We start from the raw sequence: 57,329 nt of genomic DNA on the forward strand, positions 1-57,329 counted from the left end.
CGGCAGTGGCACGGCCGACAAGAAGCAGGTGACCACGATGATCACCCGCATCCTCAAGCTCGACGCCGCGCCGAAGCCCGCCGACGCCGCAGACGCACTCGCACTCGCCGTCGCACACTGTTGGCGGGCCCCGCTGCTCGCCAGACTCGCGGCCGCCGAAGCTGCGGCCGCCCAGCAGAAGAAACGCTACGAGGAGCGGCTGCGCGAACAGTCGGCCGCACGGAAGGCAGGTAGCCGGTGATCGCCTCGGTACACGGCGAGGTACTCGACATAGCCCTCGACCACGTGGTGATCGAGGCGGGTGGGATCGGCTATCGGATCAACACCACACCCGCCACCCTCGCGGGTCTCCGGCGCGGCGAGCAGGCCAGGCTCGCCACCGCGATGATCGTCCGCGAGGACTCCATGACGCTGTACGGCTTCGTCGACGCGGAGGCGCGCGAACTGTTCGGCCTGCTGCAGACGGTCAGCGGCGTCGGTCCCCGGCTCGCCATGGCCACGCTCGCCGTCCTCGAACCCGATGCTCTGCGTGCGGCTCTCGCCGACGGCAACACCTCGGCCCTGACGCGGGTGCCCGGGATCGGCAAGCGTGGGGCCGAACGCATGATCGTCGAACTGCGCGACAAGGTCGCGGCCTTCGGCGCCACGGGTTCGTCGCCCGTCGCGGCCGGTGCTTCGCCGCTGCGCGACCAGATCGTCGAGGCGCTGGTGGGTCTCGGATTCACGCCGCGTCAGGCCGAGCCGGCCGCCGACAAGGTCCTCACCGAGGACCCGGGCGCCGACGTCTCGACGGCACTGCGCTCGGCGCTCAAGCTGCTGGGCAGGTCGCGGTGACCGACGAGTACCGCGAGTTCGACGCGGCAGGAGCGGACCGCGAGCGGTCGCCGGTCACGGCGGAGCATCTGCCCTCCGACAGCGACATCGAGACCAGCCTGCGCCCGACCAGCCTCGACGACTTCATCGGGCAACCGCGGGTCCGCGAGCAGCTGCAGCTCGTCCTGCGAGGAGCGAAGCTGCGCGGCGGCACTCCCGACCACATCCTCCTGTCCGGTCCGCCCGGTCTCGGCAAGACGTCGATGGCGATGATCATCGCCGCCGAACTCGGCACGTCGCTGAGATTGACCTCCGGTCCCGCGCTCGAACGCGCCGGCGATCTCGCCGCGATGCTGTCGAATCTCGCCGAGGGCGACGTGCTGTTCATCGACGAGATCCACCGCATCGCCCGACCGGCCGAGGAGATGCTGTACCTCGCGATGGAGGACTTCCGCGTCGACGTCGTGGTGGGCAAGGGCCCCGGCGCGACGTCCATCCCGCTCGAGGTCGCACCCTTCACCCTCGTCGGCGCGACCACGCGTTCCGGCGCCCTCACCGGCCCGCTCCGCGACCGGTTCGGTTTCACCGCGCACATGGACTTCTACGAGCCTCCCGAACTGCAGCGGATCCTGCACCGTTCCGCGTCGATCCTCGGGATCGATCTGCGCGACGACGCCGCCGCGGAGATCGCCGGTCGTTCCCGCGGCACGCCGCGTATCGCCAACCGGTTGCTGCGCCGCGTCCGCGACTACGCCGACGTGCGCGCCGACGGTGTCGTGACCCGGGCCGTCGCACAGGCCGCCCTCGAGGTGTACGACGTCGATCCCATCGGTCTCGATCGTCTCGACCGCGCCGTCCTCGGCGCACTCGTCCGCAGTTTCGGTGGCGGCCCGGTCGGCGTGTCGACACTCGCCGTGGCCGTGGGGGAGGAGCCCGCCACCGTCGAGGAGGTGTGCGAGCCGTTCCTGGTCCGCGCCGGCATGGTCGCCCGAACCCCGCGCGGACGTGTGGCGACGCAGGCCGCCTGGTTGCAGCTCGGTCTCACCCCACCGCCGGAGGCCGCCACCGGTGGCATCGAGGTGCGTGCGCGCGAACCCCAGCTCGAGCTGTTCGAGGACGACCCCGCGAGCACCCTCGACGACGGCATCGATCCGTCCGACCCGGACGATCCGGACGTACGGCGGTAGGACGCTCGCCCGGGGAATGGCACACTGGTCTACTGCGTCGGTCCGTGGAGGCCGATCCCGACGTCGTGGTGCCGCATGCGCCACCACGACCCGCTGGTGTCGCCCGCGTCACCACCCACCGACAACGACCGAGGACTGACTTCAACGATGGAACTGCTCTTCCCTCTCCTGATCCTGGCACTGCTCGTCCCGACCTTCCTGGGCGTGCGGCGTCAGAAGAAGGAGATGCAGAAGGTGACGGCGCTGCAGGACTCCCTGCGCATCGGCGACCGCGTGATGACCACTGCGGGTCTGCACGCCACGGTGGCCGCACTCGCCGACGACACCGTCGATCTCGAGATCGCGCCGGGTGTCGTGACGACCTGGTCGCGTCTGGTCATCCGGGAGCGCGTCGAGACTGCGACCCCGCAGGATCCGGATCTGCTCCGCAAGGACGACGATGCGAACCCGCCGGAGGGGCGTCCGACCGAGTACTGACAGTCGATCCGCGACGCACGGTTTCGGCACCGGAGTCCTCCGGTGCCGGTGCCGGTGCCGAGCGCCGCGCGACTGCACCCGACCACCACTCACTCGCATCGAGGAGACTGACAGACCGTGGCACCTTCCAACGGATCGGTGCATCCCGTGCGCGCTCTCGCCCTGTTCGGGGTGATTCTCGCCGCGTTGTATGCACTGGTCTTCTTCACCGGGGACAAGTCGCCCACCCCGAAGCTGGGCATCGACCTGCAGGGTGGCACCCGCGTCACCCTCACCGCGCGAACCCCCGACGGGAGCAGCCCGAGTCCGGACAGCCTCCGCCAGGCCCAGCAGATCATCGAGACGCGCGTCAACGGCCTCGGTGTGTCGGGTTCGGAAGTGATCGTCGAGGGCGACAACCTCGTGATCACCGTCCCGGGTGAGGACAGCGCCCAGGCCAGGACGCTGGGCCAGACCGCCCGTCTGTACATCAGGCCGGTGATCGGGGGACCGATCGACGCGAACATGACCGCCGAGGATCTCGCCGAGCAGCCCGGTTCCGGTACCCCCGAGGGCGGGCTGCCCGCAGAACCGGCCCCTGCCGAACCGGCACCCGGAGAACCCGCGCCGGCCGACCAGGCTCCGCCCGCCGACGCACCCGAACCGCAGGGACGTCCGTTCCCGGCGCAGGATCCCACCGCGCCCACCGATGCCCCGGCACCGGCCGAGACGCCCGAGGCCCCCGTCGAGGCGCCCCAGGCTCCGGCCGAGCCCACCGGAGCACCCGAGGCTCCCGAGACCACCGGAGCACCCGAGGCTCCCGAGAACGACGGCTCGCTCACGCCGCAGGAACAGGCAGCTGCCGACATCGCCGCGGCCAAGGCCACCCGTCAGAGCGAGGACCCCGCGGTGCAGCAGGCCGCGGCTCTCGCGCTCGACTGCTCCGCCGCCGACCCGCTCGCGGGCAACGACGACCCGGCACTTCCGCTCGTCGCGTGCTCCACGGACGGCACCGCGATCTACCTGCTCGGTCCGAGCATCATCGACGGTCAGCAGATCGACGACGCGACCTCCGGCTTCAACCAGCAGCAGTCGCGCTACGAGGTCAGCCTGACCTTCGACAGCGAGGGCAGCAACACCTGGGCGCAGTTCACGGCCGCGAACATCGGTCAGCAGGCCGCCTTCGTGCTCGACTCGAAGGTCGTCAGCGCCCCGGTGATCCAGGGCGCCACGCCCGCCGGCAGTGCAACCTCGATCACCGGCCAATTCACGAACACGCAGGCCGCCGAGCTCGCGAACACCCTCAAGTACGGCTCGCTGCCGCTGTCGTTCGTGGCGTCCGAAGCCGAGACCGTCTCCGCGACACTGGGTCTGGCCTCGCTCGAGGCCGGCCTGATCGCCGGTGCGGTGGGCCTGGCCCTCGTGCTGCTCTTCTGCCTCGCCTACTACCGGATGCTCGGACTGCTCACCGCACTGTCGCTCGTCCTGTCGGGCCTGGCGGTCTACGCGGTCATGGTGCTGCTCGGCAGATACATCGGGTTCACGCTCGACCTCGCCGGCGTCGCCGGTCTCATCATCGGTATCGGCATGACCGCCGACTCGTTCGTCGTGTTCTTCGAACGGATCAAGGACGAGATCCGTGAGGGGCGGAGTTTCCGCTCCGCGGTGCCGCGCGGTTGGGCCCGTGCCCGCCGGACGATCCTGTCCGGTAACGCGGTCAGCTTCATCGCCGCCGCCGTGCTCTACGTCCTGGCCGTCGGTCAGGTCCGCGGCTTCGCGTTCACCCTCGGCCTCACCACGATCCTCGACGTCGTCGTGGTGTTCCTGGTGACCTGGCCGCTGGTCTTCCTGGCCTCGAAGTCGAAGTTCTGGTCCAAGCCGAGCGTGAACGGTCTGGGCGCAATCCAGCAGGTGGCCGACGAGCGTCGTCTCGTCGCCGCGACCGCTGCGAAGGAGGCGTGACGATGACCGACACGACCACGACGACGGCCGCGCCGCAGCACAGCCGGCTGTCCCGTCTGTACACCGGCACGGGCGCCTTCGAGATCGTCGGACGCCGCAAGCGGTGGTACATCGTCACCGCGGTGATCGTGCTGATCGCCCTGCTCAGCATGCTGCTGCGCGGATTCAGCTGGGGTATCGACTTCGAGGGCGGCACCCGCATCCAGATGCCGGCCGTGCCGGGCGTCTCCGTCGAGGACGTCGAGACCGTCTTCAGCGACACCATCGGCTTCGAACCCGAAGCGGTGCAGACCGTCGGCGCCGGCGACGGAGCGACCGTCCAGATCCGGTCGGAGACCCTCGAGGGCGATCAGGTCGCGGAGCTGCAGACCGCGCTGTTCGAGGAGTTCCGGCCCGCCGGGCCGGACGGTGAGCCGTCCCGCAACTCGATCAGCGTCGCCGACGTCAGCGAGACGTGGGGAAGCCAGATCACCAACAAGGCGCTCATCGCGCTGGTGGTCTTCCTCGTCATCGTCAGCATCTACATCACGATCCGATACCAGCGGAACATGGCGATCGCAGCGATCGCCGCCCTGTTCTTCGACATCATCGTGACAGCGGGTGTCTACGCCCTCGTCGGCTTCGAGGTCAGCCCTGCGACCGTCATCGGTCTGCTCACGATCCTCGGTTTCTCGCTCTACGACACGGTCGTGGTCTTCGACAAGGTCGAGGAGAACACCCGCGGCATCCTGCACCTGCACCGCCGCACCTACGCCGAGCAGGCCAATCTCGCCGTCAACCAGACGCTCATGCGCTCGATCAACACCACGATCATCTCGGTGTTGCCGGTGCTGGCGCTGATGGTCATCGCGGTGTGGCTCCTCGGTGTGGGCACGCTCAAGGACCTCGCCCTCGTCCAGTTGGTCGGCATCGTCGTCGGTACCTTCTCGTCGATCTTCTTCGCGACCCCGTTGCTGGTTACGCTCGAGGAATGGCGTGGTCCGGTCGCGAAGCACACCCGCAAGGTGCTCGCCAAGCGGGAGGAGGCCGCCGCCCGCGCAGCGAAGGCCGGGACGACGGCCGGATCGCAGTCGGCCGACGCGGTCGACGCGAAGGTGGTGCCGACGGTGCAGGGTGCCGGATCCCTGCCCGACCGGGCGACGGTCCGTCGCGGCCCCGCCCCCGGGGCACGACCCACGGGAAAGCGCGGCAAGAGAAGGTCCTGACATGGCGGTGAGCGAGCGGAACGACCCGACGACGAGGCGGTCGCCGAGGCGCCGCGGCACGCTCCTCGCGTGCGCGGCGGTGGCCTCGACACTCGCGTTCTCCACCGTAGCGTGCGGCACGGACGAGGAACCGGTGCACTCGATCGGGTACGCGATCGACAACACGGTGACGACCTACAACGCGAACACCGTCGACGGTGCGGCCTCGGGCGCGCGCCAGGCGTTCGCCCGGGTGCTGCCGGGCTTCGGCTACGTCGGCCCGTCGGGCCGGGTGATCGCGGACACCGACATCGGCACCGCCTCGGTCGTGCCCGGTGAGGGGCTCACCGTGCAGTACCGCCTGTCGCCGGACGCGGTCTACTCCGACGGTGTGCCTATGTCCTGCGACGACCTCGTCCTGGCCTGGGCCGCGTCGAGCGGACGCTTCACCGCTCCCGACGAGTCCGGCGAGCAGGTCCCGCTGTTCGACGCCGCCCATCGTGGTGGTTACGCCGACATCGACCGGGTCGACTGTCAGCCCGGGTCGAAGGAGGCCACCGTCGTCTTCCGGCCCGGCCGCGAGGACACGAACTGGAAGGCGTTGTTCGGGGCCACCGAGCTGATGCCGGCCCACGTGGCGGCAGGAAGGTCGGGTGTGTCCGACCTGGTCGGCGCGATCACGGCGAACGACACCGAGGCCGTCCGGCGCATCGCGGAGTTCTGGAACACCGGCTGGACCCTCACCCCGGGTGAGATCGATCCGGCGCTGTTCCCGTCCGCGGGCCCGTACCGCATCGAGTCGTACACCGCCGAGGACGGCCTGACGCTCGTCGCGAACGAGCGGTGGTGGGGAAACGCTCCGGGCACCGACCGCATCGTCGTCTGGCCGCGCGGCACCGACACGTCCGCGGCCGCGGAGGACGGCCGCATCCACGTCGTCGACGTGGCCGAGGGATCCGTCGGTCACAGCAACCTCGGCGACGGCGCCGACGTCTCCACCGTCGTCTCACGCAACCTCGAACAACTGGTGTTCGCCACGAGCGGTGTCTTCCAGGACCCGGCGGCGCGCCGCGCAGTCGCCCTGTGCACACCTCGCACACAGCTGTTCGACGAACTCGGCGCATCCGACGAGTCGAACGGCGTCACGGGCCCGATCACCTCGCGGCTCCTGGCGCCCGACTCACCGCTGTACCCGCAGACCGTGCCGACCGCCGAACGCTACGCCGAGGTCGACATCGACGCCGCGCGTTCCGAACGTGAGGCCTCCGGTCAGGACCGCATGCAGGTCCGCATCGGCTATCTCGGACCGGACGAGCGCCGCGCGCGCACCGTCGAGCTGATCGGCGAGTCCTGCCGCGAGGCGGGCATCGAGATCGTCGACGCCGGCTCCGACAGCTTCACGCCGTCGCAACTGACGGCGAGGGACGTCGACGCGATCCTCGTCGGGACGGCCACGGCGGCCGGTGCCGGTGGCGCCGCCGACATGGAGCACGCCCGCGACGCACTGCACTCCGGCGCCGGCAGCAATGTCGGCGGCTATTCGATCGGCCGCGTCGACGAACTGCTCGACGGTCTGCTCGTGGCGAAGGACAACGCGGCCATCGCGGGACTCGCGACCGAGGCCGAACGCATCCTGTGGGGCGACGTCCCCACCCTGCCCCTGTTCGCGCAGCCCCGCACGATCGGGTTCGCGGCGGGAATGCATGCCGGGGTGCCGAACCCGACGACCGCGGGTGCGGGCTGGAACATGGACCGGTGGATACTCGGAGGATGAACGCTCAACGGATCGGCGACCCGCGGCTCGTCGAGGAAGCTGCCGGGGCCGTGGCCGAACACACCCGATGGGTCGACGACTTCCCGACCGCAGGTGTCCGTTTCGCCGACCTGACGCCCGTCTTCGCCGACGGACCGTCCTTCTCGGCCGTGATCGCGGCGCTGGCCTCCGCTGCGCCCGACGCCGAACTCGTCGCCGGTATCGATGCGCGCGGCTTTCTCCTCGGCGGCGGCATCGCCCGCACCCTCGGGGTGGGCGTGCTCGCCGTCCGCAAGGCGGGCAAACTCCCGCCGCCCGTCCAGACTTGTGAATACAGCCTCGAATACGGCACCGCCGCGATCGAGATCCCGGGCGACTGGATGGCCCTCCAGGGCCGCAAGGTGCTCGTCGTCGACGACGTCCTCGCGACCGGCGGAACCCTCGCCGCGACCGTCGAACTGCTCGAACGCGTCGGCGCCGAGGTCGTCGGGATCACCGTCGTCACCGAGATCGAAGCTCTCGGAGGCCGGGCGCGACTGCAGAAGTACCCGCTCACGTCTCTCGTGCGGATCTGAGAGATAGAGTTGCCACAGGTGCCGGTGAACCCGCCGGGCCCGTACGGTCCGGACATGCGCATCGGTGACGAACCGGGTTCGCAGCCGCGACGGGAGGTGGAGGCATGACCCAGAATCTCGATCGGTCCCACAATTCCGGTCAGAACCCGACCCCCACACCGGCATCGACCTCCGCGTCGAGGCGGGTACGCGCCCGCCTGGCGCGACGCATCACCGGTCAGCGGGGCACGAGCCTCAAGCCGGTCCTCGAGCCGCTGGTCACCATCCACCGCGAGCTGTATCCGAAGGCCGACCTCTCGCAGCTGCAGCGCGCGTACGACGTCGCCGAGGAACGGCACGCCAGCCAGAAGCGCAAGTCCGGTGATCCGTACATCACCCACCCGCTGGCGGTCGCCACGATCCTTGCCGAACTCGGCATGGACACCACGACCCTCGTCGCGGCACTGCTCCACGACACAGTCGAGGACACCGGGTACACGCTCGAGCAGCTCACCGCCGAGTTCGGCGAAGAGGTCGCGCATCTCGTCGACGGCGTCACCAAACTCGACAAGGTCGTGCTCGGCTCGGCCGCCGAGGGCGAGACCATCCGCAAGATGATCATCGCGATGGCACGCGACCCCCGGGTGCTCGTCATCAAGGTCGCCGACCGCCTGCACAACATGCGGACCATGCGTTTCCTGCCTCCCGAGAAGCAGGCCCGCAAGGCACGCGAGACCCTCGAGGTCATCGCCCCGCTGGCCCACCGTCTCGGGATGGCGACGGTCAAGTGGGAGCTCGAGGACCTCGCGTTCGCGATCCTCCACCCGAAGAAGTACGAGGAGATCGTCCGGCTCGTCGCGACCCGCGCGCCGTCCCGCGACACCTACCTGGCCACCGTCCGCGACGAGATCGGGCGGACGCTCGCCGCGTCGCGGATCGACGCGGTCGTCGAGGGTCGGCCCAAGCACTACTGGTCGATCTACCAGAAGATGATCGTCAAGGGCCGCGACTTCGACGACATCCACGACCTGGTCGGCGTGCGCATCCTGTGCAACGAGATCCGCGACTGTTACGCGGCCGTCGGCGTCGTGCACTCGCTGTGGCAGCCCATGGCGGGACGGTTCAAGGACTACATCGCGCAGCCCCGTTACGGCGTCTACCAGTCGCTGCACACCACCGTCATCGGTCCCGAGGGCAAGCCGCTCGAGGTGCAGATCCGCACGCACGAGATGCACCGCACCGCCGAGTTCGGCATCGCCGCGCACTGGCGGTACAAGGAGACCAAGGGACGCCACTCGGGTGATGTCGCCGAGCTCGACGACATGGCCTGGATGCGGCAGCTCCTCGACTGGCAGCGGGAAGCGGCCGACCCGGGGGAGTTCCTCGAGTCGCTCCGCTACGACCTGGCGGTCAAGGAGATCTTCGTCTTCACACCCAAGGGCGACGTGATCACCCTGCCCTCCGGGTCGACCCCCGTGGACTTCGCGTACGCCGTGCACACCGAGGTCGGGCATCGCTGCATCGGAGCCCGCGTCAACGGTCGGCTCGTGGCCCTCGAACGCAAGCTCGAGAACGGCGAGGTCGTGGAGGTCTTCACCTCCAAGGACCCCAACGCCGGGCCGAGCCGCGACTGGCAGTCGTTCGTCGTCTCCCCTCGCGCCAAGGCGAAGATCCGGCAGTGGTTCGCCAAGGAGCGTCGCGAGGAGGCCCTCGAATCGGGCAAGGACGCCATCGCGAAGGAGGTCCGTCGCGTCGGTCTGCCGCTGCAGCGCCTGATGAACGCCGACCTGATGGTCGCGGTCGCCAAGGAGCTGCGCTACGCCGACGTCTCGGCGCTGTACACCGCCGTCGGCGAGCACCACGTCTCGGCGCACCACGTCGTGCAACGGCTGGTCGCGCTGCTCGGCGGGGTCGGTGGCGTCGAGGAGGAGCTGGCCGAACGGTCCACCCCGTCGACCATCCCCACCCGCTCGCGGCACAGCGGCGACTCCGGTGTCCTCGTACCGGGCGCGCCGGGCACGGTCTCGAAGCTCGCCAAGTGCTGCACGCCTGTCCCCGGTGACGAGATCATGGGCTTCGTGACCCGCACCGGAGCGGTGAGCGTGCACCGCACCGACTGCACCAATGCGGGGTCGTTGCGGGAGCAGTCGGAGCGCATCATCGAGGTGCAGTGGGCGCCCTCGCCGTCGTCGGTCTTCCTCGTCGCGATCCAGATCGAGGCGCTCGACCGGCATCGCCTGCTGTCGGACGTCACCAAGGCCCTCGCCGACGAGAAGGTCAACATCCTGTCGGCCTCGGTGACCACCACGGGCGACCGGGTCGCGGTAAGCCGGTTCACCTTCGAGATGGGCGATCCGAAGCATCTCGGACACGTGCTCAACGTCGTCCGCAACGTCGAGGGTGTCTACGACGTCTACCGGGTGACCTCCGCCGCCTGATCACCCCGGTCACGTCATTCCGTCACCGCACGGCCCCGATCACGACCGGTGTCGTGGGTACGCCGCCCCCGAGCGGGCTGGAACCGTCGTGTCCGTCCGCGGCGGCCGCGTCGAGCACCGGCATCCCGGCATCGGCGATGCGGCCGAAGGCCGTGAAGTCCGGGCGCAACAGTGAATCTCCGAGCAGCAGGAAGAACTGGCTGCCGTTGCTGTCCTCCACGCCGGCATTGGCCATCGCGATCGTGCCGCGCGGATACAGCACCGCCGGCGGGAGATAGGACGTCGCGGCCTCCGCCGCGAACTGCGGCACCGGGTACTCGTCGGCGAACGTGTACCCGGGCCCGCCGGATCCCGTCCCGGTGGGGTCGCCGCACTGGTAGAGCTCGCCGCCCGGATCGGTCGCCAGACGGTGGCAGGACGTGCCGTCGTAGAACCCGCGACGCGCGAGATCGACGAAGCTGTTGACCGTGCACGGCGCCTGGGTCCGGTCGAGCACGAGCGGGATCGCGCCGATCGACGTCTCGAGGGTCAGATCGACGATGCCCACGGTCGATGCGGTGGACGGGGGACGAGCACCACCCTTGTCGACGTACTCGCACGTCACGGTCGGTGCCGGTTGGGCCGGGACCTCGGGGAGTCCGCGGTAGATGGACAGATCGCGTGGGGGAGCCGACCGCGGTTGTGCGACCTCGGTGACCTTCGTGGTGGCGGAACCGGCGTCCTGCGCACAGCCGCCGAGCAGCGCTGCGACGGCGACGAGACAGAGCGGAACAACGGTGCGGAGCCGGGACGCGAACCGCCGCTCGGTGGTGTGGATCACAGCATCGGGACGCTATCGGAACCCTGCACGAACCGATAGGGGCCGAGAGCGGATCGATGAACAATCACCCCCGAGATCACCCCGTGAGGTGGTGCGCTCCAGTGGATCTCGTACCGGGCGGCAGAGTCCGCCCTCTCCGGAGTCCCGAAGACGCGCCGTCCCCGCCCCGGGATCCGGGGCGGGGACGGCGCGTGCTGTGGCGCGAGCGGGTGTCAGGACCCGACGGTCACCGACTCGATCTGCACCGCGCGGTTGGGGGCACCGCCGCCGGCCGCCATCGATCCGTCGTCGCCCTCTGCCGCGACCTCCTCGATCACGGCGAGTCCGGCCTCGTCGACCGTCCCGAAGACCGTGTAGGTGGGGGGAAGCTGCGAATCCTCGTAGACCAGGAAGAACTGGCTGCCGTTGCTGCCGGGCCGGCCGGTGTTGGCCATCGCGACCGTACCGCGCGGGTAGATCACCGGCTGCCGCAGCTGGGCGTCGCCGGGCGCGTACACGTTCTCCGGGTACTCGGTGTCGAAGCCGTAACCCGGCCCGCCCGTGCCGGTGCCCGTCGGATCGCCGCACTGCAGCACCTGCAGACCCGGCGAGGTCACCAGACGGTGGCAGGGCGTGTCGTCGAAGTAGCCCTGCTCCGCGAGGGACACGAAGCTGTTCACCGTGCACGGTGCCGCGGCCCGGTCGAGTTCCACGCCGATCACGCCGACGCTGGTGGTGATCTGCGCGGCGGTGGTGCCGGAGGCGGAGACGTCGTCCGCGGACGGGGCGGTCACGTCGCGCGCGGCTTCACCCGAGGCGTTGTAGGTGCACGAGACGGAATCGCCACCGGCGGGCCGTTCCGGCAGTTCGCCCGTGTAGGCGGGGGACTGACGGTCGGCGACGGACGCCGGTGCCGAGGAGGTCGCGGCGCTGTCGGTGGACGTGTCGTCGGAACATCCCGTGAGCAGGAGTGCCAGCCCGGCGCCGGCGGCGAGGGTGGTGCGCAATCGGATCATCAGTCCATCCTGACCGACGTGAGCGTGGTCTCCAGCGCGGGGGCACCGTCGGCGGCTCCACCTGCGACACCGGCCGCGGCGATCGTGTCGAGGGTCGCGAGTCCGGTCTCGTCGATCGTGCCGAAGACGGTGTACTGCGGCGGCAGCACCGAATCGCCGTACACCAGGAAGAACTGGCTGCCGTTGGTGTCCGGACCGGCGTTGGCCATCGCGAGCGTGCCGCGCGGATAGGTCATCGGTTCCTGCGCCGCGGGATCGTCGGCGGCGAACTGGTCGGTCGGGAACTCGTTCGCGAACTGGTAACCCGGTCCGCCCGATCCGCTACCCGACGGGTCGCCGCACTGCAGGACCTGCAGGGACGGCGAGGTGGTGAGCCGATGGCAGGCCGTCTCGTCGAAGAAGTTCTGCGAGGCGAGCGACAGGAAGCTGTTGACGGTGCACGGCGAATCGTCGTTGTGCAGGATCAGGCCGATGTTCCCCTGGCTCGTCTCCACGCTGACGCTGATGTCCGTGTTGCCCTCGCCGGTGGTGCGGATGCCCTCGGTGCGCGGCGGCTCTGCCGGCTTCGACGGTTCGCGGCCGTCCGCGGGGTAGGAGCAGCTCACCGTCTCGGGCAACGGTTCGGACCGGCCCTCGGGGAGGGCGGCGTACTCGAGTTCGGAATCCGAGGTGTCGTTCGACGCCGCCTCGGTGGCCGTGTCGTCGCCCCGGTTGACCGCCCACAGAGCAACACCCGCGCCGACGACCACGATCACTCCGAGCGCGGACAGCGCGATCATCGTGCGGCGCCGCTTGCGCTCGCGTTCGGCTCGACGCTCGAGCTGCCGTTCGAGTTTGCGTTTCGCGGCCTGGCGCCGTTGTGCGTTGCTCGGCACTGCAGTAGTCCTCCCGTGAACGATCGATGTGGTCCAACCGACTTCGAAGCAGACCCGAGTCTGCCACTCGGGACCGGCAACCCGTGGGCAGGGCGCAACGCATAGTCTGTAGGAGACCTCGAAGGCTTCCACCCGTAGGAGCGATGCTCGTGCTCGTGACCGGATTCCCTGCCGGGATGTTCCAGACCAACTGCTACATCCTCGCGCAGGACAACGCGAAGGAGTGCGTCGTCGTCGATCCAGGCCAGGACGCCGCCGAGCCGCTCGTGGAGTTCCTCACCGGATCCGATCTCACGCCCCGGGCGGTGCTGCTCACGCACGGTCACCTCGACCACATGTGGTCGGCGCAGCCGGTGGCCGACCGGTACGGGATCCCCGTCTACATCCACCCGGACGACCGGATGATGCTCACCGATCCGCTGCAGGGCATGGGATCGAGCCTTGCGCCCTTCCTGGACGGTGTCGAGTTCGTCGAACCGCAGCAGGTCGTGGAGTTCGCCGACGGGGACGAGATCGAACACGCCGGAATCGAGTTCGTCGTCGACCACACGCCCGGACACACCCGCGGCTCGGTCGTCCTGCGCACCCGCACCACCACGCCCGATGGCGCCGTCCTGAACGTCGCACTGACCGGCGACACCCTGTTCCAGGGATCGATCGGCCGCACCGACCTGCCCGGCGGCGACCACGCGCAACTCCTCGACTCGATCGCGCGCAAGCTGCTCGTGCTCGACGACGGCACCAACATCCTCCCCGGACACGGCGGGGCGAGCACGATCGGCCAGGAGCGGGTGTCGAACCCCTTCCTCACCGGCCTGGCAGAATCCCGCTGACGGCACGAACACCGACGCACGAACGCCGGCGCATCGATACCGACGCACGAACACCGCGATCCGTCCGGTGACCAACCGAGAGAATCCCGAGAGAAGGCAGTACCAGTGAGCAAGGCCTCCACGTTTTCGGCGCCGAAGGGTGTGCCCGATTACGTTCCCCCGCAGTCGGCGGAGTTCGTGGCGGTACGGGACGGTCTGACCCGTGCCGCACGCCTGGCGGGGTACGGGCACGTCGAGCTGCCCATCTTCGAGGACACCGGCTTGTTCGCTCGCGGCGTCGGCGAGTCCACCGATGTCGTCACGAAGGAGATGTACACCTTCGCCGATCGCGGTGAACGCTCGGTCACGCTGCGTCCCGAGGGCACCGCAGGCGTGATGCGCGCGGTGATCGAGCACGGCCTCGACCGTGGTCAGCTCCCCGTGAAGCTGTCCTATTCCGGACCGTTCTTCCGCTACGAGCGCCCCCAGGCGGGTCGCTACCGTCAGCTGCAGCAGGTCGGCGTCGAGGCGATCGGCGTCGACGATCCCGCGCTCGACGCCGAGGTCATCGCGGTCGCCGACGCAGGATTCCGGTCGCTCGGACTCGACGGTTTCCGCCTCGAGATCACGTCCCTCGGCGACGAGACCTGCCGCCCGCAGTACCGGGAGAAGCTGCAGCAGTTCCTGTTCGCGCTCCCGCTCGATGAGGAGACGCGCCGCCGCGCCGAGATCAACCCGCTGCGCGTGCTCGACGACAAGCGCCCGGAGGTCCGCGAGATGACCGCCGACGCGCCGTTGATGCTCGACCACCTCTCGGACACCGCTCGCGCGCACTTCGACGAGGTGCTCGCGCACCTCGATGCGATCGGCGTTCCGTACGTCGTCAATCCGCGCATGGTGCGCGGTCTCGACTACTACACGAAGACCACCTTCGAGTTCGTCCACGACGGGCTCGGCGCCCAGTCCGGCATCGGTGGTGGTGGTCGCTACGACGGACTCATGGAACAGCTCGGCGGCCAGCCGCTCTCGGGCATCGGATTCGGGATCGGCGTCGATCGCACGGTTCTCGCGCTCGCCGCCGAGGGCAAGACCGCCGGCAGCCCCGCGCGGTGCGAGGTGTACGGGGTGCCGATGGGCGACGCCGCGAAGGCCGCGCTCGTGCCCATCGCGCACAAGCTGCGCGCCGCGGGTGTCCGCGTCGACCTCGCCTACGGTGGGCGCGGCCTCAAGGGCGCGATGAAGGCGGCCGACAAGTCCGGTGCCGTCGTCGCGCTCGTGCTCGGCGATCGCGAACTCGAGGCGGGCGAGATCGTCGTCAAGGATCTGCGCAACGGCGAGCAGCACAGCGTTGCACTCACGGACGTCGTAGCCCGTGTGGGTGAGGTCGTTGCCGGCGCATGACGACCGGGACGGTGCCACCGTCCCGCTCGATCTGATCCCGTCCCGGCTGCTCAGGCCACGCGCCCGCAGGATCGCGCTGCTCGCGCTCGTCGTCGGCGTCGTCCTCGGCTTTCTCGTCTGGATCGTCGCGCCCGGCTGGGTCGCCCTGCTCGTCGGGGCCGTCTTCACGGTGCCGCCGGCCGTCGGTGCGTTCCTGGCCACGCGCCGGCACCTGCTGCTGCGTGGCACCGTCGTCACCCTGTCGGGGGCGTTCCGGTCGCGCAGTGTCGATCTCGCGCGACTCGCCGGGGTCGAACTGATCGTTCGGGTGGGTGGCGTGTCGCAGGCCGTCGTGCGCGTCAACGACGGTGAGCACAATCTGGTGTCGGTCCCGCTCGCCCTGTATGCGAACGGCGGCGGTCGCGAACTCGATGTGCTGTCTCTGCGAAAGCTCGCCGATGCGCTCGCCACCAGCGAGATCGCTCCGGCGGCGGCGATCTCGTCGGTGCTCGTCGAACAGCTGCGGGCGGAGGCCCGCGACGCCGCGCTCGGCGAACGCCCGCTCTACCGGGCGATCGAACTCGCGCGCGGCGCCGGCCGCGTGCCGCAGACGACGCTGACCGATCACGAGGTGGCCTCCCTCGTCGACTGACGGGCTCGCCCGATGGACGAGGTGCTCAGCGGTCGTCGTGCGATCCGATCACCGCGGGAACGACCAACGGCAGTTCTCCGACGACCTCGCTTCCCTCCGCGGCGGCGCTCAGCAGACGGGTGGGGGAGCGATGCTCCTCGTCGTCGGATCCGCGGGCCGAGGTCGCGGGGACCATCCCGCCGGTCGACGGCGCCCGTCCCATCGCGCTTGCGCCGGTCGTGGCCGGCGAACCCCCATTCGAACCCGGTGCGGTCGGAATCGGAGCGGCGGCAGGCACGGCCGCAGTTCCGAACGCAGCCCCCGCGGGGCCGTGACCTGCGATCACTCCGGCCGACACGGTTCCGGCCGATCCCGCGACCGCCGCGCCGACGGTCGGAACCGCCGTGTGTGCGGTGGGCACGGTCGCCGCGTAGGCAGTGGGAGTGGTCGCGGCGTGCGCGGCGGCCGTGAACGGGGCTGCGACACCCGACGCGACATCGGTTGCGGCAGTGGCGGCCGTGCGCATCTCGTGCACTCCGGCCACGGCGACCGGCGCGGGTACGGGAACCGGTGTGGTCAGCGCGGTCATCGCGGCGGTGTGGATCGTCAGCTCGCCTCGGGTGCGCGCGACGACGGCCAGTGCCGCCTGGAGATGCTGCGCGGCGGACGCCAACAGGGCGGCCTGGCCCGGCGGCGTCGCGAGAGCAGGCGCGGCCGCTGTCGCCGTGGCCACGAACGACTGTGCGATGCCGGTCAATTCGATGTTGCCGCGTTCGACGGTCGCCGTGGCGGCGCGGGTGACATCGCCGATCCGGTCGCCGCGGTCGGCCAGTTCGAGGGCGGACTGCTGCGCGCGCACCCCGTGCCCTGCGGCCTCGTCGGCCGTGACTCCCTCCCATGACTCCGGAAGTGCGTGCAGTGCACTGCGTCCGAGCATCGTGGCGGTCTCGAGCAGACGCGACCCCTGCTGCAGGATCGCCGAGGGATCGAGCGAGTCGAGGATGCCGGTGCCGAACATCGAGCAGAGTTCGGTGAGCGGCTGCACGATCGTCTCGAGGTCGGGCAGGACCGGTACCGGGATCGTCCCGAGCAGTTCGGCGATCGAATTCACCTCGGGGACGGGCAGACCCGGCTCGGGGAGGACGGCTTCCGGCAGTACCGGCAGCGGTGCGTCGAGGACCGGTCCGATCGGGGACGCGCGGAGAGCGTCGAGAACGGTCGGTGACGCGGCGGGTGTCGCGGTGTCGGCGACCGATCCCTGCATCACAGTCCTCCCGCCGCATCGGCCAGCGCCGAAGCCGTTCCGGTGTCGGCTGTTTCGTAGCCGGTGGCCGCCTCGTGTGCTGCGATGCCGTTGGACGCGTAGGCCCATGACAGTTGCGCGACGGCGCGGGTGTGCTCGGACTGGGCTGCGGCGAACACTGCGAGGAACTCTCCGCCGATGAGTCCCATGGCCGGGCTCAGCGCGGAGATGTTGGCCTGCAGATCGAACGTCCCCGCCTGCGCCACCTGCTCGGCCGCACGAAGATTCGTGGTCCCGAACGCTCGAATTCCGTCGGGCACCACCCGGATTCCGGCACCGGGAAACAGACCGCTCATCGAACCCCCCATCGAAGATCAGTGTGGCGAGCACTGTAACTCGAGCGCACCGGGCGAGCCACCGGTCCCTCGGGCGCCTGTGGATGGAGCGCGCGGAAAGTCGATGTATTCGTTGCACAACGAATGCGCCTCATCCGATCGAACACGATGTCGAACGATCTGTTGACACCGAATAGCACACATGTTCGACTGGAGGCATGAGGTGGGCGGGTCAGACTGTGGACGCGGACGACGGAGCTCTGCCGGGTCTCGAGCGGGCAGGCCTCGTCCGTAGTGTCCGCACACCGGAGTTCGAGGGCGTCACCTTCCACGAGGTGCTGTGCAAGAGCGCGCTGAACAGGACGCCGGAGGCATCCCGGTTACCGTTCCGGTACACCGTCAACACCTTCCGCGGGTGCACCCACGCGTGCCGGTACTGCTTCGCCCGTCCCACGCACGAGTATCTCGATCTCGACGCCGGGCACGACTTCGACTCGCAACTGGTCGTCAAGACCAACGTCGCCGCCGTCCTGCGCCGCGAACTCGCGCGCCGATCCTGGACCCGGGAACACGTGGCGCTCGGTACCAACACCGATCCCTACCAGCGTGCAGAGGGGCGTTACCGGCTGATGCCCGGAGTCATCCGGGCCTTCGCCGAATCCGGCACCCCCTTCTCCATTCTCACGAAGGGCACGCTTCTGCGCCGCGATCTCCCGTTGCTGTCGCTGGCGGCCGGTCGGGTCGATGTGTCGGTCGCGGTGTCGCTCCCCATCGGCGATCCCGAACTCGCCGCGCAGATCGAACCGGGCACGCCGTCACCGAAGGCCCGGCTCGATCTCGTGAAGGCGATCGTCGACGCCGGGTTGTCGTGCCACGTCATGGTCGCTCCGGTGCCGCCCTTCCTCACCGATTCGCGTCAGCACCTCGACACGCTGTTCGACTCCCTGGCCACGGCCGGCGCGTCGGGGGTGACGGTGATACCGCTGCACCTGCGCGGCTCGACCCGCGGGTGGTTCCTGTCGTGGCTCGCCCAGGAGCATCCTGCCCTCATGCGACGCTATCGCCGCCTCTACGGACGGGGTGCCTACGTCGCGCCCGAGTACTCGCAGTGGTTGGACGAGCGGGTCGCGCCCCTGCTCGAACGCCATCACCTCGGGACCCGGGCGTCCGCTCGGCGCGAGGAGACGGGCGCGTTGCGGACCGACGAACGCGCTCCCGAACCCGAGGCGGCGCTCACCCTGTTCTGAGGCGGTTCGTGGACGTCGCGTCAGTCGCCGTATGCGAGCCGGAACTTCTCGAACGCCAGGCGTGAGGCTTCGGGGACCGGACGTGATCCGCCTTCGGCGGCGGTGCCGACGTCCACCGAATCGGCGAGCGCGACGCACCGGCCGTGCTGGAACAGGGCCGAGCCGATCACGACCGACGACGTTCCTGTGCGGTGGACGCCGGTGGCGATGACGATGTCGTGCGGATAGAACACCTCGGCCAGGAAGTTGATCTCGATCTTCGCGAGTACCGCACGCTCGAAGGGATGCGTGCCGCCCAGGGTTGACGACACTGCCTCCATGACGAGGACGCGGGCCTGTTCGAAGTAGCGGGCGATCGAGACGTTGTTGATGTGCCCGAGCGCGTCGGTGTCGCCGAACAGGGGCGTGATCGTGCGCTGCAACGGATACAGGTCGAGCGAGGTGCGCCGCGGGTCGTACCGCATGGGAGGTACCGCCTTCGAGATGGTGACTGTGACCCGGTCAACATATCCGTGAGCGGGTGGGCGCCCCCGCCCCGGAGGTGCGGGCGGCGTTCGGCCGCGGGCGGGAGGCCTACCGCCTACCGTCGATCATGCGATCGCGCATGCGGGTGAAGGCCTCGGTCATGGAGGTGATGTCGTCGGGGGAGAGCAGGTCGAACATGTTCTCGCGGACCGCCTCGACGTGGCCCGGACCCGCCTCGGCGAGTCTCGCGTAGCCGACGTCCGTCAGTTCGGCCCACGCACCACGTCGGTCGGATTCGCACTCCACGCGCCGCACCCACCCGGCGTTCTCCATGCGGGAGACGGCGCGGGTGATGCCGCTGCGGGTCGTGGTGCTGGCGTCCGCGAGGTCGCGCATGCGCATCCGGCGATCGGGTGCCTCGGACAGCAGGACCAGGATCTCGAAGTCGGTGAAGGAGATGTCGGAGTCCCGCAGCAGCTGCTTGTCGAGATTCTGGAACAGCAGTCGCGTCGCATCCAGATAGGCGCGCCACAGGCGCTGTTCGTCGTCGCTGAGCCACTTCGCTTCTCCCATGGTCTCCAGTGTACCCGCGTTAGTTGACTACGCAATCAAATGTGACACACTGGAAGCGTCGACCGACGGACCACCGAGAGGAGTCGAGCGGTATGAGCAACACCGACATCCGTCCCGAGGAGATCCACTGCCGGACGGAGGACCTCCCGATCCGCGACCCGCTCCGCCCCCGCGTGGAGATCATCACCTCGCGTGAGGTCCCGCTCGGCGGCCCCCGGGCGATGCCCGTGCGCCGCACGCTCCCGCAACGGCAGCGTTCGCTGATCGGCGCATGGTGCTTCGTCGACCACTACGGTCCCGACGACGTCCCCCTCACCGGCGGCATGGACGTCGCACCGCACCCCCACACCGGACTGCAGACGGTGTCGTGGTTGTTCACCGGGGAGATCGAGCACCGCGACAGTCACGGCGTCCACGCGATGGTCCGGCCGGGGGAGTTGAACCTCATGACCGGAGGCCACGGGATCTGTCACTCCGAGGTCTCCACCTCCGCAACCACGACGCTGCACGGCGTGCAGTTGTGGGTGGCCCTGCCCGACGCGCATCGCGACGCGCCCCGCGACTTCCAGCACCACGTGCCGCCGGTCGTCAGGGTGCCCGGTGCCGACGTCAAGGTCTTCCTCGGTTCGCTCGCCGGCGAGGAGTCGCCCGTGACGACGTACACCCCGCTGCTCGGCGCGGAGATCGTCCTGGACCCCGCGGCAAGCATCACCCTCGACGTCGACCCGTCGTTCGAACACGGGGTGCTCGTCGACACCGGTACGGTCGCGCTGTTCGGTACCGTGCTCACGCGTGCCGCGCTCGGCTACACAGGAACCGGCGTGCCGGCCCTCGAACTGACCAACACCACCGACGACCCCGCACGTATCGTCCTCCTCGGCGGTACGCCCCTCGGCGAGGAGATCGTGATGTGGTGGAACTTCGTCGGGCGCGACCACGACGAGATCGTCGCCTACCGGGACGCCTGGGAACGCGGGTCCGATCGGTTCGGCAGCGTTACCGGCTACACCGGCAGAGTCGAGCGTCTCCCGGCGCCGCCCCTGCCCCAGGCACGTATCCGCCCCCGCCGCAATCCGCCCACCGCAGATCCGAACTGCCCGACACAGGACCCCGCATGAGTACCGCACCGATTCTCGACGTCCGCCGCGCGGACGACCGCCTCCACACGAAGATCGACTGGCTCGACTCGAGGCACTCCTTCTCGTTCGGCCACCACTACGACCCCGACAACACGCATTTCGGGATGCTGATGGTCAACAACGACGACATCGTCCGTCCGGGAAGCGGTTTCGACACCCACCCGCACCGCGACATGGAGATCGTCACCTGGGTGCTGCGCGGATCGCTCGTGCACCAGGACTCCACGGGGCATTCCGGGGTGATCTACCCGGGTCTCGCGCAGCGCATGAGCGCGGGCTCCGGGATCCTCCACTCCGAGAAGAACGACTCGTGGCGTTATCCCGGTGCCACCGCTTCGCATGCCGCCGAGCACGACGAGCCTGTGCGATTCGTGCAGATGTGGGTGCTGCCGGACGAAGCCGGGATCGAGCCGGGATACGAACAACTCGAGATCGACGACGAACTGCTCGCCGGCGGCCTCGTACCGGTCGCATCCGGAATGGACGCCTACGCCGACCATTCCGCCATCCGCATCCGCAACAGATATGCCGCCATGCACGTCGCGCGGATGCATCCTGATCGGCCGGTGACGCTGCCGGACGCGCCCTTCGTGCACCTCTTCGTCGCCCGGGGTGAAGCCGCGCTCGAGGGAGCCGGACCTCTCACCGAAGGAGATGCGGTGCGAATCGCCGGCGGTGGTGGCCGCCGGCTCACCACGGCGACCGGCGCCGAAGTCATCGTGTGGGAGATGCACGCCGCCCTCGGACATTCCTGAGCACCGACACCGTCGACCGGTCCGCGGACCGGAAACGGCGACAGGCCCGCCCCGGAGATCCGGGACGGGCCTGTCGCCGTCGTCGGTCAGCTCGCGGCGCCGCTCATCGGCAGCAGCCGGGCCAGGACGTCCGAGAGGGCGATCAGCCCGACGATGCGTCCGTTCTCGGTGACGGTGACCAGATGGTTCCTGGTCTCCCGCATCGTCGTCAGCGCCTCGTAGACCGGAGTCGCGGCGTCGATCGTCAATGCGGGACGCATCAGTTCGGCCGCCGTGGTTCCGGGCGCGGCCTGGAGACTGTCGCGCACGTGCACGACACCGTCGACGTGGCCGTCGGCGCGCACGAGCAACCGGAGATGCCCGGTGCGGTGGGCCGTCTCACGGATCTCGTCGGCCGTCGAGGTCGGCTTCACGCTGCTCGGCTCGGCCTGCGGCGTGACGATCTCGCCGAGCGTGAGCGTCTCGAGTTCCAGCGCACTGCTCAGGTGCCCGTGATAGCGCTCGTCGAGCGTGCCGACGGTGGCCGAGTGCTCGACCAGATGCCGCAGCGCATCGGGATCCTGGCCTTCGGCGACCTGATCCACGGGATCCACGCCGACCTTCCGCAGGCACCAGTTCGCCATGTGGTTCAACCGGACCAACAGTGGCCGGGTCACCCACATGAACGCCCGCATCGGCAGTGCCAGCATCGTGGCGGACTTCTCCGGGTGGGCGATCGCCCACGACTTCGGTGCCATCTCGCCGACGACGAGATGCAGGAACGTCACGATGATCAGCGCAAGGACGAAGCCGGCCACGTCTGCGAGCCACAGCGGCGCGCCCCAGTTCTCGAACAACGGTGTGAGCCAGTGGTGCACTGCGGGTTTCGTCGTCGCACCGAGTGCGAGCGTGCACACCGTGATGCCGAGCTGGGATCCCGCGAGCAGCACCGACAGTTCGGACGCGCTGCGCAGGGCAGCCCGCGCCGAGCGGCTCGACGCCGCTGCGTCCTCGAGCCGGTGTCGTCGCGCCGCGATGAGCGCGAACTCGACCGCGACGAAGAACGCGCTGGCGGCGATCAGGCCGATCGTCACCACTGCGACGACCACAGGACTACTCATTGCCGGTCACCTCGTCCGTCAGAACGGTCACGCGCACGGACGACGGCACGTGCTTGTCGATGTCGCGGACCTCGGCCACCAGGGTCCTGTGGAGCGGGCCGTCCTCGTTCAGCAGTTCGGCCGGATCCGGATCCAGCGTGATCCGGACGGTGTCACCCACCTCGGGGAAGCCGCCGAACTCGGTGATGACCAGACCCGCGAGCGTCTCGTAGTCGCCCTCGGGCAGTTCGTGGTCGAGGGTGCGGGCCACCTCGTCGATATGTGCATCGCCTCGGACGATCCAGCCGTCGCCCTCGGGGCGGATGACCTCGACGGCCATCGCGGGATCGTGCTCGTCGGCGATCTCGCCGACCAGTTCCTCCGCGATGTCCTCGAGCGTGACGACGCCGGCGAACCCGCCGTACTCGTCGATCACCAGCGCCATCTCGTCCTCGGCCCGGGCCAGCTCGGTGAGAACCTCCGGCAGGGCCAGCGTGGCCGGCACGATCACGGGCGGTCGGCAGACCGTCGCGGCCGTGCCCGTCGGTGTGTCGAGGCCGAGGAGGTCGTGCAGGTGCACGACACCGCGCAGATCGTCGGACGAGGTGCCCACCACCGGGTAGCGGGTGTGCCCCTCGCTCATCTTGTCGAGGATCGTGGCGACCGGCTCGTCCAGCTCGACGACGTCGACCCGCGACCGCGGGATCATCGCGTGTTCGGCGGTCCGGGTCGGGAACTCGAGGATCCGGTCGAGGAGGGTGGACAACTCCGGCGGAAGTTCACCGGTCTCGCGGGACGCGGCCACGATGTGTTCGAGGTCGCGCGGTGTCGCGGAGTGCTCGACGTCGTGCACCGGCTCGATGCGCAATGCCCGCAGCAGGAGATTCGACGAGGCGTCGAACAGTTTGATCAGCCATCCGAAGACGGCGAGATAGGCGCTCGTCGACAGGGCGAGGCGGCGTGCGACCGGTTCGGGACGGGCGATGGCGAGGTTCTTGGGTACCAGCTCACCGAAGACCATCTGGACGACGGTCGAGAAGAGCACGGCCAGCACGGTGCCGACGGCGACTCCCACGGCGGTGGGGATGCCCACACCGCCCAGCAGTTCGCCGAGGCCGCTACCGATCAGTGGTTCCGCGACGTAACCGACGAGCAGGCCGGTGACGGTGATGCCGAGCTGAGCGCCCGAGAGCATGAAGGAGGTGCGGCGGGTGACCGCCAGTGCGCGGGCCGCAGCCGAGTCACCGCCTTCGGCGCGGGCCTTCAGGCGGGAACGGTCGACGGCCATGTACGCGAATTCCTGCGCGACGAAGTAGCCGGTCAGGGCAGTGATGGCGAGAACGACAAGAATGCCGGCCGCGATTCCGAGGGCGGTCAGCACTTCGGGGACCGGGCTCGGGTGACGAGCAGAGCGTCACGTCTGGGCGGGACGGGTCTTCGAGGTTTTCGCTTGGGGCGTTTCATGACTCCCTCGGGGTCGGGTCGGTCGGACGGATGCATTCACAGGATAGGACGAACGGATGGGGGTGGAAGTTCCCGCCGTCCGGGTGGAGGTATGGTCACAGGGCGATCTTGTAATCTTCGGATTTTCATCCGAATGGACCGTATTGTCCGTCCCGGGTATTTCCGAACGATTACGACATATCTGACCGATTTTTTCGAGAAGATCTTCGTTTTCGCTGGTGGAAGCGCTTTGTGGCCTGTATTACAAATTTAAGTGCTGCGCGGACGTGGAATGCAGGTAACAATTGGATCGCGTGTCGACGCGCGTCGTCACAACTTCGTTGTTGTTCCATTGATGGGAGAAGCCCGTGCCTGCACTCGAGTTCCTTGTCGACCTCTTCGGTAACCTTTCCGACCTGTTCGACGTGCTGAACTTCTTCACCGGTTCCGCTGATGCGGCCGGCGATGCGTTCGGCAGCAGCCAGGCCTGAGCCTCGCAGACTCGAAGGCCCGTGGGTTGATCCCGCGGGCCTTCGTCGTGTCCGGAGATGGTCGTCTCCATCCGGACCGGGGGAGCGGAGTACCGCCCCGCTCCACACCCCGCTCGGCCCCGGTCTCGACGCCGGAAACCGACGTTTGGGTTCGTTTCATCACGGCTAACCCGTGAATGTAATTCGGACCACTCAACCCAAACGGACGTTCGGTGAGAGGACACGAAAGATGACATCTCGATCACCAAGCCCGGGCCGCGGCTCGATGACGGCAACGCCGGTGCAGACCGCGGCGCTCGTGGTGGGCGCCGTCTTCCTACTGGTGGGCATCCTCGGGTTCATCCCGGGTGTCACGTCGGACTACGACCAGCTCTCGGGCGCAGGCCACCATTCCGAGGCTCTGCTGTTGGGGATCTTCCAGGTCTCCATCCTCCACAACATCGTGCACCTGCTCTTCGGTGTCCTGGGCCTCGCAGCGGCCCGGGCTGCAGCCACGGCCCGCAGTTTCCTCATCATCGGTGGTGCGATCTATCTGGTGCTCTGGATCTACGGCCTGATCATCGACAAGGACAGCAGCGCCAACTTCGTGCCCGTGAACTCCGCAGACGACTGGCTGCACTTCGTTCTGGGGCTGGGCATGATCGCTCTCGGCGTGCTCCTGACGCGTGCGCGAACGGCCCCGGGCACGGCTCGTCCCTGACCCGAGCCCGCACCTCCCGACATCGGGATCCGGAAGAACCCGTGGTTCACGCCACGGGTTCTTCCATGTGGGCAGGCAGGGCCGCGGTGGAGGCCTCGTCGGGAAGGTGGTCGTCGTCGACCGTCAGCACTCCCGACTCGGCGACCGCGGCGAGCGACAGGGTCCGATAGCCCTCGCTGTCGAACAGGACGGTGACCCGATCGTGCTCGCAGGTCATCACCACTCCCGGTCCCCACTCGGTGTGCACCACACGAGTGTTCGGGATGAATTCCGTCGTCTCGCAGTCCGGTTGCGCAGCCCCGGTGCCCGGAAGCACGGATACCGTTGCGACCTCGTCGGACGCGCCGTCCCGGCAGGTGTCGCACCGGCCGCAGGGGTCGGCCGATGTCTCGCCGAAGTATCCGAGCAGGAACCGGCGGCGGCACCCACGGGTCTCGGCGTAGCCGCGCATCATCTCGACCCGCGATCGGTCGAGTCGCTCGCCCGACGCGGCCGTCTCGCGTGCCTGCTCGATCGCCTGACGTCGCGGGATGTCGGTTGCGGAGAGTCCACGCCGGCCGGAGACGAGAGCCCCGCACCGTTCGAGCAGGTTCACCGCATTGGACAGCCGCCGCCCCCGCACGTCGAGTTCGGTGCGCAGCCGTCCGAGCTTCATCGGCGATGCGGAGCGGACCGCCGAGAACACCCGACCGATCAACTCCTCGTCGGGGTTGTGGGTGGTGAAGAAGGTCGCGAGCGACAGATCCTCGGGACGGTAGAACATCAGGACGGTGGCCGGTTCCCCGTCGCGCCCGGCACGCCCGATCTGCTGGTAGTAGGAATCGACCGAGTCGGGCACCGAGGCGTGCACGACGAAACGCACGTCAGGCTTGTCGATGCCCATGCCGAAGGCGGAGGTCGCGACCACGACGTCGCAGCGACCGTCGAGGAATCCGAGGTGGACGTCCTCGCGCTCGGCCGCCCGCATCCCGGCGTGATAGGGGCACGCGTCGATCCCGCGTTCACGCAGGGCGTCGGCGTACCGCTCGGTGTCCTTGCGGGTCGCGGCGTAGAGGATGCCCGGACCCGGCAGGGACGCCACGGCCTCGACGACGGCGCGTCGCTTCTCACCGTCGTCGGTGTGCCTGCGCACCTCGATGTCGAGATTCGGCCGGTCGAAACCTCCGGCGACGACGAGCGGATCCCGCATGCGCAACGCCTCGACGATGTCCTCGCGGACCGGCGGTGAGGCGGTCGCGGTGAGCGCGACGACGGGTGGTCGGCCCAGGGCCTCGGCCACGTCTCCCAGGCGTAGATATTCCGGCCTGAAGTCGTGGCCCCACATGGCGACGCAGTGCGCTTCGTCGACGACGAGGAGCGAGACCTCCACGCTCCTCAGGCGCTCCAGGACCTCGTCCTTGGCGAGTTGTTCGGGAGCGAGGAAGACGTAGTCGGCGTCGTGTTCGAGCACGGCGCGCCAGTTCGCCTCGTTCTCCGACTCGCGCTGGCGCGAATTGATCGCGACCGCCTCGGGCGCCTCCGAGTGGTCCAGGCCGGCGATCTGATCGTTCTGCAGCGCGATCAAGGGGGAGACGACGACCGTCACCCCCGGTAACAGGAGTGAGGGCACCTGATAGATCGCGGATTTCCCGGAGCCGGTGGCCATCACGGCCAGGACGTCGCGTCCGTCGAGCAGCGGAACCATCGCGTCCAGCTGCTCGGGGCGAAGCGTGTCCCAGCCGAACACCTTCTGCGCGGCGGTGCAGAGTTCCTCGCGTGCATCGTCCGATGCTCGGGCGGACGACGGCCGATACGTGTTGTGCTGCAAGTGGACTCCAGAATTCGGAAGGGACTGCCCGTGACGGGGCGAGCGCAGGGTGTCTCTCGCATACCCGAGGACGTGCCCGACCCAAACGGTTGCGACGTCCCCGGCGCCGTGTCGACCCGACGGGATGTGGGTACCCGCGAGCCATACGTGCCGAGGAGGAGATATGGACGACGCTCGACCTCTCGCTCTGGTGACCGGAGCATCGCGAGGCATAGGCCGGGAGCTGGCGGCCCTGTTCGCGGCCGACGGATACGACCTCGTGCTCGCGGCGAGGTCGGACGCGCTGGACGACGTTGCCGCCGACCTGCGGACGTCCGGTGTGGAGGTGGTGTCGGTCCACGCGGATCTGCGGACTCCCGAAGGGGTCCGGGCGGTCCACGAGGCCGCCACGGCCGGAGGTCGCGTCCCGGCAGCGGTTGCGCTCAACGCCGGTGTCGGGATCGGTGGGGCGTTCGTCGACGCAGAACTCGAGGACGTTCTCTCCGTCATCGACGTCAACGTACGTTCGACGGTGCATCTGGCACACCTGTTGCTGAACGACATGTTGCGGGTCGGCTCGGGCCGGATGCTCATCACGTCGTCGGTCGTGTCGAAGATGCCCGGCCCGTACCAGGCCGTGTACAACGCGTCCAAGGCGTTCGTGCAGTCCTTCACCGACGGCGTCCGGAAGGAACTCGACGGCAGCGGGGTCACGCTCACGGCGATGCTGCCCGGGGCCACCGATACCCACTTCTTCGCACGGGCCGGGATGCTCGACACGATCCTGGGGAAGGCGCCCAAGGACGATCCGGCCCACGTCGCGCGCGACGGTTATGCCGCTCTCATGCGCGGCGAGGGGAACGTGGTGCCGGGTTCCGTGCTCGCGAAGTCGATGGCGGTCTTCGGTACGGTCGCGCCCGACGCGGTGACCTCGGCCGTCCACCGGGTCCTGGCCAAGCCTCGATCGGGGAGATGATCCGCTTCGGCAGGCGCCGCCCGCGTATCCGACGCATCGTCCGAGGCTGTTGCGACGCGGATGCGATCCGACCTGTGGCTCAGGCGGATCGCGTCCGTACTGCCGGGCGGGTGGGGTGGTCGTAGCGCACCAGGATGTCCCCGTCCGTCCCCGACTGCTCGAGCACCGAATGCTCCAGCAGCGCATCGATCGTCCAGAAATCCTCGGGGCGCGTGCGTCTTTCGAGCGCGCCCCGAGACATCGTCAGGACGACGGTGACGTCGAAGTCGAGACCACGTCCGAGGAGCATGGGGCCGGCGACGACCAGGATCTGGTCCTCCGCCGCCCGCCGCGGGCGTTCGCGCGCCGAACGGTCGGTGTCCTCGTCCCACAGACGCGGAAGCCACCGCTGATGTTCACGTACCGCGCGCAATACCTCCCTGTCGACCGCGGCGTAGTCGAACCAGTCGTGGCGGTAGCTGTACGGATCGGTGCGTCCGTGCTCGAGCCTCAGCGATGCGGGCCGGACGAAATCGTGGAGGTCGACGACGTCCGCGGCGCGGCCCCGCGTTCTCAGTTCCGTCGCGACACGCTGTGCGAACTCCACCGGGTCCGCCGCGTCGGCTGCGCTCACGGCGACGCACACGTTTCCGCTGAGGGCCTCGGCGCGATCGGCGACGGAGACCGCGAGCATCTCGGGAGTCAGGGGAGTGAAGGCGGGCATCGCTCGCCGTTCACGCCCTTCCACATGTGGGGGTCACCAGGGCGGTGTGTCGTTCCCGTCCGGTACCGGTGTGTCGAGAAGTCGGTCGAGCCAGAGCACTGCCTCGACCAGTGCTTCCATCTGCGACGCCCAGTCCATCGCGAAGACCACTTCGTCGAGGTCGCTGCGGGCCGCGATCGAGTCGCCGGCGAGCGCATCGACGACCGCTTTCATCACGGTGCTCTCCGGCTGCGGGAGTTCCTCCGGTCGGACGTGACGGCCGCTCTCGGTCCGGATGGTCAGTTCGAAGTTCTCGTCGCCACGGACCTGTGGGCCGATCTTGTCGACGACGACGTCGGCGATCGTCGAGACCGTCCACCTCAGCACACCCCCGTAGAGCGGGGGAGTGATCTGTGACGGCGAGTCCGAACCGGCGCTCGACACCAGCGCCGCGACCTCTTCGGTCAGTTCGCTGTAGCCGTTCTCGTGTGCCAGAGCGAGAAGGCGTCCTCCCATCACCGCGTCGCTGCGTGTGATTCCGGCTCGTTCCTCGTGCATGGAGAACGAATGCCCCGTTTTGTGTCCCATCACACATCGACGCCGTGACCGCCGCGCGAGCATCCTCGTCACGAGAGTGAGGAAAATCACATTCGCGGGCTATCCTGAGGTCATGAAGCACATCGCCACTGGTCCGAAGGATGTCACGGTCGGTGTCGGGGACATGATCGAGCTGCATCTTCCCGAGAACACCTCCCGGGACTACTGCTGGTCGACGTCGAGGGTCGGAGAGGGGCTCGTCCTCCGCGACATCCGATTCGTGCCGTCGAAGAACCCGTTGCCGGGAGGGACCGGTGAGCGGGTCTTCTGTTTCAAGGCGCGCCGCCCCGGTACCTGGCCCATCTCCCTGCGCATGCGGAAGCACGCCGACCTGGTCGCCGACCGCGCGAACATGACCGTCACAGTCGCGTGACGGCGTCCGGAGGCGCACGGACTCAGCGCAGTGCCGGAGGCGCACGGACTCAGCGCAGTGCCGGCGGGTTGTCGAGATCGCGTGCCGAGTAGGTGTCGCACGCGTCGACCCGACCGGTGCGGTAGCCGGCCAGGAACCAGGCCTGACGCTGCTCGGACGATCCGTGCGTCCAGCCCTCCGGGTTCACCCGGCCGGTGGCGGCCCGCTGGATCCGGTCGTCGCCTACGGCCGATGCTGCCGACAGTGCGTCGCGGATGTCGTTGTCGGTGAGCGGCACGAGGAAGGGCTCTCCGGTGGTCGGCTCGGGAAGCTTGTCGGCGTGGTAGGCCCACACCCCGGCGTAGCAGTCGGCCTGCAGTTCCGTACGGACGGCGCCGGATTCGGGACCGCGCGGGTCGGCCTGCGCGCGGCCGAGGTCGCCGAGCTGATTCTGCAGGTGATGCCCGAACTCGTGGGCCACGACGTATTCCTGCGCGAGCGGACCGCCGCTGGCGCCGAACCGCGTCTCGAGTTCGTCGAAGAAGCTGGTGTCGAAGTAGGCCGTCCGGTCCGCCGGGCAGTAGAACGGCCCGATGTCGCTGGTGGCGTTGCCGCAACCGGTGGACGTGGCAGACGTGAAGATCTCGACCTCCGGCTGCACGTAGGCCACACCGGTCTGCGTCCCGAACTGCTGTTCCCACACCGAGTCGAGTGACCCGACGGTGTAGAGCACCCGGCAGTCGACGTTCTCGTTTGCGGCACTGCCGCCGACCTCGCACTGCTCGAGCGCGCTCTCGGCCTGCGGATCGCCGGAGGTGTCGGGTACTCCCGAGCCGAGCAGGGAGGACGGATCGCCGCCGAACAGCAACGCCAGGATGATGACGATCAGGCCACCGGCCCCGCCGCCGAGAGCGAGCTTTCCACCGCGTCCACCGCCGCCGGTACGGACACGGCCCGCATCCATGCGTGCACCTTCTCTGAACGTCATCGCCGCCGCTTTCTGCTGTGTTCGTCGGATTCGGACAAGCTTGGCACGAACTATTCGGTACGGGTGCGCTCGGGCCGATCGTGTCTTTCGTAGGATTACAGCCGACGAACCCGTCGCTGATCGTTTCGAAAGGAATTCCGTGCTGCGCACCCATCTCGCCGGCTCGTTGCGAGCCGAGCACGCCGAGCAGACAGTCACCCTCACCGGTTGGGTTGCCCGGCGACGCGATCACGGCGGGGTCATCTTCATCGACCTGCGTGACGCCTCGGGTGTCTCGCAGGTGGTCTTCCGCAGCGCCGGCGTCCTCGAGCAGGCGCACCGGCTCCGCGCGGAGTACTGCGTCCGGATCACCGGCAAGGTGGATATCCGCCCCGAGGGCAACCAGAACTTCGAGATCCCCACCGGGGCGATCGAGGTCGACGCCTCCGAGCTCGTGGTTCTCAACGAGGCCGCCCCGCTGCCGTTCCAGCTCGACGATCAGGTGGGCGAGGAAGCCCGCCTGAAGTACCGCTACCTGGACCTGCGTCGCGAGAAGCCCGGCAAGACCATCCGCCTGCGCAGCAAGGTCAACGCTGCGGCTCGCGCGGTGCTCGCCCACCACGAGTTCGTGGAGGTCGAGACGCCGACCCTCACCCGTTCCACGCCGGAGGGCGCCCGCGACTTCCTGGTGCCCGCCCGCCTGCAGCCCGGCAACTTCTACGCCCTGCCGCAGTCCCCGCAGCTGTTCAAGCAGCTGCTGATGGTCGGAGGCATCGAGCGCTACTACCAGATCGCCCGCTGCTACCGCGACGAGGACTTCCGCGCCGACCGCCAGCCCGAGTTCACTCAGCTCGACATCGAGATGGCGTTCGTCAACCAGGACGACGTAATCCTCCTCGCGGAGGAGGTGCTGCACGCGCTGTGGCGTCTGGTGGGCTACGAACTCGAGACCCCGATCCCGCGGATGACCTACGCCGAGGCCATGCGCCGCTTCGGCACCGACAAGCCGGATCTGCGTTTCGGCATCGAACTCGTGGAGTGCAAGGAGTTCTTCAAGGACACCACCTTCCGCGTCTTCCAGGCCGAGTACGTCGGTGCCGTCGTCATGCCCGGTGGTGCGAGCCAGCCGCGTCGTCAGCTCGACGCGTGGCAGGAATGGGCCAAGCAGCGTGGCGCCAAGGGTCTCGCCTACGTGCTCGTCGGCGAGGACGGCACGCTGAGCGGTCCGGTCGCCAAGAACCTCACCGACGCGGAGCGCGAGGGTCTCGCCGCACACGTGGGCGCGAACCCCGGCGACTGCATCTTCTTCGCCGCCGGTCCGACCAAGCAGATGCGTGCGCTGCTCGGCGCCGCCCGCGACGAGATCGCCCGCAAGCTCGATCTGATCGATCCGAACGCCTGGGCGTTCGTGTGGGTGGTCGACGCCCCGCTGTTCGAGCCGGCGGCCGACGCGACCGCGAGCGGTGATGTGGCCCTCGGTCACTCGGCGTGGACCGCGGTGCACCATGCGTTCACCTCGCCCAAGCCCGAGTACATCGACACCTTCGACACCGATCCGGGTTCTGCGCTGGCGTACGCCTACGACATCGTCTGCAACGGCAACGAGATCGGTGGCGGCTCGATCCGTATCCACCGTCCCGACATCCAGGAGCGGGTGTTCAAGGTGATGGGCATCTCGGAGGAGGAGGCGAACGAGAAGTTCGGCTTCCTGCTCGAGGCGTTCAAGTACGGCGCGCCCCCGCACGGAGGCATCGCCTTCGGCTGGGACCGCATCACCGCACTGCTCGCCGGGGTGGACTCGATCCGCGAGGTCATCGCGTTCCCCAAGTCCGGTGGCGGTGTCGATCCGCTGACCGATGCTCCCGGCCCGATCACGCCGGAACAGCGCAAGGAGACGGGCATCGACTTCGTGCCCGAACCCGAGACCGAGGGCGCCGACAAGGCCTGATCTCCCGCACTGCCGATGGCGCGGTGTCGCCCGTCTCCGGACGGGAGGCACCGCGCCGTCGTGTGTGCCGTCCGGCGGTGTTCCCGGGTGAGGTTCGTGGGTCCGATGAGGTTTGTGAGGATCGTGTCCGGGTATTCCGTCGGTCCGGCGCCAACGGGGGCGACGGGTCGAGGAGGTATCGATGGCCGACGCACGCGTGATCTTCTACAAGCCGCTCGCTCTCGCAGCCAGTGTGGGAGGCGGCATCCTCGCCGGAGCCGTCTTCAACCAGGTGTGGAAGAAGGTCGGCGGCAGTGACGAACGGCCCGAACCTCAGGATCTGTCGCAGCGCACCCGAGACGTGCTGATCGCGGCCGCTCTCCAGGGTCTGATCTTCGGTGTCGTGAAGGCAGCCGTGGACCGCGGCACCGCCCGCGGTTTTCAGAAGGTGACACACGTTTCACCCGAATGATCGTGACGTGTCCCGATCGTGATCGGCGTCCGGCGAGCGGAGCCGCCGGGGCGCGAACGGGGACACGCCCGGATGAGCAGCGATTTTCCCTCACAAAGTAGACAAAAGCGACCTGGTGGGCTGGGCGCGGGTGAAGAAGGTCCTGCTCGATCCGAGCATTGTGGACGACCTCGTCGTGACCGAGAACCTGTAGATTGGGCAGTGATGACCGCAACATTGGCAGACCCCGTGTCCGAGGTGGTTCACGCCGCCGAAGCGCTGCTCACCCGCCGTACCGGCGCCACGGTGACCCTGACCGATCCCGTGGATCTCGGGGGCAGTGGACGTTCGGTGGTCGTACGGGTACGAGTGGCCGCCAATCCGTTCTCGCTCCCGCGCACCCTCGTCCTCAAGCAGGTACCGCCCTCGCGTGGTACCGGCCACGTCGACTTCCGCGGGTCCGAGACGGACGAGCAGATCGCCTTCCTCCGCGAGGCGGTCTCCTACCAGTTCACGACGGCCCTCGCGAAGGATCACCGTCCGGGCGCCGAACTGCTCGCCTACGACTTCGAGGCCCGCCTGCTGGTGCTCAGCGACCTCGGCGACGCCACCACCCTGTCGGAGGTGCTGCGCAACAGTTCCGAGGCCGCCGGCAACACCCTGATGGCCCTGGCCCAGGCGCTCGGACGCATGCATGCCGCGACCGTCGGCCGCGAGGAGGACTTCGCGGCGCTGCTGCGGCGCGCCGATGTCGCGCGCGTCGCCGATGCCGTGTCCCAGCAGGCCCTCGATGCTGTGCGGGGCGTGCCCGAACTCCTCGAGGCCGACTTCGGCCTGTCGGTGCCCGAGTCGGTACGCGAGCGCGCCGAGCGGGCGTCCAAGCTGTTCACCGGCGGGCGTTTCCGGGCCTTCAGCCCGTCCGACCTGTGCCCCGACAACATCGTGGTCGGCGACGCGGGTGTGCAGTTCCTCGACTACGAATGGGGCGGCTTCCGCGATGCGACCCTCGACATCGCGTATGCCCTCAGCTCGTTCCCGCTGTGCCTGTGCTCGGTGCCGCTGTCCGTCGACCGCATCCGCGCGATGGCCGACGCGTGGCGCGCCGAGGTCGTCGCCATGTGGCCGCAGCTGGCCTACGACGAGGTACTCGAGGAGCGGCTGCTCGACGCCCTGCTCGCATGCATCTGGCTGAGCACGCACCTGTTCCTGCCCGAGGATCATGCGCGGATCGCCTCGGTCCGCGAACACGGACTGTCGGTGCCGCGCATCCCGGCGCTCCGCGCCCGCTGGTCGCTGCTCGCCGAGTTCGCCACGGCGACAGGCCACGACGACGTCGCCGCACACGCCCGCGACGTGCTCGCCCACCTCGAGGACCGCGCCGCCGGTTAGAGCGGTCGGTCCGGCAGGCGCCGCTCGCCGTCTACACCAGGGGAGCGGCGGGTTCGATCCTCGTCGCGCCGTCGGCCACCCGGTATCCCGCGACGCGGCGCGCACCGGTGTTCGGATCCGTGCGGTCGCCGATGAAGAACCACTCCATCTGCGTCGCCTCGGGAGTCACCTCGAGCACCCCGTAACCGTGCGAATCCAGTTCGACGAACCGCACGTGCCGGTTGGCCGCGGTCGCCGTCGCCTCCAGCGCGGGCGACAGGCTCCGCGGGGGCACACCGAGCAACTCGTCGATGTTCGCCGACGTCACCGACGGAACCACGAACTCCGTGGCGACGGTGCCCGCACCCGGATAGTCGGCGGCGTCCACCGGGACGTCCATCGCCCACGAGGTGTGGATGTCGCCGGTGAGGAAGACGACGTTGCGCAGACCCGCCGCCGTGATGGTGTCCATCAACCGCCGACGGTCGGCGGTGTAGCCGTCCCACTGGTCGGTGTTGAAGGGCACACCTCCGGCCGGCACTCCCACGAGTTCGGTCAGCGCTCCGGTGGTCCGTGGATCGAGGGGCGGTAGGACGATCGGCGAGAACATCACCGAATTGCCGATCAACTGCCATCGGGTGGGGGAGGTCGCCAGGCCGGCGGTGAGCCATTCCATCTGGTCCTGTCCGGTCATCGTGCGACCCGGATCGTCGACCTGTCTCCCGCCTCCGAGAACCTGCTGGGAGCGGTAGCTCCGCAGATCCAGCATCGACAGTTCGGCGAGCCGTCCGTACCGCAGGCGCCGGTAGAGCCGACCACCGTTCGGGCGCACCGGCATCCACTCGTCGTAGGCCTGCATCGATGCGGCCTTGCGGGAGGCCCAGTCGCCCTCGAGGAGCGGATCGTGGTTCTCCGCGCCACCCGCCCACGCGTCGTTCGCAGCCTCGTGGTCGTCCCGGATCACGATCCACGGCACTTTTGCGTGCAGCGCCTGCAGGTTCGGGTCGGTCTTGTACTGCGCGTGCCGGATGCGGTAGTCGGCGAGACTCACGATCTCGTGAGTGGGCTCGTGCGTCCGGACGCCCCTGCCACCGGCGACGGGGAACTTCCCGGCCGCGTACTCGTACAGATAGTCGCCGAGGTGCATCACGGCGTCGAGATCGTCGCGTGCGGCGAGGTGGCGGTAGGAGGAGAAGAAGCCGCCTTCCCAGTCGGCGCACGAGACGACACCGAAGCGCAGGCGTCCGACCGCAGCGTCGTGCGAGGGCGCGGTGGACGTCCTGCCGGTCGGGGAGACGGTTCCGCCGACGCGGAATCGATAGAAGTAGGTCGTGTCCGGTGCGAGCCCGCGGGCGTCGACCTTGACCGTGTGGTCGGAGACGGAACTCGCCGTCACGGTCCCGCTCGCGACCACCGTGTCGAAGCTGCTGCTGCGGGCGACCTCCCAGGTGACCGGGAGGTCCGGTCCCGCACCCGAGCCGGGTGTCGCCTCCGGCGAGGGTGTCACCCGGGTCCACAGGATCACCGCGTCGGGCAAGGGATCTCCCGAGGCCACGCCGTGCGCGAAGACCGCGGGGGATGCCTGCGCGTGCTGTGTGGTCGAGGCGAAGGCCGCAGCACCCGCGGCGAGGATCGACGACCGGAGCACGGCGCGGCGGGAGACATGATCGGCGGACGGTGTCGTGGCCACGATCAAGATCCGACCACACGGTCGGTCGTCCGTCCATGTGAACGACGAACACCGCCGTCGTCCGGGCGTCGGCGCGAGCTTGTAGCGTCGGATGCGTGAGTGATCTTTTCGGGGCGAACGACCCGTCTGCCGAACCGGACGCCCTGTTCGAGGCGCCACGCGAACCGGAACCCGAGGACGAACCGCAGATCCGCCGGCAACCCGTCGCGGCCGGCGGCGCCGACGCGCCGCTCGCTGCGCGCATGCGACCGGCGAGTCTCGACGAGGTGGTCGGGCAACAGCACCTGCTCGAACCGGGGGCGCCGCTGCGGCGGCTCGTCGAGGGATCGGGTGCCGCGTCCGTGGTGCTCTACGGCCCGCCCGGTACCGGGAAGACGACCCTGGCCTCACTGATCTCCGGCGCCACCGGACGCCGGTTCGAAGCGCTGTCCGCCCTCTCGGCGGGCGTCAAGGACGTGCGTGCCGTCATCGATCTGGCACGCCGCCGCCTCACCCACGGTGAACAGACCGTGCTGTTCATCGACGAGGTCCACCGCTTCTCGAAGACCCAGCAGGACGCGTTGCTCGCCGCGGTCGAGAACCGCATCGTGCTGCTCGTCGCCGCGACGACCGAGAACCCGTCGTTCTCCGTGGTCGCCCCGCTGCTGTCGCGCTCGCTGGTGCTGCAACTGCAGCCGCTCGGGCCCGACGACATCCGGGCACTGCTCGAACGTGCGCGTACCGACGCCCGTGGACTCGCGGGGACGGTCGACATCGACGACGACGCCCTCGACCATCTCGTCCGGCTCGCCGGCGGCGACGCCCGCCGTGCTCTGACGGCGCTCGAGGCCTCCGCCGACACCGCGCTCGCCGTCTCCGGTGGCGACGCGGCCGTCATCGACCTCGCGACCGTGGAGTCGAGCATCGACGAGGCCGCCGTCCGCTACGACCGCGACGGCGACCAGCACTTCGACGTCGCGAGCGCCTTCATCAAGTCGCTGCGCGGCTCCGACGTCGACGCGGCCCTGCACTATCTGGCACGGATGATCGTCGCGGGGGAGGATCCGCGCTTCATCGCCCGGCGCCTGATGATCCAGGCGAGCGAGGAGGTGGGCATGGCCGACCCGACGGCCCTGCAGACGGCGGTCGCCGCATCGCAGGTCGTGCAGCAGGTCGGCATGCCCGAAGCCCAGCTCGCGCTCGCCCAGGCCACCATCCACATCGCCACCGCCCCCAAGTCGGGGTCCGTCACCGCCGCCCTCGGCGCCGCGATCGCCGACGTGAAGGCCGGCAAGGCCGGCCCGGTACCCGCTCACCTGCGCGACGGCCATTACCAAGGCGCGCAGAAGCTCGGCAACGCGATCGGCTACAAGTTCCCGCACGCGCACCCGGACGGCGTGCTCGCGCAGCAGTACGCCCCGGACGAGCTGGTCGGTGTCGACTACTACGAGCCGACCGGCCGTGGCGTGGAACGGGAGCTGTCGGCCCGCCTGCCCAAGCTGCGCCGCATCGTGCGCGGGGAGCGATGATGGTCCATCGAAGACCCCGCACGGCGCCACCGCACGGAAGACTCGATCGGTGCTGCCGTCCAGAAACCACTTTCGGCGGCGCGATAAGCTGAAGAACGGCCGATCGACAGGATCGACCGCCCGTCCCGGGTAGTTCACACCATCGCCAGACCACAAAAGGACCATCGACGTGCAGACCCACGAGATCCGCAGGCGCTTTCTCGATCACTTCGTGAAGGCGGGACACACCGAGGTGCCCAGCGCGTCGCTGATCCTCGCCGATCCCAACCTGCTGTTCGTCAACGCCGGCATGGTCCCCTTCGTGCCCTACTTCCTCGGCCAGCAGACCCCGCCCTACACCCGCGCCACGTCGGTGCAGAAGTGTGTGCGCACCCTCGACATCGAGGAGGTCGGCAAGACCACCCGCCACAACACCTTCTTCCAGATGGCCGGCAACTTCTCGTTCGGCGACTACTTCAAGGAAGAAGCCATCACCTTCGCGTGGTCGCTGCTCACCGGGTCCGTCGAGGACGGCGGCTACGGCATCGATCCCGAGAAGCTGTGGGCGACGGTGTATCTCGACGACGACGAGGCATTCGGGATCTGGCGCGACAAGGTCGGCGTGCCCGAGGAGCGCATCCAGCGCCGCGGCATGAAGGACAACTACTGGTCGATGGGCATCCCCGGCCCGTGCGGGCCCTGCTCCGAGATCTTCTACGACCGCGGCCCCGACTACGGCGTCGAAGGCGGCCCCGAGGCCGACGAGGACCGCTACATCGAGATCTGGAATCTCGTCTTCATGCAGAACGAGCGCGGTGAGGGCGGGGCCAAGGACGACTACCCGATCCTCGGCCCGCTGCCGAAGAAGAACATCGACACCGGCATGGGTGTGGAGCGCGTCGCCTTCCTGCTCCAGGGCGTCGAGAACGTCTACGAGACCGACCTGCTGCGCCCCGTGATCGACAAGGCCGCCGAACTCACCGGCGCCGTCTACGGCGCGAAGCACGACGACGACGTGCGTTTCCGCGTCATCGCCGACCACGCCCGCACCGCGGCGATGCTCATCGTCGACGGCGTCAACCCCGGCAACGACGGCCGCGGCTACGTGCTGCGCCGCCTGCTCCGCCGCATCGTGCGCTCGGCACGTCTGCTCGGCGCCGACAAGCCGACCATGCGCGAGTTCATGGCGGTCGTGCGCGACACCATGGCTCCGTCCTACCCCGAACTCGACACCGACTTCTCGCGCATCGAGACCGTCGCGGTGGGCGAGGAGACGGCCTTCCTCAAGACCCTCGGCACCGGCAGCAAGCTGTTCGAAGGCGCCGTCGAGACCGTGAAGTCGCAGGGGAAGAACGTGCTCGGTGGCACCGAGGCGTTCACCCTCCACGACACCTACGGGTTCCCGATCGACCTCACCCTCGAGATGGCGGCCGAGGCAGGCCTGACCGTCGACGAGGAGGGCTTTCGGTCGCTGATGGCCGAGCAGCGCCAGCGCGCCAAGGACGACGCCCGCGCCCGCAAGCACGCCCACGCCGACCTGACCGTCTACAAGGAACTCCTCGACCGCGGTCCCACCGAGTTCACCGGCTTCAGCGAGCTGGTGACCGAGGCACACGTGCTCGCCGTCATCACCGGTGGCGAGCGTCTGCACGCGGCGAGCGCGGGCCAGCAGGTCGAGCTGATCCTCGACCGCAGCCCCCTCTACGCGGAGTCCGGCGGTCAGATCGCCGACATCGGCACCATCACCGGCCCGGGCCTGAAGATCAAGGTCGACGACGTCCAGAAGATCGCCAAGCAGTTGTGGACGCACAAGGTCACGGTGCTCGAGGGTCAGGTCGTCGAAGGCGACGCCGTCCTCGTGCAGGTCGATCCCGGGTGGCGCAAGGGCGCCACCCAGGGTCACTCCGGCACCCACCTGGTCCATGCCGCGCTGCGCGAGGTGCTCGGCCCCAACGCCGTGCAGGCCGGTTCGCTCAACAAGCCCGGCTACCTGCGCTTCGACTTCTCGTGGCCGGGCGCGTTGTCCGAGCAGCAGAAGCAGGACATCGAGGCCGTCACCAACGAGGCCGTCGCGGCGAACTATCCCGTCAACACCTTCGTCACCGACCTCGACAAGGCCAAGAAGATGGGTGCGATGGCCCTGTTCGGCGAGAACTACGGCGACGAGGTCCGCGTCGTCGAGATCGGTGGCCCGTTCTCGATGGAGCTGTGCGGCGGTACGCACGTGCAGCACTCCTCGCACGTCGGCACCGTCACGCTCCTCGGTGAGCAGTCCGTCGGTTCCGGTATCCGCCGCGTCGAGGCGTACGTCGGTCTCGACTCCTACCGCCACCTGGCGAAGGAACGCGCGCTGCTCGCAGGCCTGTCCTCGACCCTGAGGGTTCCCTCCGAGGAGGTGCCCGGACGTGTCGAGGCCCTGCTCGACCGACTCAAGGCCGCCGAGAAGGAACTCGAGAAGACCCGCGCCGCGAACGTCGCCGCCGCAGCCGGAACGTACGCGGGCAAGGCGCAGCGCGTCGGTGATGTGCTCGTCGTGGCCGAGGCCGCCCCGGAGGGTGTCGTCGGCAACGACCTGCGCACGCTCGCGTCCGACGTCCGTGGCCGGCTCGGCACGGAGCCCGCCGTGGTGCTGCTTCTCGGCAACGCCGACGGCAAGGTGCCCTTCGTCGTCGCCACCAGCAAGGCCGCGCAGGAGAAGGGCATCAAGGCCGGCGACCTCGTCGCGAGCTTCGGTCCCGCGATCGGTGGTCGCGGTGGCGGCAAGCCCGACATGGCGCAGGGCGCAGGGTCGGATCCGGCCGGTATCCCGGCAGCACTCGACGCCTTCCGTGCCCGCCTGAGCGAGCTGGCCGGCTGAGCGTGGCCGAAACGCCGCGCCCCGATCGTCCCGGAGAGGACGATCCCGGCCGTGGTCGCCGCATCGCAGTCGACGTCGGCAGCGTCCGGATCGGGGTCGCCTCCAGCGACCCCGACGGCATCCTCGCCACCCCCGTCGAGACGGTGCCGCGTTCGAAGGTACGCGGACCCGACGCACCCGATATCCGGCGCATCGTCGACATCGTTAGGGAATACGAGGCTGTTGAGGTTATCGTCGGGCTGCCGCAGACACTGCGCGGTGAGCCCGGCAAGGCTGCGAAACTGGCGAGCGACTTCGCGCGTCGACTTCGCCGTGCCCTACCCGACGTTCCCGTGCGCCTGGCCGACGAACGCTTCACGACGGTCACTGCGGCGCGTGCCCTCCGCGAGAGCGGGGTGAGTGCGCGAGGTGCGCGGCCGGTCATCGACCAGGCTGCCGCCGTGGCCATCTTGCAGGGTTGGTTGGACGAGCGGAGTTCGGTAGTGAACGAGTCGGGGCGTGACGCGGGGGGCAGCCGGTGAGCCGGCACGGACGACACGACGACCATTCGGAGAACGCACGGGAGGATCTGTTCGCGGATCCCTATGCCGGTGGGTACACGCAACCTCCGGTCGATCGCACCGGATCCGAGGATCCGTATCGCACGCGATCCGAGGATCCGTATCGATCCGAACCGGGTTACCGGTACGACGATCCGTACGCATCCGACCCCCACGGTCACGATGCGTACGGGCACGACCCGTACGGCGGTGGTGCGTACGAGGGCGCCCCGGGTGAGACCCCGGAGGCCCGTCGACCCGATCCGGACGATCACGAGACCACGGTCCTGAACTTCGAGCCGGGTGTGTTCGACGGCCCGCCGCCCGGCCACCCCGAACAGGGTTATCCCGAACAGGGTTATGCCGACCCGGCTTACGGCGAGCAGGGTTACGCCGAGGAGCATCAGGGGTATGTCGAGCAGGGCTACGCCGAGCAGGGCTACGGCGAGAGTTACGCAGCATCCGGGTACGAACACGCCGGACCCACCGACGCCGACGCCGGATACGCTCCGGCCGGTCACTCCGACGGGGCACCTCTCGACGGGGGGCACCTCGACGACGAGTACCCGGGCGGGTACTCGTACGCCGCACGCGACGCGAACCGGGATGCCTACCGGGACGACGACCCCGCCGACGACGCGGTCGCAGCGGAGGAAATCACCGCCGAGCAGCGTGCGGTTCCCGCCGCAGTCGGTGGTTCGGAACGCGCCGCACGCCGCGATCCGAAGGCGCGCGGACGCAAGAAGCGCGGTCGTGTCGTGGGCGCGCTCGCCGCCGCGGTGCTCCTGCTCGTCGTCGTGGGCGGCGGTTATCTCGCCTACGACCGCTTCCTCGGCACGAACCTTCCGCCGGACTTCACCGGGCCTCCCGGGCCCGCCGTGGTCGTCCAGGTCAACCCGGGCGAAACCGCCGGGGAGATCGGCAGCGAGTTCGTCGACAAGGGGGTCGTCGCGAGTTCCGCCGCCTTCTACGAAGCGGCCGTGCAGAACCCGGGGATGAACTCGCTGCAGCCCGGCTTCTATCAGGTGGCCACCAACATCCCGGCCGTCGACGCCGTCGCCGCCCTCGTCGACCCGGCCAGCCGGGTCGGTGCGCTCGTGATCTCCGAAGGGCGGCAGCTGCACGACATCCGCGACGTCAACACCGGTGCCGTCCGCAAGGGCATCTACACACTCATCGCCGAGGCGAGCTGCCACGGCGATCCGGCCGCCGAGAACTGCGTCACCTACGAGGAACTCGACGCGGCCGGCGCCACCCCGGACCTGCAGGCGCTCGGCGTCCCGGAATGGGCGCGCGACGCGGTGGCGAACGTGCCCGACCGCAGGCGGCAACTCGAAGGCCTCATCGCCGCGGGCAGCTGGGATTTCGATCCGACGGCCGAACCCGTCGAGATCCTCGCCCGTCTCGTATCGGAGAGTGCGTCGAGCTACGACGCGACAGGGATCACCGAGGCGGCCGCACGCGTAGGCCTGACCCCGTACGAGATGCTCATCTCCGCATCGCTCGTCGAACGTGAGGCCCTGCCACAGGATTTCGCGAAGGTCGCGCGCGTGATCCTCAACCGCCTCGACATCGACCAGATGCTCCAGTTCGACTCGACCGTCAACTACGAGCTCGACGAGACCGAACTCGCGACCACCGACGCCGACCGCGCGCGGGTGACCCCCTGGAACACCTACGCCATGGTCGGTCTGCCGGCGACGCCCATCTCCTCACCGAGCATCGGCGCTCTGCAGGCGATGGAGAACCCGGAACCGGGCGAATGGATCTACTTCGTGACGATCGACGACCAGGGCACCACGCTTTTCGCGAACTCCTACGAGGAGCACCTGCAGAACACCGAACTGGCACTCGCGAGCGGGATCCTCGACAGTGGCCGCTGATCCGAAGTCGGGTGTCCGGAGGGCGGCGGTCCTCGGGAAACCCATCGCGCACTCGAAGTCGCCCCTGCTGCATCTCGCGGCGTACCGGGCACTCGGGCTGACCGAGTGGACCTACGAACGCATCGAATGCACCGGTGAACAACTGCCGGGACTCGTGTCCTCGCTCGGTGAGGAATGGGTCGGCCTGTCCGTCACGATGCCCGGCAAGTTCGCGGCACTCGAATTCGCCACCGAACGCACCGAGCGGGCGGTGAGGATCGGTTCGGCGAACACCCTCGTCCGCCTCGACGACGGATGGCGTGCCGATTGCACCGACGTCGACGGTGTGTCCGGCGCACTGCGCTCGGCCGGCGTCGGCGATCTGTCCGACGCGTCGGCGGTCGTCGTGGGCTCGGGGGGTACCGCGAGACCGGCGCTCGTCGGTCTGACCGACCTCGGTATCCGCTCGGTGACCGTGGTCGCCCGGTCCGAGGAGAAGGCTCGCGCGACGTTCGATTGTCTCGACGACGACATCGAGGCTCGGTGGTTGTCGTTCGACGCACCCGAACTCGCCCGGGTCTGCGCCGAGGCCGGTGCGCTCGTGAGCACCGTGCCCGCACCCGCGGCAGCGCCGTACGCAGAAACCCTCGCGCACGCCCCCTGCATCCTCGACGCGATCTACGACCCCTGGCCCACACCGCTGGCGACAGCGGCCGAGGCACGCGGTGTCCGCGTCGTCAGTGGTCTGCACATGCTCCTGAACCAGGCATTCGGGCAGGTCGAGCAGTTCACGGGGCTGCCCGCGCCGCGCGCGGAGATGGCGCGCGCCGTCGGGCTCGACCTGAATTCTCCGCACCCGGCCTGAGAACCCGCACGCTCCTCGATCCATAGATACGGGTGAGGGGTCCGATACCGAACAAGAATGGTCCGCAAGCACTTTCCGGCCCGTTCGCGAAGTAGTGTCGGACCCGTCCGACGGCCGTGACGGCCGTCACCGCTGTCGCCTGCGGGCCGAGAAGGAGCAAATATGAGTGCAGTGATCGTCCAGGCCGTGCGTACGCCTGTCGGCAGGAGGAACGGCGGACTGTCCGGCGTGCACCCGGCACAGCTGTCCGCCGTGGTGCTGAACGCGCTGGTCGAGCGCGCCGGCATCGATCCGTCGGTCGTCGAGGACGTCATCTGGGGTTGCGTGCAGCAGGCCGGTGAGCAGGCTATCGACATCGCCCGCACCGCGGTGCTCACGGCGGGCTGGCCGGAGTCGGTGCCCGGCGTGACCATCGACCGGCAGTGCGGCTCGAGCCAGCAGGCGCTGAACTTCGCGATCGCGAGCGTCGAAGCGGGGCACTACGACGTCGTCGTCGCCGGTGGCGTCGAGGTGATGTCGCGGGTGCCCATGGGCACCTCGACCTCCGTGGGCGGGTCGCCCTACCCCGAGGCCTTCCTCGAGCGGTACGACGGGGTGCGGCCCAACCAGGGCATCGGTGCCGAGATGATCGCCGAGAAGTGGGGCCTGAGCCGGACCGACGTGGACGCCTTCTCCGCGCGCTCGCACGAACGCGCCGCGGCCGCACAGGACGCCGGACTGTTCGCCGACCAGATCGTGCCGGTCACCACGCCGGACGGAACCGTCGTCTCGCAGGACGAGGGCATCCGCCGCGGCACCACCGTGGAGAAGCTCGCCGGCCTGAAGACCGTCTTCAAGGAGGACGGTGTCATCCACGCCGGAAACTCCTCGCAGATCTCCGACGGCTCCGCGGCGCTGCTGATCATGAGCGAAGAGGCCGCCGCGAAGTACGGTCTCACCCCGCTCGCGAAGATCCACACCGCCGTCGTGACCGGCTCCGACCCGGTCATCATGCTCACCGCACCCATCCCGGCGACGGAGAAGGCGCTCGCGAAGTCCGGTCTCACCGTCGACGAGATCGGCGTCTTCGAGGTCAACGAGGCGTTCGCTCCGGTGCCCATGGCGTGGCAGAAGGAGATCGGCGCGCCGGAGGACAAGCTCAACCCCAACGGTGGTGCGATCGCCCTCGGTCACCCGCTCGGTGGCTCCGGTGCCCGCATCCTCACCGACATGATCTTCCACATGCGCCGCAACAACCTCCGCTACGGCCTGCAGACCATGTGCGAGGGCGGCGGACAGGCCAACGCCACCATCCTCGAGCTCGTCGCGCAGTAGCCGCACCCGACGTCGTCCGCTGCCCACCCGCTGCGCCTGCGCGGGTGGGCAGCGGCTTTCTCCGCGCAGGTGTCGAATCGGCGCCCTACCGTTCGTATAGAGGGTGAGAGGCCGGAACCGCCGGCCGCCGAGGGGAAGGACCCCGACATGGCGCAGTACCTGCTGAGCATCTACCAGCCGGACGGCGAACCGCCGTCACCGGAGTTCCTCGAACCGATCATGAAGAAGGTTGAGGCGTGGCAGAACGAGATCCAGGAGGCAGGGATCCGGGTGTTCTCCGGCGGCCTGCACCCACCGGACACGGCGACGGTCGTGCGCACGGACGAGGGGCGCACGGTGACGACCGACGGTCCGTACATCGAGGGCAAGGAGCATCTCGGTGGCTTCGACGTGATCGACGTGCCCGACCTCGACGAGGCGCTGAAGTGGGCGCGCGGTCTCTCCGACGCCACCACACTGCCCATCGAGGTGCGGCCCCTGGCGTTCGGATCCTGCGCCGGATGACGTGCACACCTCGATGACCGGGCCCTCCACCGCCGACATCGGACGTGTCTTCCGGGAGGAGTACGGCCGGGCGGTCGCCGTGCTCACCCGCGTCCTCGGCGATATCGACCTCGCCGAGGACGCGGTGCAGGACGCCTTCTCGACCGCCGTCGAACGGTGGCCCGGGGAGGGGGTCCCGCCGAGTCCGGCCGGATGGATCATCACCACCGCCCGTCGCCGGGCGATCGACAGGGCGAGGCGGGAGGCCGCACGTCCGGTCAAGCACGCCGAGGCGGATCTGCTCCACCCGGTATCCGGCGTCGCGTTCGACCCCGAGGCGGTCGACTCGCCCGGGATTCCCGACGACCGCCTCCGGCTCATCTTCACCTGTTGTCACCCGGCGCTCGCGCCTCGGTCGCGTGTCGCTCTGACACTGCGCCTGCTCGGCGGGCTCACCACCGCGCAGATCGCCCGGGTATTTCTGGTGCCGGAAGCAACGATGGCGCAACGGATCTCCCGTGCCAAGCGAAAGATCCGCGACGCGCGTATCCCGTTCCGCATCCCGTCCCCGGACGAGTTTCCCGAACGCCTCGACGCGGTGCGATCCGTGCTCTATCTCGTGTACACGGAAGGCCACACGACGAGCACCGGACCCGAGCTCGCCGACACGGACCTGTGTGCGGAGGCGGTGCGGCTGGCCCGCTTGCTGGACGGGCTCGTTCCCGGCGAACCCGAGACCACCGGACTGCTCGCCCTGATGTTGCTCGGTGAATCCCGACGCCCGGCGCGGACAGGACGCGGGGGCGAACTCGTCCTGCTCGCAGACCAGGACCGCTCGCGATGGGACCGCGCGTTGATCGACGAAGGGCAGGCGCTCGTGCGGCACACCCTGCGCTGGAACAGACCGGGGCCCTATCAGATCCAGGCCGCGATCGCCGCAGTGCACGCGGAGGCGCCCGCTTTCGAGGACACCGATTGGGCGCAGATCGTCGCGCTCTACGATCTGCTGATGGCCGCGGACCCCACCCCGGTCGTCGCGTTGCATCGGGCCGTTGCACTCGCCGAAGTGGAAGGTCCCGCAGTGGCTCTCGGGATCGTCGACCGCCTCGACCTCGAGCCGTACCACGTCTTCCATGCCGTCCGGGCCGACCTGCTCGCCCGCCTCGGCCGGATCACCGAGGCGTGTGAGACATACGTCACCGCCACGGCCCGGACGGCGAACACGATCGAACGCGCACATCTCCTGCGCCGGCGCGACGAGCTCCGGGGCTCGCTCAGGTAGCCGGTGTCGTTCCGGCCGTCGTCTCGGTCTCGGGAACCGAACGCTGCCACGGCCAACGGCCATCGATCTCCAACTGCAGCGACCAGCTCAGGAAGGTACGGATGAGCACGATGATCGCCAGTACACCCACCGACGTGAAGGTCGGAGTGACGGCGACGGTCTTGATGATGTCGGCGGCGACCAGGAATTCGAGGCCGAGCAGGATCGATCGGCCGAGATTGCGCCGGTACGGCTCGTAGATCCCCGAACCCGGTGCGCGCCGCCGCGCGGTCGCCGCGAGCCAGGTCGCCGCCAATGCACCGATCACCATGACGCCGACTCCGACGACGTCGATGGCCGTGCCCACGTGTTCGAGCAGCGACGAAATCTCCATTCGACCAGAACCTTCCGACCGGAACCGACAGACTCCGGCAATCCTCGCAGGACGATCGCCGCGCCGTGCGGCTTTGTCCACAGGACCTGGGCCTGTCCACAGAACCGGGTCGGACACCGCGCGAACGCCCTGCCGGAGCGTGCGGGTGGGAGATGCTCCGGGTCGTGACAGGGGAGACGGGTGTGCTCGCGATGATGGTCCTCGGCGCGGGCGTGGGAGCGATCGTCCGCATGGTGGTGGGACGGACGGCCGGTCGTCGGCCGCCGCCGGGTCTGTGCGAGGCGGCATGCGCGGCAGTCGCACTCGTTGCGGTCTCGGTGACCACGGGCACCGCGGCGGCCGTCGGAGCAGCGATGTTCGGATGGTGGTGCGTGTGCCTGAGCGCCGTGGACCTGCTCGTGCGGCGTCTGCCGAACGTGCTGACCCTCGGGGGAGCGACCACGATCCTCGGCGTGGCCGCGGCGACCGGGCACGGCCGGGCGGCGTTCGCCGGTGCGTTCCTGCTCGCGGCACCGTTGTTGGTCACGCACCTCGCGGTGCCGCGGTCGATGGGTGCGGGTGACGTCAAACTCGCCCTCGGTCTCGGTGCCGTCACCGGACTCGCCGGTCCCTCGGCAGTGCTCGTCGGAGCACTGCTTCCACCTGTACTCACCGCAGGTGCGGCCCTGTTTCTGCGGCTCCGGGAGGCCGGCCGAGGGGGAGCGTGTGCCGCTCCGCGCGCGCTTCCGCACGGACCGTCGATGTGTGCCGCCGCGGCACTGGCGGTGATCTCGACGGGTTGACCAGGGGCGGCATGTCGAGGTGGCGGACGAACATGGAAGGATGGACGTGTGCTGCGTTGGATAACTGCTGGAGAATCCCATGGTCCCGCCCTCGTCGCGATGCTCGAGGGGATGGTTGCCGGAGTCGAGGTGACGTCGAACGACATCTCGGAGCAACTCGCGCGACGGCGACTGGGCTACGGCCGCGGCGCACGCATGAAGTTCGAGGCCGACAAGGTCACCGTGATCGGTGGCGTCCGGCACGGACGCACAATGGGCGGCCCGATCGCGATCGAGATCGGCAACACCGAATGGCCCAAGTGGGAGACCATCATGGCCGCCGACCCGGTCGATGCCGAACTGCTCGAAGGCCAGGCGCGCAACGCGCCGCTGACCCGTCCCCGTCCCGGCCACGCCGACTTCGCGGGCATGCTCAAGTACGGCTTCGACGATGCGCGTCCCGTCCTCGAGCGCGCGAGCGCCCGGGAGACCGCAGCACGCGTGGCGGCCGGCACCGTCGCCCGGAACTTCCTGCGCCAGGCGTTCGGCGCCGAAGTCGTCTCGCACGTCATCTCCATCGGTGCATCCGACCCCTATGTCGGCCCCGAACCCGGTGTCGACGATCTCACCGCGATCGACGCGAGCCCCGTGCGCGCCTACGACAAGGCCGCCGAGGAATCGATGATCGCCGAGATCGAGGCCGCGAAGCGCGACGGCGACACCCTCGGTGGAATCGTCGAGGTCGTGGTGCACGGGCTGCCCGTGGGCCTCGGTTCGTACGTCAGCGGTGCCGATCGCCTCGACGCGCGACTGGCCGCGGCCCTCATGGGGATCCAGGCCATCAAGGGCGTCGAGGTCGGCGACGGCTTCGAGACCGCGCGCCGCCGCGGCAGCGCCGCCCACGACGAGATGAAGCCCGGCCCCGACGGTGTGCTCCGCTCGAGCAATCGCGCCGGCGGCATCGAAGGCGGCATGACCAACGGTGAGGCCCTGCGTGTGCGGGCGGCGATGAAGCCGATCTCCACCGTGCCCCGTGCCCTGTCGACGGTCGACATGACCACCGGCGACGAGGCCGTCGCGATCCACCAGCGTTCCGACGTGTGCGCGGTGCCCGCGGCGGGTGTCGTCGCCGAGGCGATGGTCGCCCTCGTCGTCGCGCAGGCCGCTCTCGAGAAGTTCGGCGGCGACTCGCTCGCCGAGACCGTGAGCAATATCGACCACTACCTGAAGGGCATCGCGGCGCGGCCGCCGCGGTGATCTCATGTCGCCTCGCCTGGTACTCATCGGCCCGCCGGGAGCGGGCAAGTCGACGATCGGTCGTCGGGTTGCGAACGCACTCGAGCTGCCCTTGCTCGACACCGACGCCGAGATCGAGCGTGTGACCGGCCGGACCATCCCCGAGATCTTCTCCCAGGACGGCGAACCGGCCTTCCGGGAGATCGAGGAGGAGGTCGTCGCGCGGGCCCTCGACACCCACGACGGTGTGGTGTCCCTGGGAGGGGGAGCGATCCTCTCGGAGCGCACCCGCGCGCGACTGGCCGGACACACCGTCGTGTACCTCGAGATCAGCGTGGCGGAAGGACTGCGTCGCACCGGTGCGGTCGGCGCAGCAGGTACCAGGCCGTTGCTGGCCGGCGGTGATCCGGCCCAGAAGTACCGCGACCTCATGCGTCGCCGCCGCCCGCTGTACCGGCAGGCGGCGACCATCCGGGTGCGCACCGACGGCCGCAGCCCCGGGCGGGTCGTCCAGCAGGTGCTCGCCAAACTCGAAGCGGCGGACGCCGCGACCAGCCAGACCATCAGCGAGGATCGGAGCCCCACACCGTGACCGAACCGGTACGCATCGACGTCGAGACCGCCCAGCCCTATCCGGTGATCATCGGCCGGGGACTGCTCGGCGACGTCGTCGAAGAACTGTCCGGCACGCGGACCGTCGCGATCTTCCACCAGCCGACGCTCACCGCGACGGCCGAGGCCGTGCGAGAGGCGCTCGCCGAGATCGGCATCGACGCCCACCGCATCGAGATCCCCGACGCCGAGGACGGTAAGGAACTCGCCGTCGCCGGATTCTGCTGGGAGGTGCTCGGCCGCATCGGTCTGACCCGCTCGGACGCCGTCATCAGCCTCGGCGGCGGTGCCGCCACCGACCTCGCAGGCTTCGTGGCCGCGACGTGGATGCGCGGCGTGCGGGTCTACCACATCCCCACCACGCTGCTGGCGATGGTCGACGCCGCCGTGGGCGGCAAGACCGGCATCAACACCGAGGCGGGCAAGAACCTCGTCGGTTCCTTCCACGAGCCCTCCGCGGTCTTCGTCGACCTCGCGACCCTCGAGACGGTGCCGCGCAACGAGATCGTGGCCGGCCTCGCCGAGGTGATCAAGACCGGCTTCATCGCCGATCCGGTGATCCTCGACCTGATCGAAAAGAACCCCGAGGCCGCGCTCGATCCCGCCGGGTCGGTGCTGCCCGAGCTGATCCGGCGATCGGTAGAGGTCAAGGCGAAGGTGGTCGCGGCCGACCTCAAGGAGTCGAGTCTGCGCGAGATCCTCAACTACGGTCACACCCTCGGCCACGCCATCGAGCGTCGTGAGCGGTACCGCTGGCGCCACGGCGCCGCCGTGTCGGTGGGCCTGGTCTTCGCCGCCGAGCTCGGCCGGCTCGCCGGGCGTCTCGACGACGTCACTGCCGACCGGCACCGCGCGATCCTCGAATCCGTGGGCCTGCCCACGACCTACGATCCCGACGCCTTCTCCGATCTGCTCAAGGGCATGCAGACCGACAAGAAGAACCGCGCCGGCATGCTCCGGTTCGTCGTCCTCGACGGGCTCGCGAAGCCCGGCAGGCTCGAAGGACCCGACCCGACCCTGCTCGCGGCCGCCTACTCCGAGGTCGCGCGTCAAGGCAAGGCCGACGCGGGAACCGTCCTGCTCTGACCGTCGCCCGGCTCGACCGCTAGTTCGATGCGGGCGGTCTCCAGGACGGGTCGCGTCCGGTGAGCCCGATCAGGCGTTCCAGCGGCGGGGCGTCGTCGCCCACTCGGACGGCCGGACCGAACAGACCACCCCCGTCGGCGACGCGCTCCTCCTCGGTGATGCTCTCCGCGAAGGCGGTACACGCGGCGATCTCGTCGGGTTCGCAGGAATACTGCTGTCCTGTGGCCACGGCGAGGTCCCAGCCGTGGACGACGAGTTCGTCGAGCGTGACGAGTCCGGCGACCGGCGCGGGCAGGTCGAGGCCACCCGCGCGCGTCATGCCTTCCCAGGCCGAGGGATCGCTCCACGCCCGGCGGAGGTCGCCGAGTCGGTCGGGCACGAGCTGCCGCCAGTCCGGCGGCAGTTCGCTCGTGAGCTGCGGGGGAGTGTCGGTGTACGGGCCGATGTCCTTGTGCGCCGCGGCCGTGAACGCGAGCGACAGGCCGAGCACATGGTCGACGAGCGCACCGACGGAGGTCTCGGAACACGGCGTGGGGCCCGACAACTGTGCGTCGTCGATCCCCGCCAGGATGCGCTCCATGCGGCGGGTCGCGGGAGTCAGGTCGAGCGTCTCGGTGGTGTCGGTCATGGGTAGCTCCTCGATGTCGGCTATCTGTACCGACCGTCACCGTCCCGAAAACTGAGCACCCGCCCCCGACGTATCGGGGGCGGGTGGTCTCACTGCTGTGGTGTCACTGCTGTGGTGTCACGGCTTCGGGTCGATTTTCGGGAACACCTCGGTGGGCGAGTCGTCGCTGCGCCAGGCGGGATCGGCCTGCTGCGCGGAGTTCGCGGGCGCCGAACCTTCGGGTGCCGCCGCTCCGACGCCTACGGGTGCGTGGTGCTCGCGGTGGACGGACCAGTCGTCGTCGCGGGTGGTCTTGCGCTCGTTCCGGCGCGCGAAGAACCGGCCCAGCGTCACTGCGGCCATCGCCGGCAGGAACACCAGGAGCACGGTGAACGCGGCACCGGAGGTGATCTCGAAGAACAGGGACGTCACGCCCACCGGAATCGGGGTGATCGCGTCGACGAGCCAGGTGAGGACCCCTCCGACGAGGCCGGTGACCGCACCGGCGGCGAGCCAGCGCATCGTCAGGTCGTCGCCCTCGTCGGGGTCGGGATGGGCGCGGTGGTCGCGGATGCCGTCGAGGCCGGCCCAGACGAACGCTGCGACGACCACGACGGCGAAGCCCAGCCAGCGCAGTACCGATCCCTGCAACGGCCACTGGATGAGAGCGGCACCGAGCAGGACGCGCACGACCACGTGGACCAGGGCGAGCCCGAGTCCGCGGAGCAACCAGGGTTTCATGTACCTCAGCGTAACGGGTGGCGAAGCCGACAGTGTGTCCCGTCCCACAGGCGCGATCGCGGTAGGTTGAGCGATATGTCTGCCGACCACGCCTCCCGCCGTCGCGCGCTGCGTGCGCTGCTCGTCGAACGCGAACTCGACGCGCTGCTGGTGACCGATCTGACCGGTATCCGCTACCTCACGGGCTTCACCGGATCCAACGCGGCGCTGATCGTCTCCACCGAGGACGACGAGAACGAGACGCGCACCGTCGTCTGCACCGACGGCCGCTACGTCACACAGGTGGGGGAGCAGGTCCCCGACCTGCGGGCGGTGATCGCCCGGGCGTCGGCCGCGCACCTCATTACCGAGTTCGGAACCGGCTCCGCGCGTTGGGGATTCGAGAGTCACGTCGTCACGGTCGACGAGCGGGCCCGGTGGGACGAACTCGGCGTCTCCGTCCGTTTCGTTCCCGCTCCCGGTCTCGTCGAGCAGTTGCGGGCCGTGAAGGACGAACACGAAATCGGCCTGTTGCGCGACGCGTGCGGTGCGGCCGATCGCGCACTGGCGGACCTGATCGCGGCGGGCGGTCTGCGCCCGGGACGAACCGAGAAGGAGGTCGCGCGCGACCTCGAATGGCGCATGTTCGAGCACGGCGCCGACGGCATCTCCTTCGAGACGATCGTCGCCGCCGGCGCCAATTCGGCGATCCCGCACCACCGCCCCACCGGCGCGGTCCTCGCCGAGGGCGACTTCGTGAAACTCGACTTCGGGGCGCAGATCGGCGGCTACCACTCCGACATGACGCGCACCTACGTGCTGGGCCGGGTCGCGGACTGGCAGCGCGAGCTGTACGAACTGGTCCTGCGCGCGCAGCAGGCCGGACGCGAGGCGCTCGCCCCCGGTGTCGACTGTGCCGCGGTGGACGCCGCCGCGCGCACCGTGATCGCCGAGGCCGGCTACGCCGACCTGTTCCTGCACGGGCTCGGCCACGGAGTCGGGCTCGAGATCCACGAAGCGCCCGGAATCGGTGCCGCGGCGACCGGTACACTTGTCGCCGGTGCGGCGGTGACCGTCGAGCCGGGTGTGTACTTCTCGGGGCGCGGAGGCGTGCGGATCGAAGACACGCTCGTGGTGCGGGAGCATACTCCGGAGTTGCTCACGCTCACCGACAAGACATTGACCGTCGTTTGAGGGCGGTTCCTCGACCCTAGGAGACACGAACCAAGTGGCTGATACCAGTGACTTCAAGAACGGCCTCGTTCTGAAAATCGACGGACAGCTCTGGCAGATCATCGAGTTCCAGCACGTCAAGCCGGGCAAGGGCCCCGCTTTCGTGCGCACGAAGCTCAAGAATGTGACGTCGGGCAAGACCGTCGACAAGACCTGGAATGCCGGTGTCAAGGTCGAGACCGCCACCGTCGATCGCCGCGACATGACCTACCTCTACAACGACGGCACCGACTACGTCTTCATGGACGGCGAGACCTACGACCAGATCACCATCTCGCCCGAGCTGCTCGGCGACAGCGCCAAGTTCCTGCTCGAGAACATGCCCGTGCAGGTCGCGACGCACGAGGACGTCCCGCTGTTCGTCGAGCTCCCGGTCACGGTCGAGCTCGTCGTCCAGCACACCGATCCGGGCCTGCAGGGCGACCGCTCCACCGGCGGCACCAAGCCCGCGACCCTCGAGACCGGCGCCGAGATCCAGGTCCCGCTGTTCATCAACACCGGCGACAAGCTCAAGGTCGATTCCCGCGACGGCAGCTACCTCGGGCGAGTGAATTCCTGAGTGTCCGGTAACCAGAAGAAGCTCGGGGCCCGCCACAAGGCCCGCAAGCGGGCCGTGGATCTGCTCTTCGAGGCGGAGGCCCGCGACGTACACCCCGTCGACCTCGCCGCCGATCGCGTCGAACTCGCGATCGACGACGACCAGGTCGCGCCGGTGCCGGCATATGCGCAGACCATCATCCGCGGTGTCGCCGACAACCTCGACGAGACCGACCGGGTGATCGCCGATCACCTGCACGAATGGACGCTGGACCGCCTTCCCGCCGTCGACCGCGCGATCCTGCGCATCGCGGTGTGGGAGCTGTTCCATGCCACCGACGTGCCGCCCGTGGTGGCCGTCGACGAAGCGGTCGAGCTGGCGAAGCAGCTGTCCACCGACGATTCGCCGGCCTTCGTCAACGGGGTGCTCGGTCAGATCGTCACCGTCGCCGACCAGGTGCGCGCAGCTGCCGCTGCCACCCTCGTCCGGCCGGCGCAGGAGTCGCAGGATCAGGATTCCGACGAGTCCTGAATTCGTCACCCTTTCGGGTGAGCGACGACACGAGGCACCGTGAGCGGGCCCGGCGGGAACATTCCCGCCGGGCCCGCTCACGTTCTCGGGCCTGTGTTGCGCTTCACCCGCCATCCGTGCCGGGGCGGACGTCGACGCTGATAGGCTCGACAATCGTCAGGCATCCTTTAACGATCCGTCCAGTGAGGCGGAGAAGGAGGTCGCTGCATGGCCGTGTCCGAGGACGGGTCCACAGCTTCTACTCCCACTACGTCTTCCGGTACCGGCGTGCCGGCGCGTGAGTTGCTCTCCGCTGCCGACGTCCACCGGACGATCTCGCGCATCGCGCACCAGATCATCGAGAAGACCGCGCTCGACACCCCCGAGGACGCACCGCGTGTCGTGCTCCTGGGCATCCCCACCCGCGGGATCACCCTCGCCCAGCGCCTCGCCGACCGCATCGAGGAATTCGCCGGTGTCCGCGTCCCGGTCGGCTCGCTCGACATCACGCTCTACCGCGACGACCTCCGCACGAAGCCGCACCGCCCGCTGGAGCGCACCTCGGTGCCCGAGGGCGGCGTCGACAACACCCTCGTCGTCCTCGTCGACGACGTCCTGTTCTCGGGACGCTCCGTCCGCGCCGCGCTCGACGCCCTGCGCGATCTAGGACGGCCCCGCGCGGTGCAACTCGCGGTCCTCGTCGACCGCGGCCACCGCGAACTGCCGTTGCGGGCCGACTACGTCGGCAAGAACGTGCCCACCGCGCGCAGCGAGGACGTCCGCGTACTGCTGACCGAACACGACGGGCGCGACGCCGTCGAGATCTCCGGAGGCAAGTCCCAGTGAAACACCTGCTCACCATCGCGGATCTGACGAAGGACTCCGCGACGGGGCTTCTCGACGAGGCCGAGCGGTTCGAGCAGGCACTGCTCGGGCGTGAGGTGCGCAAGCTCCCCACGCTGCGCGGCCGCACCATCATGACCGTCTTCTACGAGAACTCCACCCGTACCCGTGTGTCCTTCGAGGTCGCCGGCAAGTGGATGAGCGCCGACGTCATCAACGTCTCGGCGTCCAGTTCGTCGGTGAAGAAGGGCGAATCGCTGCGCGACACCGCGCTGACCCTGCACGCCGCCGGTGCCGACGCACTGGTGGTCCGTCACTCCGCTTCCGGTGCCGCACACCGGATCGCCCAGTGGACCAACGAATCCGGCTCCGGACCGGCTGTGGTCAACGCCGGTGACGGCACCCACGAACATCCCACCCAGGCGTTGCTCGACGCGCTCACCCTGCGCCAGCGTCTCGGTTCGATCGAAGGCCGCCGGATCGGCATCGTCGGCGACGTGCTGCACAGCCGCGTCGCGCGATCGAACGCGCTGCTGCTGAGCATGCTCGGCGCCGAGGTCGTACTCGTCGCTCCCCGCACCCTGCTGCCGGTGGGGGTGGAGACCTGGCCGGTGACGGTCGCCGATTCGCTCGAAGCCGAACTTCCCACGCTCGACGCGGTCATGATGCTGCGCGTGCAGGCCGAGCGCATGAACGGCGGGTTCTTCCCGTCCGCCCGCGAGTACTCGATCCGATACGGACTCAACGCCAAGCGCGCGGCGTTGCTGCCGGAGCACGCGGTGATCCTGCATCCCGGCCCGATGCTCCGCGGCATGGAGATCGGCTTCCCCGTCGCCGACGCCCCGCAGAGCGCTGTGCTGCAGCAGGTGAGCAACGGTGTCCACGTGCGGATGGCGGTGCTCTTCCGCCTGCTCGTCGGCACGGAAGGGAACCTGTCGTGACCCACACTTCCCACCCGGGAGACACAGGAACAGGAGTGACACAGGTGACGCCGCAGGTGCTCATCCGCAACGTCCGCCTCTACGGCGAAGGCGACCCGGTCGACGTGCTGCTCGGCGACGAGCAGATCCTCGCGATCGGCACCGACCTCGAGGCCGACACCGACGCGGAGATCGTCGACGGCACCGGGCAGATCGTGCTCCCGGGCTTCGTCGACCTGCACACGCACCTGCGCGAACCGGGCCGCGAGGACACCGAGACCGTCGACTCGGGCTCGGCCGCTGCGGCGCGCGGCGGATACACCGCGGTCTTCGCGATGGCCAACACCGATCCGGTCGCCGACTCGGTGGTCGTCACCGATCACGTGTGGCGCCGCGGCCGCGAGGTCGGGCTCGTCGACGTCCACCCCGTGGGCGCCGTCACCGTCGGACTCGAAGGCAAGCAGCTCGCCGAGATGGGCACGATGGCCGCCGGTGTCGGTGGCGTGCGGATGTTCTCCGACGACGGCAAGTGCGTCTACGACCCCCTGCTCATGCGCCGCGCGCTCGAGTACTCCGCCTCGCTCGGGGTGCTCATCGCCCAGCACGCCGAGGAACCGCGGCTGACCGTCGGTGCCGTCGCGCACGAGGGTCCGAACGCGGCACGTCTCGGCCTCACCGGCTGGCCCCGCGCCGCCGAGGAGTCCATCGTCGCCCGCGACGCGCTGCTCGCCCGCGATGCCGGAGCCCGCGTGCACATCTGCCACGCGTCGACGGCAGGCACCGTCGAACTCGTCCGGTGGGCACGTTCGCAGGGCATCTCGATCAGCGCCGAGGTCACGCCGCACCACCTGCTCCTCGACGACTCGCGTCTCGAGAGCTACGACGGCATCAACCGGGTCAATCCGCCGCTGCGCGAGCGATCCGACGTCGAAGCGCTGCGCCGCGGCCTCGCGGACGGGACCATCGACTGTGTGGCCACCGACCACGCCCCGCACGCCGAACAGGACAAGTGCTGCGAGTTCTCGCAGGCACGTCCGGGAATGCTCGGGCTCGAGACGGCGTTGTCCGTCGTGAT

The 57,329-nt window shown here is 69.1% G+C and carries 57 protein-coding genes (2 of these 57 cut by a window edge); 40 read left to right on the top strand and 17 right to left on the bottom strand.

Annotation, left to right across the window (positions count from 1 at the left end; translation table 11 throughout):
* From ruvC to U9J23_RS10640, 9 genes are all read left to right on the top strand, one after another.
* A protein-coding gene (gene ruvC / locus U9J23_RS10600; RefSeq protein WP_059381322.1) for a crossover junction endodeoxyribonuclease RuvC crosses the window boundary here: on the top strand, positions 1–241 show its end. Its footprint begins 338 nt before the window's first position; only the last 241 of its 579 coding nucleotides appear in the window; its start codon lies beyond the left edge, outside the window; its stop codon occupies positions 239–241.
* On the top strand, positions 238–834 hold the full coding sequence (ruvA, locus tag U9J23_RS10605; RefSeq protein WP_059381323.1) for a Holliday junction branch migration protein RuvA: 597 nt from the start codon (positions 238–240) through the stop codon (positions 832–834). The genes ruvC and ruvA overlap by 4 nt, the downstream gene beginning before the upstream one ends.
* Positions 831–2,000 (top strand): Holliday junction branch migration DNA helicase RuvB, encoded by a 1,170-nt coding sequence (gene ruvB, locus U9J23_RS10610; RefSeq protein WP_085468074.1) that lies wholly within the window; start codon positions 831–833, stop codon positions 1,998–2,000. Before ruvA ends, ruvB begins: the two co-directional genes overlap by 4 nt.
* Positions 2,001–2,147: 147 nt before the next feature.
* Entirely contained in the window at positions 2,148–2,477 is a 330-nt protein-coding gene (gene yajC, locus U9J23_RS10615) for a preprotein translocase subunit YajC (protein ID WP_060653180.1), read from the top strand.
* A 117-nt stretch (positions 2,478–2,594) separates the two neighbouring features.
* Positions 2,595–4,418, top strand: coding sequence for a protein translocase subunit SecD (secD, locus tag U9J23_RS10620; protein WP_229580068.1), 1,824 nt, complete (start codon positions 2,595–2,597; stop codon positions 4,416–4,418).
* Positions 4,415–5,623, top strand: coding sequence for a protein translocase subunit SecF (gene secF / locus U9J23_RS10625; protein ID WP_085468076.1), 1,209 nt, complete (start codon positions 4,415–4,417; stop codon positions 5,621–5,623). Before secD ends, secF begins: the two co-directional genes overlap by 4 nt.
* A 1-nt stretch (position 5,624) precedes the next feature.
* Positions 5,625–7,376: an ABC transporter substrate-binding protein gene (locus tag U9J23_RS10630; protein ID WP_059381327.1), complete on the top strand. Its 1,752-nt coding sequence runs from the start codon at positions 5,625–5,627 to the stop codon at positions 7,374–7,376.
* Complete coding sequence (locus U9J23_RS10635) at positions 7,373–7,930, top strand: adenine phosphoribosyltransferase (protein ID WP_059381328.1); 558 nt, start codon at positions 7,373–7,375, stop codon at positions 7,928–7,930. The genes U9J23_RS10630 and U9J23_RS10635 overlap by 4 nt, the downstream gene beginning before the upstream one ends.
* Before the next feature lie 104 nt (positions 7,931–8,034).
* Positions 8,035–10,347: a RelA/SpoT family protein gene (locus U9J23_RS10640; RefSeq protein ID WP_016694930.1), complete on the top strand. Its 2,313-nt coding sequence runs from the start codon at positions 8,035–8,037 to the stop codon at positions 10,345–10,347.
* 22 nt (positions 10,348–10,369) lie between these two features.
* Here the strand turns inward: U9J23_RS10640 and U9J23_RS10645 are convergent, their stop codons facing one another.
* The 3 genes from U9J23_RS10645 to U9J23_RS10655 all read right to left on the bottom strand — a co-directional run bounded on the left by U9J23_RS10645 (position 10,370) and on the right by U9J23_RS10655 (position 13,037).
* Positions 10,370–11,167 (bottom strand): peptidylprolyl isomerase, encoded by a 798-nt coding sequence (locus U9J23_RS10645; RefSeq protein ID WP_059381329.1) that lies wholly within the window; start codon positions 11,165–11,167, stop codon positions 10,370–10,372.
* 212 nt (positions 11,168–11,379) lie between these two features.
* Positions 11,380–12,162: a peptidylprolyl isomerase gene (locus U9J23_RS10650; RefSeq protein WP_059381330.1), complete on the bottom strand. Its 783-nt coding sequence runs from the start codon at positions 12,160–12,162 to the stop codon at positions 11,380–11,382.
* Positions 12,162–13,037, bottom strand: a complete 876-nt coding sequence (locus tag U9J23_RS10655) for a peptidylprolyl isomerase (protein WP_059381331.1) — start codon at positions 13,035–13,037, stop codon at positions 12,162–12,164. The genes U9J23_RS10650 and U9J23_RS10655 overlap by 1 nt, the downstream gene beginning before the upstream one ends.
* Before the next feature lie 149 nt (positions 13,038–13,186).
* On the opposite strand from U9J23_RS10655, the gene U9J23_RS10660 reads away from it, so the two are divergent.
* The 3 genes from U9J23_RS10660 to U9J23_RS10670 all read left to right on the top strand — a co-directional run bounded on the left by U9J23_RS10660 (position 13,187) and on the right by U9J23_RS10670 (position 15,881).
* A complete protein-coding gene (locus U9J23_RS10660) occupies positions 13,187–13,870 on the top strand; it encodes an MBL fold metallo-hydrolase (RefSeq protein WP_179161701.1) in 684 nt (227 codons plus the stop codon).
* 105 nt (positions 13,871–13,975) lie between these two features.
* Entirely contained in the window at positions 13,976–15,250 is a 1,275-nt protein-coding gene (gene hisS / locus U9J23_RS10665; protein WP_059381333.1) for a histidine--tRNA ligase, read from the top strand.
* Positions 15,237–15,881: a hypothetical protein gene (locus U9J23_RS10670; RefSeq protein ID WP_186455337.1), complete on the top strand. Its 645-nt coding sequence runs from the start codon at positions 15,237–15,239 to the stop codon at positions 15,879–15,881. Before hisS ends, U9J23_RS10670 begins: the two co-directional genes overlap by 14 nt.
* 25 nt (positions 15,882–15,906) lie before the next feature.
* On the opposite strand, the gene U9J23_RS10675 is transcribed toward U9J23_RS10670, so the two are convergent.
* A complete protein-coding gene (locus tag U9J23_RS10675; protein WP_106201535.1) occupies positions 15,907–17,124 on the bottom strand; it encodes a hypothetical protein in 1,218 nt (405 codons plus the stop codon).
* Positions 17,124–17,459, bottom strand: coding sequence for a type VII secretion target (locus U9J23_RS10680; protein ID WP_059381334.1), 336 nt, complete (start codon positions 17,457–17,459; stop codon positions 17,124–17,126). Before U9J23_RS10680 ends, U9J23_RS10675 begins: the two co-directional genes overlap by 1 nt.
* Positions 17,460–17,656: 197 nt before the next feature.
* Here U9J23_RS10680 and U9J23_RS10685 point away from each other — a divergent pair, with 197 nt between their 5' ends.
* Complete coding sequence (locus U9J23_RS10685; protein WP_326602611.1) at positions 17,657–18,685, top strand: Rv2578c family radical SAM protein; 1,029 nt, start codon at positions 17,657–17,659, stop codon at positions 18,683–18,685.
* 20 nt (positions 18,686–18,705) lie between these two features.
* Here the strand turns inward: U9J23_RS10685 and U9J23_RS10690 are convergent, their stop codons facing one another.
* Both U9J23_RS10690 and U9J23_RS10695 read right to left on the bottom strand, forming a co-directional pair.
* The gene (locus U9J23_RS10690) at positions 18,706–19,149 is read right to left on the bottom strand and encodes an acyl-CoA thioesterase (protein WP_059381336.1); all 444 of its coding nucleotides are present in this window, start codon (positions 19,147–19,149) and stop codon (positions 18,706–18,708) included.
* 109 nt (positions 19,150–19,258) lie between these two features.
* Complete coding sequence (locus U9J23_RS10695) at positions 19,259–19,723, bottom strand: MarR family winged helix-turn-helix transcriptional regulator (protein ID WP_085468077.1); 465 nt, start codon at positions 19,721–19,723, stop codon at positions 19,259–19,261.
* A 92-nt stretch (positions 19,724–19,815) separates the two neighbouring features.
* Here U9J23_RS10695 and U9J23_RS10700 point away from each other — a divergent pair, with 92 nt between their 5' ends.
* Positions 19,816–20,841, top strand: a complete 1,026-nt coding sequence (locus U9J23_RS10700; protein ID WP_326602615.1) for a pirin family protein — start codon at positions 19,816–19,818, stop codon at positions 20,839–20,841.
* Positions 20,838–21,617, top strand: a complete 780-nt coding sequence (locus U9J23_RS10705) for a pirin family protein (protein WP_085468079.1) — start codon at positions 20,838–20,840, stop codon at positions 21,615–21,617. Before U9J23_RS10700 ends, U9J23_RS10705 begins: the two co-directional genes overlap by 4 nt.
* Before the next feature lie 86 nt (positions 21,618–21,703).
* On the opposite strand, the gene U9J23_RS10710 is transcribed toward U9J23_RS10705, so the two are convergent.
* Positions 21,704–22,717, bottom strand: coding sequence for a hemolysin family protein (locus U9J23_RS10710; RefSeq protein WP_179161680.1), 1,014 nt, complete (start codon positions 22,715–22,717; stop codon positions 21,704–21,706).
* The gene (locus U9J23_RS10715; RefSeq protein ID WP_085468081.1) at positions 22,710–24,077 is read right to left on the bottom strand and encodes a hemolysin family protein; all 1,368 of its coding nucleotides are present in this window, start codon (positions 24,075–24,077) and stop codon (positions 22,710–22,712) included. Before U9J23_RS10715 ends, U9J23_RS10710 begins: the two co-directional genes overlap by 8 nt.
* A gap of 430 nt (positions 24,078–24,507) precedes the next feature.
* Here U9J23_RS10715 and U9J23_RS10720 point away from each other — a divergent pair, with 430 nt between their 5' ends.
* Both U9J23_RS10720 and U9J23_RS10725 read left to right on the top strand, forming a co-directional pair.
* Entirely contained in the window at positions 24,508–24,630 is a 123-nt protein-coding gene (locus U9J23_RS10720; protein WP_016933989.1) for a hypothetical protein, read from the top strand.
* Between the two features lie 265 nt (positions 24,631–24,895).
* Positions 24,896–25,330, top strand: coding sequence for a DUF4383 domain-containing protein (locus U9J23_RS10725; RefSeq protein ID WP_174479588.1), 435 nt, complete (start codon positions 24,896–24,898; stop codon positions 25,328–25,330).
* Positions 25,331–25,376: 46 nt separating this feature from the next.
* On the opposite strand, the gene U9J23_RS10730 is transcribed toward U9J23_RS10725, so the two are convergent.
* Positions 25,377–27,137, bottom strand: a complete 1,761-nt coding sequence (locus U9J23_RS10730; protein ID WP_059381343.1) for a RecQ family ATP-dependent DNA helicase — start codon at positions 27,135–27,137, stop codon at positions 25,377–25,379.
* 163 nt (positions 27,138–27,300) lie between these two features.
* Between U9J23_RS10730 and U9J23_RS10735 the strand changes: the two genes are divergently transcribed.
* Positions 27,301–28,092 carry an SDR family NAD(P)-dependent oxidoreductase gene (locus U9J23_RS10735; RefSeq protein WP_059381344.1) on the top strand — a complete coding sequence of 264 codons (792 nt, stop codon included), beginning with the start codon at positions 27,301–27,303 and terminating at the stop codon, positions 28,090–28,092.
* A 79-nt stretch (positions 28,093–28,171) separates the two neighbouring features.
* On the opposite strand, the gene U9J23_RS10740 is transcribed toward U9J23_RS10735, so the two are convergent.
* Together U9J23_RS10740 and U9J23_RS10745 are read right to left on the bottom strand one after the other, a co-directional pair.
* A complete protein-coding gene (locus U9J23_RS10740; protein WP_059381345.1) occupies positions 28,172–28,795 on the bottom strand; it encodes a hypothetical protein in 624 nt (207 codons plus the stop codon).
* Positions 28,796–28,828: 33 nt separating this feature from the next.
* Positions 28,829–29,290 carry a hypothetical protein gene (locus U9J23_RS10745; protein WP_226949810.1) on the bottom strand — a complete coding sequence of 154 codons (462 nt, stop codon included), beginning with the start codon at positions 29,288–29,290 and terminating at the stop codon, positions 28,829–28,831.
* A 154-nt stretch (positions 29,291–29,444) separates the two neighbouring features.
* Here U9J23_RS10745 and U9J23_RS10750 point away from each other — a divergent pair, with 154 nt between their 5' ends.
* A complete protein-coding gene (locus U9J23_RS10750) occupies positions 29,445–29,744 on the top strand; it encodes a protease inhibitor I42 family protein (RefSeq protein ID WP_085468082.1) in 300 nt (99 codons plus the stop codon).
* Positions 29,745–29,793: 49 nt separating this feature from the next.
* On the opposite strand, the gene ypfJ is transcribed toward U9J23_RS10750, so the two are convergent.
* Positions 29,794–30,711: a KPN_02809 family neutral zinc metallopeptidase gene (gene ypfJ / locus U9J23_RS10755; RefSeq protein ID WP_059381348.1), complete on the bottom strand. Its 918-nt coding sequence runs from the start codon at positions 30,709–30,711 to the stop codon at positions 29,794–29,796.
* A gap of 139 nt (positions 30,712–30,850) precedes the next feature.
* Here ypfJ and aspS point away from each other — a divergent pair, with 139 nt between their 5' ends.
* The 3 genes from aspS to U9J23_RS10770 all read left to right on the top strand — a co-directional run bounded on the left by aspS (position 30,851) and on the right by U9J23_RS10770 (position 34,457).
* Positions 30,851–32,638 carry an aspartate--tRNA ligase gene (aspS, locus tag U9J23_RS10760; protein ID WP_085468083.1) on the top strand — a complete coding sequence of 596 codons (1,788 nt, stop codon included), beginning with the start codon at positions 30,851–30,853 and terminating at the stop codon, positions 32,636–32,638.
* Between the two features lie 181 nt (positions 32,639–32,819).
* Positions 32,820–33,089: a DUF4235 domain-containing protein gene (locus tag U9J23_RS10765; RefSeq protein ID WP_006551422.1), complete on the top strand. Its 270-nt coding sequence runs from the start codon at positions 32,820–32,822 to the stop codon at positions 33,087–33,089.
* 204 nt (positions 33,090–33,293) lie between these two features.
* Positions 33,294–34,457 carry a hypothetical protein gene (locus tag U9J23_RS10770; protein WP_059381350.1) on the top strand — a complete coding sequence of 388 codons (1,164 nt, stop codon included), beginning with the start codon at positions 33,294–33,296 and terminating at the stop codon, positions 34,455–34,457.
* A 31-nt stretch (positions 34,458–34,488) separates the two neighbouring features.
* On the opposite strand, the gene U9J23_RS10775 is transcribed toward U9J23_RS10770, so the two are convergent.
* Complete coding sequence (locus U9J23_RS10775) at positions 34,489–36,126, bottom strand: alkaline phosphatase D family protein (protein ID WP_145706895.1); 1,638 nt, start codon at positions 36,124–36,126, stop codon at positions 34,489–34,491.
* A gap of 95 nt (positions 36,127–36,221) precedes the next feature.
* Here U9J23_RS10775 and U9J23_RS10780 point away from each other — a divergent pair, with 95 nt between their 5' ends.
* The 8 genes from U9J23_RS10780 to U9J23_RS10815 all read left to right on the top strand — a co-directional run bounded on the left by U9J23_RS10780 (position 36,222) and on the right by U9J23_RS10815 (position 46,815).
* Complete coding sequence (locus tag U9J23_RS10780; protein WP_059381351.1) at positions 36,222–37,634, top strand: replication-associated recombination protein A; 1,413 nt, start codon at positions 36,222–36,224, stop codon at positions 37,632–37,634.
* Between the two features lie 169 nt (positions 37,635–37,803).
* Positions 37,804–40,470: an alanine--tRNA ligase gene (gene alaS / locus U9J23_RS10785; protein ID WP_059381352.1), complete on the top strand. Its 2,667-nt coding sequence runs from the start codon at positions 37,804–37,806 to the stop codon at positions 40,468–40,470.
* A gap of 2 nt (positions 40,471–40,472) precedes the next feature.
* The gene (ruvX, locus tag U9J23_RS10790; protein ID WP_059381353.1) at positions 40,473–40,991 is read left to right on the top strand and encodes a Holliday junction resolvase RuvX; all 519 of its coding nucleotides are present in this window, start codon (positions 40,473–40,475) and stop codon (positions 40,989–40,991) included.
* Positions 40,988–42,892, top strand: a complete 1,905-nt coding sequence (locus U9J23_RS10795) for an endolytic transglycosylase MltG (RefSeq protein WP_229580059.1) — start codon at positions 40,988–40,990, stop codon at positions 42,890–42,892. Before ruvX ends, U9J23_RS10795 begins: the two co-directional genes overlap by 4 nt.
* On the top strand, positions 42,882–43,736 hold the full coding sequence (locus U9J23_RS10800; RefSeq protein WP_059381355.1) for a shikimate dehydrogenase: 855 nt from the start codon (positions 42,882–42,884) through the stop codon (positions 43,734–43,736). Before U9J23_RS10795 ends, U9J23_RS10800 begins: the two co-directional genes overlap by 11 nt.
* 162 nt (positions 43,737–43,898) lie before the next feature.
* Positions 43,899–45,050 (top strand): thiolase family protein, encoded by a 1,152-nt coding sequence (locus U9J23_RS10805; RefSeq protein WP_059381356.1) that lies wholly within the window; start codon positions 43,899–43,901, stop codon positions 45,048–45,050.
* A 147-nt stretch (positions 45,051–45,197) separates the two neighbouring features.
* A complete protein-coding gene (locus tag U9J23_RS10810; RefSeq protein WP_085468086.1) occupies positions 45,198–45,554 on the top strand; it encodes a YciI family protein in 357 nt (118 codons plus the stop codon).
* A 13-nt stretch (positions 45,555–45,567) separates the two neighbouring features.
* A complete protein-coding gene (locus U9J23_RS10815) occupies positions 45,568–46,815 on the top strand; it encodes an RNA polymerase sigma factor (protein WP_272266518.1) in 1,248 nt (415 codons plus the stop codon).
* Here U9J23_RS10815 and U9J23_RS10820 read toward each other — a convergent pair.
* Positions 46,808–47,188: a DUF1622 domain-containing protein gene (locus U9J23_RS10820; RefSeq protein WP_059381358.1), complete on the bottom strand. Its 381-nt coding sequence runs from the start codon at positions 47,186–47,188 to the stop codon at positions 46,808–46,810. The genes U9J23_RS10815 and U9J23_RS10820 overlap by 8 nt on opposite strands.
* 152 nt (positions 47,189–47,340) lie before the next feature.
* On the opposite strand from U9J23_RS10820, the gene U9J23_RS10825 reads away from it, so the two are divergent.
* From U9J23_RS10825 to aroB, 4 genes are read left to right on the top strand one after another with little or no spacing between them, the layout of a single operon-like run.
* Positions 47,341–47,970 carry a prepilin peptidase gene (locus tag U9J23_RS10825; RefSeq protein WP_085468087.1) on the top strand — a complete coding sequence of 210 codons (630 nt, stop codon included), beginning with the start codon at positions 47,341–47,343 and terminating at the stop codon, positions 47,968–47,970.
* A 48-nt stretch (positions 47,971–48,018) separates the two neighbouring features.
* Entirely contained in the window at positions 48,019–49,206 is a 1,188-nt protein-coding gene (aroC, locus tag U9J23_RS10830; protein WP_059381360.1) for a chorismate synthase, read from the top strand.
* 4 nt (positions 49,207–49,210) lie between these two features.
* A complete protein-coding gene (locus U9J23_RS10835) occupies positions 49,211–49,777 on the top strand; it encodes a shikimate kinase (RefSeq protein WP_016691666.1) in 567 nt (188 codons plus the stop codon).
* On the top strand, positions 49,774–50,883 hold the full coding sequence (gene aroB / locus U9J23_RS10840) for a 3-dehydroquinate synthase (protein ID WP_085468089.1): 1,110 nt from the start codon (positions 49,774–49,776) through the stop codon (positions 50,881–50,883). The genes U9J23_RS10835 and aroB overlap by 4 nt, the downstream gene beginning before the upstream one ends.
* 19 nt (positions 50,884–50,902) lie before the next feature.
* On the opposite strand, the gene U9J23_RS10845 is transcribed toward aroB, so the two are convergent.
* Both U9J23_RS10845 and U9J23_RS10850 read right to left on the bottom strand, forming a co-directional pair.
* Positions 50,903–51,511 carry a TIGR03086 family metal-binding protein gene (locus U9J23_RS10845; RefSeq protein WP_085468090.1) on the bottom strand — a complete coding sequence of 203 codons (609 nt, stop codon included), beginning with the start codon at positions 51,509–51,511 and terminating at the stop codon, positions 50,903–50,905.
* A gap of 117 nt (positions 51,512–51,628) precedes the next feature.
* Entirely contained in the window at positions 51,629–52,231 is a 603-nt protein-coding gene (locus U9J23_RS10850; RefSeq protein WP_059381363.1) for a B-4DMT family transporter, read from the bottom strand.
* A gap of 75 nt (positions 52,232–52,306) precedes the next feature.
* Here U9J23_RS10850 and U9J23_RS10855 point away from each other — a divergent pair, with 75 nt between their 5' ends.
* The 6 genes from U9J23_RS10855 to U9J23_RS10880 form a co-directional block, all read left to right on the top strand.
* Positions 52,307–53,404 carry a M24 family metallopeptidase gene (locus U9J23_RS10855; RefSeq protein WP_272266524.1) on the top strand — a complete coding sequence of 366 codons (1,098 nt, stop codon included), beginning with the start codon at positions 52,307–52,309 and terminating at the stop codon, positions 53,402–53,404.
* 34 nt (positions 53,405–53,438) lie between these two features.
* Positions 53,439–54,002, top strand: a complete 564-nt coding sequence (gene efp, locus U9J23_RS10860) for an elongation factor P (RefSeq protein ID WP_059381365.1) — start codon at positions 53,439–53,441, stop codon at positions 54,000–54,002.
* Positions 54,003–54,512: a transcription antitermination factor NusB gene (gene nusB / locus U9J23_RS10865; RefSeq protein WP_059381366.1), complete on the top strand. Its 510-nt coding sequence runs from the start codon at positions 54,003–54,005 to the stop codon at positions 54,510–54,512.
* Positions 54,513–54,719: 207 nt separating this feature from the next.
* On the top strand, positions 54,720–55,337 hold the full coding sequence (gene pyrR, locus U9J23_RS10870) for a bifunctional pyr operon transcriptional regulator/uracil phosphoribosyltransferase PyrR (RefSeq protein WP_024100783.1): 618 nt from the start codon (positions 54,720–54,722) through the stop codon (positions 55,335–55,337).
* Complete coding sequence (locus U9J23_RS10875; protein WP_016691672.1) at positions 55,334–56,275, top strand: aspartate carbamoyltransferase catalytic subunit; 942 nt, start codon at positions 55,334–55,336, stop codon at positions 56,273–56,275. The genes pyrR and U9J23_RS10875 overlap by 4 nt, the downstream gene beginning before the upstream one ends.
* A 44-nt stretch (positions 56,276–56,319) precedes the next feature.
* Positions 56,320–57,329 carry the 5' portion of a dihydroorotase gene (locus tag U9J23_RS10880; RefSeq protein ID WP_085468297.1) on the top strand. Its footprint extends 304 nt past the window's final position, so 1,010 of the gene's 1,314 nt are visible here — the first part of the coding sequence; its start codon is at positions 56,320–56,322; its stop codon lies beyond the right edge, outside the window.

This window comes from Rhodococcus sp. PD04 (assembly GCF_035918275.1).
Taxonomy (GTDB): Bacteria; Actinomycetota; Actinomycetes; order Mycobacteriales; family Mycobacteriaceae; genus Rhodococcus; species Rhodococcus rhodochrous.

Coding starts and splice junctions, on each gene's coding strand:
- yajC (WP_060653180.1), top strand. CDS start 2,148: ATGGAACTGCTCTTCCCTCTCCTGATCCTGGCACTGCTCGTCCCGACC.
- U9J23_RS10630 (WP_059381327.1), top strand. CDS start 5,625: ATGGCGGTGAGCGAGCGGAACGACCCGACGACGAGGCGGTCGCCGAGG.
- U9J23_RS10635 (WP_059381328.1), top strand. CDS start 7,373: ATGAACGCTCAACGGATCGGCGACCCGCGGCTCGTCGAGGAAGCTGCC.
- U9J23_RS10640 (WP_016694930.1), top strand. CDS start 8,035: ATGACCCAGAATCTCGATCGGTCCCACAATTCCGGTCAGAACCCGACC.
- U9J23_RS10650 (WP_059381330.1), bottom strand. CDS start 12,162: ATGATCCGATTGCGCACCACCCTCGCCGCCGGCGCCGGGCTGGCACTC.
- U9J23_RS10675 (WP_106201535.1), bottom strand. CDS start 17,124: ATGCAGGGATCGGTCGCCGACACCGCGACACCCGCCGCGTCACCGACC.
- U9J23_RS10680 (WP_059381334.1), bottom strand. CDS start 17,459: ATGAGCGGTCTGTTTCCCGGTGCCGGAATCCGGGTGGTGCCCGACGGA.
- U9J23_RS10685 (WP_326602611.1), top strand. CDS start 17,657: ATGAGGTGGGCGGGTCAGACTGTGGACGCGGACGACGGAGCTCTGCCG.
- U9J23_RS10690 (WP_059381336.1), bottom strand. CDS start 19,149: ATGCGGTACGACCCGCGGCGCACCTCGCTCGACCTGTATCCGTTGCAG.
- U9J23_RS10695 (WP_085468077.1), bottom strand. CDS start 19,723: ATGGGAGAAGCGAAGTGGCTCAGCGACGACGAACAGCGCCTGTGGCGC.
- U9J23_RS10700 (WP_326602615.1), top strand. CDS start 19,816: ATGAGCAACACCGACATCCGTCCCGAGGAGATCCACTGCCGGACGGAG.
- U9J23_RS10705 (WP_085468079.1), top strand. CDS start 20,838: ATGAGTACCGCACCGATTCTCGACGTCCGCCGCGCGGACGACCGCCTC.
- U9J23_RS10710 (WP_179161680.1), bottom strand. CDS start 22,717: ATGAGTAGTCCTGTGGTCGTCGCAGTGGTGACGATCGGCCTGATCGCC.
- U9J23_RS10725 (WP_174479588.1), top strand. CDS start 24,896: ATGACGGCAACGCCGGTGCAGACCGCGGCGCTCGTGGTGGGCGCCGTC.
- U9J23_RS10735 (WP_059381344.1), top strand. CDS start 27,301: ATGGACGACGCTCGACCTCTCGCTCTGGTGACCGGAGCATCGCGAGGC.
- U9J23_RS10740 (WP_059381345.1), bottom strand. CDS start 28,795: ATGCCCGCCTTCACTCCCCTGACTCCCGAGATGCTCGCGGTCTCCGTC.
- U9J23_RS10745 (WP_226949810.1), bottom strand. CDS start 29,290: ATGGGAGGACGCCTTCTCGCTCTGGCACACGAGAACGGCTACAGCGAA.
- U9J23_RS10750 (WP_085468082.1), top strand. CDS start 29,445: ATGAAGCACATCGCCACTGGTCCGAAGGATGTCACGGTCGGTGTCGGG.
- ypfJ (WP_059381348.1), bottom strand. CDS start 30,711: ATGACGTTCAGAGAAGGTGCACGCATGGATGCGGGCCGTGTCCGTACC.
- U9J23_RS10765 (WP_006551422.1), top strand. CDS start 32,820: ATGGCCGACGCACGCGTGATCTTCTACAAGCCGCTCGCTCTCGCAGCC.
- U9J23_RS10770 (WP_059381350.1), top strand. CDS start 33,294: ATGACCGCAACATTGGCAGACCCCGTGTCCGAGGTGGTTCACGCCGCC.
- U9J23_RS10805 (WP_059381356.1), top strand. CDS start 43,899: ATGAGTGCAGTGATCGTCCAGGCCGTGCGTACGCCTGTCGGCAGGAGG.
- U9J23_RS10810 (WP_085468086.1), top strand. CDS start 45,198: ATGGCGCAGTACCTGCTGAGCATCTACCAGCCGGACGGCGAACCGCCG.
- U9J23_RS10815 (WP_272266518.1), top strand. CDS start 45,568: ATGACCGGGCCCTCCACCGCCGACATCGGACGTGTCTTCCGGGAGGAG.
- U9J23_RS10820 (WP_059381358.1), bottom strand. CDS start 47,188: ATGGAGATTTCGTCGCTGCTCGAACACGTGGGCACGGCCATCGACGTC.
- U9J23_RS10825 (WP_085468087.1), top strand. CDS start 47,341: ATGCTCCGGGTCGTGACAGGGGAGACGGGTGTGCTCGCGATGATGGTC.
- U9J23_RS10835 (WP_016691666.1), top strand. CDS start 49,211: ATGTCGCCTCGCCTGGTACTCATCGGCCCGCCGGGAGCGGGCAAGTCG.
- U9J23_RS10845 (WP_085468090.1), bottom strand. CDS start 51,511: ATGACCGACACCACCGAGACGCTCGACCTGACTCCCGCGACCCGCCGC.
- U9J23_RS10850 (WP_059381363.1), bottom strand. CDS start 52,231: ATGAAACCCTGGTTGCTCCGCGGACTCGGGCTCGCCCTGGTCCACGTG.
- U9J23_RS10855 (WP_272266524.1), top strand. CDS start 52,307: ATGTCTGCCGACCACGCCTCCCGCCGTCGCGCGCTGCGTGCGCTGCTC.
- pyrR (WP_024100783.1), top strand. CDS start 54,720: ATGGCCGTGTCCGAGGACGGGTCCACAGCTTCTACTCCCACTACGTCT.